The sequence below is a fragment of the Methylobacterium sp. FF17 genome (genome assembly GCF_025813715.1).
Taxonomy (GTDB): Bacteria; Pseudomonadota; Alphaproteobacteria; order Rhizobiales; family Beijerinckiaceae; genus Methylobacterium; species Methylobacterium flocculans.
The window spans coordinates 1,983,635-2,037,275 of sequence record NZ_CP107532.1; the positions used below are offsets into that span (position 1 = coordinate 1,983,635).

Annotated in this window: 60 protein-coding genes and 1 pseudogene (2 of these 61 cut by a window edge); 23 read left to right on the top strand and 38 right to left on the bottom strand. The window is 72.2% G+C overall.

Annotated features, from left to right (window positions below; all coding sequences use genetic code 11):
* The 3 genes from OF380_RS09160 to OF380_RS09170 form a co-directional block, all read left to right on the top strand.
* Positions 1-19 carry the final stretch of an SDR family oxidoreductase gene (locus OF380_RS09160; protein WP_264050451.1) on the top strand. The gene continues 977 nt to the left of window position 1, outside the view, so only the last 19 of its 996 coding nucleotides appear in the window; its start codon lies beyond the left edge, outside the window; it ends in the stop codon at positions 17-19.
* A gap of 76 nt (positions 20-95) precedes the next feature.
* Positions 96-350, top strand: a complete 255-nt coding sequence (locus OF380_RS09165) for a hypothetical protein (RefSeq protein ID WP_264050452.1) — start codon at positions 96-98, stop codon at positions 348-350.
* 97 nt (positions 351-447) lie between these two features.
* Entirely contained in the window at positions 448-1,728 is a 1,281-nt protein-coding gene (locus OF380_RS09170) for a cytochrome P450 (RefSeq protein ID WP_264050453.1), read from the top strand.
* Between the two features lie 78 nt (positions 1,729-1,806).
* On the opposite strand, the gene OF380_RS09175 is transcribed toward OF380_RS09170, so the two are convergent.
* Positions 1,807-4,461, bottom strand: coding sequence for a sensor domain-containing phosphodiesterase (locus OF380_RS09175; RefSeq protein ID WP_264050454.1), 2,655 nt, complete (start codon positions 4,459-4,461; stop codon positions 1,807-1,809).
* Between the two features lie 826 nt (positions 4,462-5,287).
* Here OF380_RS09175 and OF380_RS09180 point away from each other — a divergent pair.
* The 3 genes from OF380_RS09180 (at position 5,288) to OF380_RS09190 (ending at position 6,359) form a co-directional block, all read left to right on the top strand.
* On the top strand, positions 5,288-5,626 hold the full coding sequence (locus tag OF380_RS09180; RefSeq protein WP_264050455.1) for a helix-turn-helix domain-containing protein: 339 nt from the start codon (positions 5,288-5,290) through the stop codon (positions 5,624-5,626).
* A gap of 131 nt (positions 5,627-5,757) precedes the next feature.
* Complete coding sequence (locus OF380_RS09185) at positions 5,758-6,042, top strand: hypothetical protein (RefSeq protein ID WP_264050456.1); 285 nt, start codon at positions 5,758-5,760, stop codon at positions 6,040-6,042.
* 152 nt (positions 6,043-6,194) lie between these two features.
* The gene (locus tag OF380_RS09190; protein WP_264050458.1) at positions 6,195-6,359 is read left to right on the top strand and encodes a hypothetical protein; all 165 of its coding nucleotides are present in this window, start codon (positions 6,195-6,197) and stop codon (positions 6,357-6,359) included.
* Between the two features lie 62 nt (positions 6,360-6,421).
* Here the strand turns inward: OF380_RS09190 and OF380_RS09195 are convergent, their stop codons facing one another.
* Positions 6,422-7,768: a PQQ-dependent sugar dehydrogenase gene (locus OF380_RS09195; RefSeq protein WP_264050459.1), complete on the bottom strand. Its 1,347-nt coding sequence runs from the start codon at positions 7,766-7,768 to the stop codon at positions 6,422-6,424.
* A gap of 697 nt (positions 7,769-8,465) precedes the next feature.
* Here OF380_RS09195 and mqo point away from each other — a divergent pair.
* The gene (gene mqo, locus OF380_RS09200) at positions 8,466-10,190 is read left to right on the top strand and encodes a malate dehydrogenase (quinone) (protein ID WP_264050460.1); all 1,725 of its coding nucleotides are present in this window, start codon (positions 8,466-8,468) and stop codon (positions 10,188-10,190) included.
* Between the two features lie 30 nt (positions 10,191-10,220).
* On the opposite strand, the gene OF380_RS09205 is transcribed toward mqo, so the two are convergent.
* The 6 genes from OF380_RS09205 to OF380_RS09230 all read right to left on the bottom strand — a co-directional run bounded on the left by OF380_RS09205 (position 10,221) and on the right by OF380_RS09230 (position 15,128).
* Positions 10,221-11,213 carry an MBL fold metallo-hydrolase gene (locus OF380_RS09205; RefSeq protein WP_264050461.1) on the bottom strand — a complete coding sequence of 331 codons (993 nt, stop codon included), beginning with the start codon at positions 11,211-11,213 and terminating at the stop codon, positions 10,221-10,223.
* Between the two features lie 61 nt (positions 11,214-11,274).
* Positions 11,275-11,928, bottom strand: coding sequence for a DsbA family oxidoreductase (locus tag OF380_RS09210; protein WP_264050462.1), 654 nt, complete (start codon positions 11,926-11,928; stop codon positions 11,275-11,277).
* Positions 11,929-11,962: 34 nt separating this feature from the next.
* Entirely contained in the window at positions 11,963-13,168 is a 1,206-nt protein-coding gene (locus OF380_RS09215) for an MFS transporter (protein ID WP_404810609.1), read from the bottom strand.
* Positions 13,169-13,301: 133 nt separating this feature from the next.
* On the bottom strand, positions 13,302-13,886 hold the full coding sequence (locus tag OF380_RS09220; RefSeq protein ID WP_264050463.1) for a YceI family protein: 585 nt from the start codon (positions 13,884-13,886) through the stop codon (positions 13,302-13,304).
* On the bottom strand, positions 13,883-14,491 hold the full coding sequence (locus OF380_RS09225; protein ID WP_264050464.1) for a cytochrome b: 609 nt from the start codon (positions 14,489-14,491) through the stop codon (positions 13,883-13,885). Before OF380_RS09225 ends, OF380_RS09220 begins: the two co-directional genes overlap by 4 nt.
* Positions 14,492-14,519: 28 nt before the next feature.
* Positions 14,520-15,128: a YceI family protein gene (locus tag OF380_RS09230; protein WP_264051265.1), complete on the bottom strand. Its 609-nt coding sequence runs from the start codon at positions 15,126-15,128 to the stop codon at positions 14,520-14,522.
* Positions 15,129-15,227: 99 nt separating this feature from the next.
* Here OF380_RS09230 and OF380_RS09235 point away from each other — a divergent pair, with 99 nt between their 5' ends.
* From OF380_RS09235 to OF380_RS09265, 7 genes are all read left to right on the top strand, one after another.
* Positions 15,228-16,262 carry a LysR family transcriptional regulator gene (locus OF380_RS09235; RefSeq protein ID WP_264050465.1) on the top strand — a complete coding sequence of 345 codons (1,035 nt, stop codon included), beginning with the start codon at positions 15,228-15,230 and terminating at the stop codon, positions 16,260-16,262.
* A 30-nt stretch (positions 16,263-16,292) separates the two neighbouring features.
* The gene (locus OF380_RS09240) at positions 16,293-17,336 is read left to right on the top strand and encodes a YihY/virulence factor BrkB family protein (RefSeq protein ID WP_264050466.1); all 1,044 of its coding nucleotides are present in this window, start codon (positions 16,293-16,295) and stop codon (positions 17,334-17,336) included.
* Positions 17,337-17,407: 71 nt separating this feature from the next.
* Positions 17,408-17,641, top strand: a complete 234-nt coding sequence (locus tag OF380_RS09245) for a hypothetical protein (RefSeq protein WP_264050467.1) — start codon at positions 17,408-17,410, stop codon at positions 17,639-17,641.
* 15 nt (positions 17,642-17,656) lie between these two features.
* Entirely contained in the window at positions 17,657-18,106 is a 450-nt protein-coding gene (locus OF380_RS09250) for an RNA polymerase sigma factor region1.1 domain-containing protein (protein WP_264050468.1), read from the top strand.
* Positions 18,107-18,267: 161 nt separating this feature from the next.
* Entirely contained in the window at positions 18,268-19,032 is a 765-nt protein-coding gene (locus OF380_RS09255) for an SDR family NAD(P)-dependent oxidoreductase (RefSeq protein ID WP_264050469.1), read from the top strand.
* A 20-nt stretch (positions 19,033-19,052) separates the two neighbouring features.
* The gene (locus tag OF380_RS09260; protein WP_264050470.1) at positions 19,053-19,232 is read left to right on the top strand and encodes a hypothetical protein; all 180 of its coding nucleotides are present in this window, start codon (positions 19,053-19,055) and stop codon (positions 19,230-19,232) included.
* Between the two features lie 44 nt (positions 19,233-19,276).
* Complete coding sequence (locus OF380_RS09265) at positions 19,277-19,846, top strand: NUDIX domain-containing protein (RefSeq protein ID WP_264050471.1); 570 nt, start codon at positions 19,277-19,279, stop codon at positions 19,844-19,846.
* Positions 19,847-19,855: 9 nt separating this feature from the next.
* Here the strand turns inward: OF380_RS09265 and fabI are convergent, their stop codons facing one another.
* The 3 genes from fabI to fabA all read right to left on the bottom strand — a co-directional run bounded on the left by fabI (position 19,856) and on the right by fabA (position 23,007).
* Positions 19,856-20,689: an enoyl-ACP reductase FabI gene (gene fabI, locus OF380_RS09270; protein WP_264050472.1), complete on the bottom strand. Its 834-nt coding sequence runs from the start codon at positions 20,687-20,689 to the stop codon at positions 19,856-19,858.
* 412 nt (positions 20,690-21,101) lie between these two features.
* Complete coding sequence (fabB, locus tag OF380_RS09275; RefSeq protein ID WP_264051266.1) at positions 21,102-22,328, bottom strand: beta-ketoacyl-ACP synthase I; 1,227 nt, start codon at positions 22,326-22,328, stop codon at positions 21,102-21,104.
* A 112-nt stretch (positions 22,329-22,440) separates the two neighbouring features.
* On the bottom strand, positions 22,441-23,007 hold the full coding sequence (gene fabA, locus OF380_RS09280; RefSeq protein WP_264050473.1) for a 3-hydroxyacyl-[acyl-carrier-protein] dehydratase FabA: 567 nt from the start codon (positions 23,005-23,007) through the stop codon (positions 22,441-22,443).
* Between the two features lie 352 nt (positions 23,008-23,359).
* On the opposite strand from fabA, the gene irr reads away from it, so the two are divergent.
* Both irr and OF380_RS09290 read left to right on the top strand, forming a co-directional pair.
* Positions 23,360-23,863: a Fur family transcriptional regulator Irr gene (gene irr, locus OF380_RS09285; protein ID WP_264050474.1), complete on the top strand. Its 504-nt coding sequence runs from the start codon at positions 23,360-23,362 to the stop codon at positions 23,861-23,863.
* Positions 23,864-24,015: 152 nt separating this feature from the next.
* Positions 24,016-24,597: a histidine phosphatase family protein gene (locus tag OF380_RS09290; RefSeq protein WP_264050475.1), complete on the top strand. Its 582-nt coding sequence runs from the start codon at positions 24,016-24,018 to the stop codon at positions 24,595-24,597.
* Positions 24,598-24,607: 10 nt separating this feature from the next.
* On the opposite strand, the gene OF380_RS09295 is transcribed toward OF380_RS09290, so the two are convergent.
* The 8 genes from OF380_RS09295 to OF380_RS09330 all read right to left on the bottom strand — a co-directional run bounded on the left by OF380_RS09295 (position 24,608) and on the right by OF380_RS09330 (position 34,757).
* Positions 24,608-25,609 (bottom strand): nickel/cobalt transporter, encoded by a 1,002-nt coding sequence (locus OF380_RS09295; protein WP_264050476.1) that lies wholly within the window; start codon positions 25,607-25,609, stop codon positions 24,608-24,610.
* Positions 25,600-26,283: a DUF1007 family protein gene (locus OF380_RS09300; RefSeq protein WP_264050477.1), complete on the bottom strand. Its 684-nt coding sequence runs from the start codon at positions 26,281-26,283 to the stop codon at positions 25,600-25,602. Before OF380_RS09300 ends, OF380_RS09295 begins: the two co-directional genes overlap by 10 nt.
* 109 nt (positions 26,284-26,392) lie before the next feature.
* Positions 26,393-28,072 carry a methyl-accepting chemotaxis protein gene (locus OF380_RS09305; RefSeq protein ID WP_264050478.1) on the bottom strand — a complete coding sequence of 560 codons (1,680 nt, stop codon included), beginning with the start codon at positions 28,070-28,072 and terminating at the stop codon, positions 26,393-26,395.
* Between the two features lie 338 nt (positions 28,073-28,410).
* The gene (locus OF380_RS09310; protein WP_264050479.1) at positions 28,411-28,881 is read right to left on the bottom strand and encodes a cytochrome c-type biogenesis protein; all 471 of its coding nucleotides are present in this window, start codon (positions 28,879-28,881) and stop codon (positions 28,411-28,413) included.
* Complete coding sequence (locus OF380_RS09315) at positions 28,878-30,881, bottom strand: heme lyase CcmF/NrfE family subunit (protein ID WP_264050480.1); 2,004 nt, start codon at positions 30,879-30,881, stop codon at positions 28,878-28,880. The genes OF380_RS09310 and OF380_RS09315 overlap by 4 nt, the downstream gene beginning before the upstream one ends.
* 31 nt (positions 30,882-30,912) lie before the next feature.
* Positions 30,913-31,455: a cytochrome c maturation protein CcmE gene (ccmE, locus tag OF380_RS09320; RefSeq protein WP_264050481.1), complete on the bottom strand. Its 543-nt coding sequence runs from the start codon at positions 31,453-31,455 to the stop codon at positions 30,913-30,915.
* Positions 31,456-31,649: 194 nt separating this feature from the next.
* A complete protein-coding gene (gene ccmI / locus OF380_RS09325; protein WP_264050482.1) occupies positions 31,650-33,185 on the bottom strand; it encodes a c-type cytochrome biogenesis protein CcmI in 1,536 nt (511 codons plus the stop codon).
* A 153-nt stretch (positions 33,186-33,338) separates the two neighbouring features.
* Positions 33,339-34,757, bottom strand: a complete 1,419-nt coding sequence (locus OF380_RS09330; protein WP_264050483.1) for a sensor histidine kinase — start codon at positions 34,755-34,757, stop codon at positions 33,339-33,341.
* 110 nt (positions 34,758-34,867) lie between these two features.
* Here OF380_RS09330 and OF380_RS09335 point away from each other — a divergent pair, with 110 nt between their 5' ends.
* Complete coding sequence (locus tag OF380_RS09335; RefSeq protein ID WP_264050484.1) at positions 34,868-35,107, top strand: type II toxin-antitoxin system VapB family antitoxin; 240 nt, start codon at positions 34,868-34,870, stop codon at positions 35,105-35,107.
* Positions 35,107-35,508, top strand: coding sequence for a type II toxin-antitoxin system VapC family toxin (locus OF380_RS09340; RefSeq protein ID WP_264050485.1), 402 nt, complete (start codon positions 35,107-35,109; stop codon positions 35,506-35,508). The genes OF380_RS09335 and OF380_RS09340 overlap by 1 nt, the downstream gene beginning before the upstream one ends.
* A 4-nt stretch (positions 35,509-35,512) precedes the next feature.
* Here OF380_RS09340 and OF380_RS09345 read toward each other — a convergent pair whose 3' ends face one another.
* The 6 genes from OF380_RS09345 to OF380_RS09370 form a co-directional block, all read right to left on the bottom strand.
* On the bottom strand, positions 35,513-36,190 hold the full coding sequence (locus tag OF380_RS09345; RefSeq protein ID WP_238280970.1) for a response regulator transcription factor: 678 nt from the start codon (positions 36,188-36,190) through the stop codon (positions 35,513-35,515).
* Between the two features lie 96 nt (positions 36,191-36,286).
* A complete protein-coding gene (locus OF380_RS09350; protein WP_264050486.1) occupies positions 36,287-36,655 on the bottom strand; it encodes a PepSY domain-containing protein in 369 nt (122 codons plus the stop codon).
* A gap of 111 nt (positions 36,656-36,766) precedes the next feature.
* Positions 36,767-36,973: a hypothetical protein gene (locus tag OF380_RS09355; protein WP_264050487.1), complete on the bottom strand. Its 207-nt coding sequence runs from the start codon at positions 36,971-36,973 to the stop codon at positions 36,767-36,769.
* Between the two features lie 25 nt (positions 36,974-36,998).
* Positions 36,999-37,340, bottom strand: coding sequence for a hypothetical protein (locus OF380_RS09360; RefSeq protein WP_264050488.1), 342 nt, complete (start codon positions 37,338-37,340; stop codon positions 36,999-37,001).
* A gap of 58 nt (positions 37,341-37,398) precedes the next feature.
* The gene (locus OF380_RS09365; protein ID WP_264050489.1) at positions 37,399-37,917 is read right to left on the bottom strand and encodes a hypothetical protein; all 519 of its coding nucleotides are present in this window, start codon (positions 37,915-37,917) and stop codon (positions 37,399-37,401) included.
* 35 nt (positions 37,918-37,952) lie between these two features.
* Positions 37,953-38,573, bottom strand: a complete 621-nt coding sequence (locus OF380_RS09370) for a lysozyme (RefSeq protein WP_264050490.1) — start codon at positions 38,571-38,573, stop codon at positions 37,953-37,955.
* A gap of 76 nt (positions 38,574-38,649) precedes the next feature.
* Between OF380_RS09370 and OF380_RS09375 the strand changes: the two genes are divergently transcribed.
* A complete protein-coding gene (locus tag OF380_RS09375) occupies positions 38,650-38,868 on the top strand; it encodes a hypothetical protein (protein ID WP_264050491.1) in 219 nt (72 codons plus the stop codon).
* A gap of 43 nt (positions 38,869-38,911) precedes the next feature.
* Here OF380_RS09375 and OF380_RS09380 read toward each other — a convergent pair whose 3' ends face one another.
* From OF380_RS09380 to OF380_RS09400, 5 genes and pseudogenes are all read right to left on the bottom strand, one after another.
* On the bottom strand, positions 38,912-40,771 hold the full coding sequence (locus OF380_RS09380) for a DUF2793 domain-containing protein (RefSeq protein WP_264050492.1): 1,860 nt from the start codon (positions 40,769-40,771) through the stop codon (positions 38,912-38,914).
* Positions 40,772-40,803: 32 nt separating this feature from the next.
* Positions 40,804-44,692 (bottom strand): annotated as a pseudogene (locus OF380_RS09385) (baseplate multidomain protein megatron).
* 41 nt (positions 44,693-44,733) lie between these two features.
* Positions 44,734-45,180, bottom strand: a complete 447-nt coding sequence (locus OF380_RS09390) for an NlpC/P60 family protein (protein WP_264050494.1) — start codon at positions 45,178-45,180, stop codon at positions 44,734-44,736.
* Between the two features lie 8 nt (positions 45,181-45,188).
* Positions 45,189-46,082, bottom strand: coding sequence for a DUF2163 domain-containing protein (locus OF380_RS09395; protein ID WP_264050496.1), 894 nt, complete (start codon positions 46,080-46,082; stop codon positions 45,189-45,191).
* Between the two features lie 11 nt (positions 46,083-46,093).
* Positions 46,094-46,984 carry a LysR family transcriptional regulator gene (locus tag OF380_RS09400; protein WP_264050497.1) on the bottom strand — a complete coding sequence of 297 codons (891 nt, stop codon included), beginning with the start codon at positions 46,982-46,984 and terminating at the stop codon, positions 46,094-46,096.
* Between the two features lie 134 nt (positions 46,985-47,118).
* Between OF380_RS09400 and OF380_RS09405 the strand changes: the two genes are divergently transcribed.
* Together OF380_RS09405 and OF380_RS09410 are read left to right on the top strand one after the other, a co-directional pair.
* Entirely contained in the window at positions 47,119-47,733 is a 615-nt protein-coding gene (locus tag OF380_RS09405) for a glutathione S-transferase family protein (protein ID WP_264050498.1), read from the top strand.
* Positions 47,734-47,762: 29 nt separating this feature from the next.
* Positions 47,763-48,683: a pyridoxamine 5'-phosphate oxidase family protein gene (locus tag OF380_RS09410; protein WP_264050499.1), complete on the top strand. Its 921-nt coding sequence runs from the start codon at positions 47,763-47,765 to the stop codon at positions 48,681-48,683.
* Here the strand turns inward: OF380_RS09410 and OF380_RS09415 are convergent.
* The 8 genes from OF380_RS09415 to OF380_RS09450 are packed head-to-tail and all read right to left on the bottom strand — an operon-like array spanning position 48,664 to position 52,276.
* Positions 48,664-49,317, bottom strand: a complete 654-nt coding sequence (locus tag OF380_RS09415) for a DUF2460 domain-containing protein (RefSeq protein WP_264050500.1) — start codon at positions 49,315-49,317, stop codon at positions 48,664-48,666. The genes OF380_RS09410 and OF380_RS09415 overlap by 20 nt on opposite strands.
* 13 nt (positions 49,318-49,330) lie before the next feature.
* A complete protein-coding gene (locus OF380_RS09420; RefSeq protein WP_264050501.1) occupies positions 49,331-49,921 on the bottom strand; it encodes a phage tail tape measure protein in 591 nt (196 codons plus the stop codon).
* Between the two features lie 9 nt (positions 49,922-49,930).
* Positions 49,931-50,146, bottom strand: a complete 216-nt coding sequence (locus OF380_RS09425) for a phage tail assembly chaperone (protein WP_264050502.1) — start codon at positions 50,144-50,146, stop codon at positions 49,931-49,933.
* On the bottom strand, positions 50,143-50,466 hold the full coding sequence (locus OF380_RS09430; RefSeq protein ID WP_264050503.1) for a gene transfer agent family protein: 324 nt from the start codon (positions 50,464-50,466) through the stop codon (positions 50,143-50,145). The genes OF380_RS09425 and OF380_RS09430 overlap by 4 nt, the downstream gene beginning before the upstream one ends.
* Positions 50,466-50,873, bottom strand: a complete 408-nt coding sequence (locus tag OF380_RS09435) for a phage major tail protein, TP901-1 family (RefSeq protein WP_264050504.1) — start codon at positions 50,871-50,873, stop codon at positions 50,466-50,468. Before OF380_RS09435 ends, OF380_RS09430 begins: the two co-directional genes overlap by 1 nt.
* A gap of 27 nt (positions 50,874-50,900) precedes the next feature.
* Positions 50,901-51,335: a DUF3168 domain-containing protein gene (locus OF380_RS09440; RefSeq protein ID WP_264050505.1), complete on the bottom strand. Its 435-nt coding sequence runs from the start codon at positions 51,333-51,335 to the stop codon at positions 50,901-50,903.
* Positions 51,332-51,688: a phage head closure protein gene (locus tag OF380_RS09445; RefSeq protein WP_264050506.1), complete on the bottom strand. Its 357-nt coding sequence runs from the start codon at positions 51,686-51,688 to the stop codon at positions 51,332-51,334. Before OF380_RS09445 ends, OF380_RS09440 begins: the two co-directional genes overlap by 4 nt.
* Before the next feature lie 24 nt (positions 51,689-51,712).
* Positions 51,713-52,276 (bottom strand): head-tail connector protein, encoded by a 564-nt coding sequence (locus tag OF380_RS09450; protein WP_264050507.1) that lies wholly within the window; start codon positions 52,274-52,276, stop codon positions 51,713-51,715.
* 42 nt (positions 52,277-52,318) lie between these two features.
* Here OF380_RS09450 and OF380_RS09455 point away from each other — a divergent pair, with 42 nt between their 5' ends.
* Together OF380_RS09455 and OF380_RS09460 are read left to right on the top strand one after the other, a co-directional pair.
* Positions 52,319-53,074 (top strand): S1 family peptidase, encoded by a 756-nt coding sequence (locus OF380_RS09455; protein ID WP_264050508.1) that lies wholly within the window; start codon positions 52,319-52,321, stop codon positions 53,072-53,074.
* A gap of 116 nt (positions 53,075-53,190) precedes the next feature.
* Positions 53,191-53,641, top strand: partial view of a S1 family peptidase gene (locus tag OF380_RS09460; RefSeq protein ID WP_264050509.1) — the 5' portion only. 437 nt of this gene lie beyond the right edge of the window; 451 of the gene's 888 nt are visible here — the first part of the coding sequence; it begins with the start codon at positions 53,191-53,193; the stop codon falls past the right edge of the window.

Sequence of the window (53,641 nt, forward strand, 5' to 3'; positions counted from 1 at the left end):
CGGCCGCGGCGGCCCCTGAGCCGGCCCGGGCGTCGCGAAGATCGGCGGCCCCGCTCGGGGTTCGGACCGGGTCATTCCCACGAGAGAAGGATACGATGATGAACAGGGCCTACGGCGTGCAGGTCACGGTGACGCCCCCGGGCGCCCGGGAGGCGCAGGTGGCACCGGTCGTGGTGGTCGCGCGGGACGATCAGGACGCCGCCGTCGTGGCGGCGGAGGCGGCGGAGGCGGCGGGAGCGGGCGCGCAGGCGGAGACCCTGCGGGAACTCACCGCCGAGGAGGTGGCGGAGCACGACCTCGACCTGGAGGCGCATGGCAGCGTCAAGTCGCTTGCCCTGCTGAAGCTCTGACGGGCGGACGAGCCCTGCGCCGCCTGGCTGAACATCCGCGCGGACGGTTGAGTTGGATGCGGGCCCGGCCCGACCGGGGGCCATGCTGGATGCCCGGATGACCCTGAACCCCGCCACGCTGCGCGCCCGTGACACGGCTGCCCTCCCACGCGACCGCGCCTTCGACAGCACCCTGGCGCTGCTCTCGGAGGGGTATGCCTTCATCCCGAACCGCTGCCGGCGCCACGGCTCCGACCTGTTCGCGACGCGGCTCATGCTGAGTCCCGCCCTGTGCATATCGGGGGCGGACGCCGCGCGCCACTTCTACGACGACCATCGCTTCACGCGTCGCCACGCCCTGCCGCCGACCTCCTTCGCGCTGATCCAGGACCACGGCAGCGTGATGGTGATGGATGGCGAGGCGCATGTCCGACGCAAGGCGATGTTCCTCTCCCTCGTCGGTCCGGAGGCTCTGCGGCGCCTCGCCGATCTGACGGTCCGGCACTGGCGGGAGGCGGTCGCGCGCTGGTCGCGGGCGGATGCGGTCATCCTCCTCGACGAGGCGCACGGCGTCCTCACGGCGGCGATCTGCGAATGGGCCGGACTTCCGCTGGAACCGGAGGAGGCCCGGGCGCGGGCGGCCGAGTTCGCCGCGATGATCGCCGGCACGGGTGCGATCGGCCCGCGGAACTGGCGGGGGCATCTCCTGCGCGCCCGCACCGAGCGCTGGGCACGCCGGGTCGTGACGGAAATCCGCGAGGGCCGGCGGGCGGTGCCGGAGGGGGCGGCCCGCGCCATCGCGGAGCACTGCGACCGCGAGGGCCGCTACCTCGACGTGAAGACCGCCGGGGTCGAACTCATCAACGTCCTGCGCCCGACCGTCGCCAATGCCCGCTACGTCGTGTTCTGCGCCATGGCCCTGCGGGACAATCCAGCCTGCCGGAAGGCCCTCCGGGGCGGTGATCCGGCGGCGCTCACGCGCTTTGCCCTGGAGGTCCGCCGCGCCTACCCGTTCATCCCCTTCATCGGCGGGCGGGTGCGCGAGCCCTTCACCTGGCACGGACACGACTTCACGGCGGGCACCTGGGTGCTGATGGACCTCTACGGCACCAACCACGATCCCCGCCTCTGGCCCGACCCGGACCGTTTCGATCCGGAGCGCTTCCGGGACGCGTGTCTCGATCCCTTCAATCTCGTTTCCCACGGCGGCGGTTCGGCCGCGAGCGGCCATCGCTGCCCGGGCGAAGGCATCTCCCAGGTCCTGATCGAGACCCTCGCGGACGAACTCGCCAACCGCATGACCTACACGGTGCCGCCGCAGGATCTGACCCTCGATCTCGCCTACATTCCCGCCCGCCCGCGCAGCGGGTTCGTGATGCGCGCGGTTCGGGCGGTCTGAGGGGGGCGTGGCCTTCGGCTTCGCGGGAGAGACCGGCTTCCGCCATGTCTCACACCGACCCCGGCTCATGGTGGGGTATCAGGAGGCCGATGCGGCCTGGGCGAGGGCCCCTCGGAGCGTGCATGCAGGCGCCAGGACCGCGTGCTCGTCGCGGATGAGTTTCAGCACGTCGCGCGCCGGAATGGCCGGACTGAAGAGGAAGCCCTGTGCCTCCGTGCAGCCCTCGGCCGTGACGAACTCGAGCTGCTCCCGGGTCTCCACGCCCTCGGCCGTGACGTGGGCGCCGAGCTGGCCGGCGAGCGTCACGATCGCCCGGACGATCGCAGCCGTCTTCGGGCTTCGCACCGCGCTGACGAAGGAGCGATCGATCTTCACGGTGTCGAAGCCGAAGCGATGGAGGTAGCTCAAGCTGGAATAGCCGGTTCCGAAATCGTCCAGGGCGATGCGAACCCCGAGGGCCCGCAAGCGGTGGATGCTCGCGCCGACGGCCTCGGCATCCTGCATCAGGATCGTTTCGGTGATCTCGAGTTCGAGCCGGTGAGGCGCCAGTCCGGAACGCGCCAGGGCGTGGATCACGGTCTCCTCCAGGTTGGCCCGCTGGAACTGGAGCGCCGAGACGTTGACGGCGACCTTCAGGTGATCCGGCCATGAGGCCGCCTCGTGACAGGCTTCCTTCAGGGCCCAGGCCCCCAGGGAGACGATCAGGCCCGTCTCCTCCGCGAGCGGAACGAACTCGCTCGGCGGGATGGCCCCCCGGAGGGGATGATGCCAGCGCATCAGGGCCTCGAAACCCGTGACGGCCCCGGTCGCGAGTTCGATGACCGGCTGATAGTGCAGCAGGAAGCCGCCACGCTTCATCGTGCTGCGCATGTCCTGCTCGAGCGAGCGGGAGGCATCCTGCCGGACGTCCAAGGGGGAATCGTGAAAGCGGTAGGTGTTCCGCCCGGCCGCCTTGGCCCTGTACAGGGCCATGTCGGATCGCTTGAAGAGTTCGTCCGCGTCGATCCCGTTTCCCGTCCCCAGGGCGATGCCGATGCTGGCGCCGACGGCGATCCTCTGGCCATCCAGGTCGACCAACTGGTTGACCGCGTCGATCACGCGGCCCGCCATGCGTCTGACATCCTCGAGATCCCGGATCTGGCTCAGTACGATGGCGAACTCGTCACCGCCGAGCCGGGCCACGGTATCCCCCTCGCGAACAGCCGTCCTCAGCCGCGCGGCGATGCATTGCAGGAGGCGGTCGCCGGCCGGGTGCCCGAGGGTGTCGTTGACATGCTTGAACCGATCGAGGTCGCAGGCGAGGACGGCGAATCGCGTGCCGTGCCGCGCCGCATGCCGGATCTCCGCGTCGAGGCGCTCCCAGAACAGTGTCCGGTTGGGCAGGTCGGTCAGGGCATCGTGAAGGGCCAGATGCGCGATGCGCTGCTCGTCGCACTTGCGTCGGGTGATGTCGATATGTGTTCCCACGACACGCAAGGGCTCCCCGGCCTCGTCCCGGCTGACGACCTTCCCCCGGGCCAGCAGCCAGAGATGGTGCCCCTGCCGCGTCCGCAGCCGGTACTCGCATTCGAAGGTCGGCGTCCGGCCCTCGAAATGGTCGCGCAGCACGCGCTGCGAGCGCTCGGAATCGTCCGGGTGAATGAGGTCGTGCCAGGAGGTGATGTGCGGCCGAATCTCCCCGGCCCGGTAGCCCAGCATCGCGGCCCAATGCTCCGAGAGCTCGACCTTCCCCGTCGGGACGCACCAATCCCACACGCCGTCGCTGCCATGGCTGACGGCGAGGGCCAGACGCTCCTCGCTGATCCGCAGGGCATCCTCGACGGCCTTGCGCTCGGTGATGTCGCGCAGCGACGTGACGTACCCGGTCGGCTGCTGGGTGATCGGGTCCCGAGCCAGGCTCTGCGAGACCTCCATGCAGACCCAGCCGCCATCCTTGCGCCGGTAGCGCTGGCAGCTGGAGACCTGATCGACCCGGGCCCGAGTCAGATCCGCGAGCACGCGGCCGAACTCCGCGATGTCGTCGGCATGCACGAAATCGAGGGGCTTCGTCCCGACCAGCTCCTCCGGATCGTAGCCCAGCACCGCCTTGACAGAGGGCGAGACGTAGCGGCGTGTGGTATCCAGATCCGACCAGATGATGACGTCGGTGGTGGTCTCGGCCAGGAGGCGGAAGCGCTGCTCGCTCGCCCGCAGGGCCGTCTCCGCCGCGCAGCGATGGCTCGCATCCAACTCGCTCGCGCGCTTCGCCTCGTGCAGGCGCAGATGCGCCTCCACGATCAGGGCGAGATCCTGGAGCTGGCGCAGGGCGTGCCCGGGAAACGCCACGCGGGGCGTCCGGTCCATGATGCAGAAGGTGCCGAGGTTGATTCCTGACCGCAGGGCCAGCGGCACCCCGGCATAGAAGCGGACATGGGGCTCGCCCGTAACGAGGGGGCTGTCGGCCGAGCGCGGGTCGCTCCGCAAATCCAGGATGACGAGCGGCGTCCTGTCGTCCGCCGCGATGGTGAGGTCGCAGAAGGCGCCCGCCCGGGACACGCATTCGGCCTCGATCCCGAACTTGGCCTTGGACCAGATCCTGTTCTCGTCGACCAACTGGACGGCGGCCATCGAGACACCGAACAGGTCCGCCGCCAGGCGGCAGACGGCTTCGAGGTGAGGCTCGGAGGCCGAGTCCAGGATCCGGAGGGCACGAAGGGCCTGGATCCGTCGAACCTCGCCGTCGACATCGTCCATCGTCCGTCCTCTCGTCGCTCGAAGCACAACCAGAAAACAACCTATATGCGATTTGTGAAGAAAACTTTCAGATTTTCCGGCGAAAAATCGCCTGATAGGCGATCGGCTCGGTGCTTTGCGAGGTTGGCGGCAACCATCGGTCCGGACTTGGGCCGGACGGGGAGAAATCCTGGTCTGGCGGCTTCCCGTGCGTCGATCGAGGCCGGACAGGAGATGTCGTGATCGTCGACGGATCGATGGACCGGAGCGTGATCCAAGGCGGTGGCATCGTATGGAACGCGCCCGGGTCGAGTCGGTGACCCAATGGGTTGCGAAGGTTTCCTCCCGGGACGGCACGCTGCGTGTCGCGATGGCGCGCGTCCGGTCCCGGTCTCCGCCCGGGACGCGCTGGACGCGCGCGGCATTGTGAACCCCATACGGATTGGCGGGGTGCCTCGAAGGCGGTAGCGGGTGTGGCCGTCGGCTCGCCCGATGTGGCGACAGGTTCTCGCTGTCGTTGCGAATTGCGCGCTACGCGTATCCGTGCTGTCTCGGACTGGGAGATGCGGCGCCTGTCAGTATTTCAACCGGCTTGATATGGACCCAAGATAATGCGATGCAATTCACATTGCTTGAGATGTCGCCGGTTGCATCTACTGTCCAGACGTTACCCTCGTTTGTGCCATTCTTCGGCTTCGGTCTTGTGACATTCCCGGAGTGGACGGACGATGACTCTGTCCCGTGCCGGCTGATGAAGCCCCTGAAGAAAATGATCTTCGAGTAAGACTTGATGTCGGACGTAAGCAGAGACGGAAGTGCCGGTGAGATTGGACTTCGCATCAAGTCGTTGCGACGCTCTGCCGGTCTGAGTCAGGCCAATCTCGGCAGTGCCCTGGGCGTCACGTTCCAGCAGGTTCAGAAATACGAGAGCGGCCGGAGCAAGATCGCGGCGGAGAAGCTCCACCAGATCGCCCAGGCGCTGGGTGTCGAGATCAGCTATTTCTACGATTCGAAGCCGGCGGCCCGCGTGGGCGAGAAGGACCCCGAGAGCGTGTCCGTGTCCGCGACGCCGGAAGGAGCGCTCTTCCGCGAGTCGTTCGACCGGATCAAGGATCCGCGCGCCCGTTACCTCCTCGCGGAGCTCGCGCGGGTCTTCAGCGAGATCGAATCGGGTCGCGAGCGCTGAGCGCGGTCCTCGGGATCCCGAAGTCGCGGATTCCCGCTTCGGGGGCCCGCCTCCGGACTTCATGCAGAATCGTGCAGCGTAATCCGTTCGAGATGCATTAACCTTCTGGACATCCCCCTGCCGACCGGCCCATGATCGCACCCCCTGGATCACTGGCCGAGGCGTGGGCAATGAATGGACATTGGCTCTGTGACACGCCGCAGGGCGTCTTTCGCATCGCCCGCACGCGTCTGGCCCAGAGGGAGTGCTTCGCCGTCCTGCTGGACGATGCCCTGCTCGGAACCTGCGACACCGCCGAGCAAGGTCTCAGGCTCCTGACGCAGGACCGCGCCTACAAGGCGGCCTGCGGCCTCGACATCTCCCGTCTGCCGATCCCGACCTCGCTCGCCGGGTGGACCTTCGCGCCGGCTTCGTAGGCCTTTCCCCGGGCTCGCCGGTATCGACCGGGGCGGCACTCTTGACTGGACTCGGCCCGGCGCCCAGGCGCCGGGACCGTCGTGACGAGAATTTGACGGGGACGAGCGCCGGAATCCGGGAACGCCCGGCGACGGGCGACGCTTCCCGTCACATGGCGGATCTGGACGCACTCCTCGAACGCTTGCGAGCGGAGCAGCATGACCTCATGCGGGGTTCGGACGAGGACGGCTGGTTGCCGTGTCGGCTCGTCCTGCAGCGCATCGCCGACCTCGAGAGCGCGATCCGATCGGTCGAAGCCCTGATCGAGGACCGCTGAGGGGCGTTCCCGGCAGGCTCGCCCCTCTCGCTCGCCGAGTCGTCGCACGCGCGGCGGAGCGATCAGTTCGTCGTGCTGGCTCCGCTCACGCGCCAGATCACCTTGCCGACATCGTCCGACACCAGCAGCGCCCCGGTCTTGTCGAGGATGACCCCGACCGGGCGCCCCTGCGCCTTCTCATCCGCATTGAGGAAGCCAGTGAGCACATCGACCGGCTGTCCCACGGGCTTGCCGTCTCGGAAGGGCACGTAGACCACCTTGTAGCCACTCTTCGGCCGGCGGTTCCAGGAGCCGTGCTGAGCCACGAACAGGCCGCTCTTCCAGGCTTCGGGCAGGCTGCTCCCCCGGGAGAAGGCGATGCCCAGCGAGGCCGTGTGGGTGCCCACCGCGTAGTCGGGAGTGATGGCCCGAGCCACGAGGTCGGGCTTCTGCGGCTGCACGCGCGTGTCCACGTGCTGGCCCCAGTAGCTGTAGGGCCAGCCGTAGAAGCCACCGTCACGCACCGAGGTGACGTAATCCGGAACGAGGTCGCTTCCGATCTCGTCGCGCTCGTTCACCGCGGTCCAGAGCGCGCCGGTGACGGGCTCGAAGCCGAGGCCGTTGGGGTTGCGCAGGCCGGTGGCGAACTCGCGCATCTGCTTCGTGGCGATGGTGTATTCCCAGATCGCCGCGCGGCCCGTCTCCTTGTCGAGGCCGTTCTCGCCGACGTTGCTGTTCGAGCCGACGGTGACGAACAGCTTCTGTCCGTCGGGACTGGCGATGACGTTCTTGGTCCAGTGGTGATTGATGCCCGACGGCAGGTCGACCACCTTCTCCGGGGTCGCGGTGATCTCGGTCTGGCCCGGCCGGTAGGGCACCTTCACGAGGGCGTCGGCATTGGCGACGTAGAGGTCGCCGCCGACCAGCGCCATGCCGAAGGGCGAGTGCAGGCCCTTCAGGAACACGTGGCGCTCCTCGGCGACGCCGTCCCCGTCCGCGTCGCGCAGGAGGACGATGCGCTCCGGGCTCTTCACCCCGGCACCGGCCATGCTCTTGACCTTGTCTGCCACCCAATCGGCGATTCCCGTCGAGGGATCGTCGGTCTGCGGCTTGTTGGCTTCCGCGACCAGCACTTCGCCGTTCGGCAGCAGGGCCATCCAGCGGGGATGCTCGAAGCCCTCTGCATAGGCCGCGACCTGCAGGCCGGCCGCCGCCTGAGGCTTCGCGCCGTTCTCCCAACGAGCCACGCGGGCGATGTTCACCGTGGGCATCAGGGTCGGGTTCGGGGCCGGCAGGGTCGGGCTGGAACCCTGACCCGCCGACGCCTCCAGGCTCGCGTGTTCCGGATAGACGATGAAGCGCAGGAAAGCGGCGCCTCCGAGGAGAATGACGGCCAGGGCCGTGAGGCCGCGCTTCGTTCCGGTCCGCATGACGATCCCCGTCTGTCGTGCCAGCGGCACAGGCTGCGGGGGAGTAAGCGCCGAAGGCCGATTTGGCTCCCTGGATGCGCCGGGGTGCCGCGCGTCACGGTCTGAGACGGTCCTGCCGTGCGAAACCGCCTCGGCGTCTCCCGTCTGCCACATCCGGCGCACGCCGCCCGGTGGCGCACACGAGAGGCGCGTTCGCCCCGGAATCACGGGTTCCGCGTGACCCGCGCGAAGCACACGGCGCCCATTTCCGGGGCGGGCCATCGATGTCGCGCGCGTCCCGTCCGCCGACGAGCAGGCCCGCGGAATGCCGCGAGGCCGATCCACGACCCTGGCGGCGCCTAGCCTGGGTAACGGCCCTGATTCGGGCGAGTTCCGGCCGGCGGATGAACTTGCGCGGACCGGCGGGAGTGGCCGGATGTGGGTGCGTCGGGCTCGAAATCTCGGTCGCTGCGCAGCACGACTGAGCTTCATCGGCCGGTGATCTGCTGAATTCACGAGGGCTGCAGCAAGATGTTGCGGCGCAACGAAAAATTCGTGGCGGCGCGGCATGCGGCGGCCGCATGGGTTAACAATGCCTTGGAATCATTCAGGTTTCCAAGGCATGGCAGCCATGTATCGGCTGGGTTGTCTTGCGTTTCAGGTTCCTGTAGCGCAGGGTACTAGTCAAATAAAACTTGATACGGCTCGAAAAATTATCATGAGCATTCACGATAAAATGCATTCGCGTGGCCTGTCCGTGCAGCATAGCGCATGGCCGCTGAACCGGCGCCAGATCATCGGCGGTGCCTTGGCCGGGCTCGCGGTCTCGGCCCTGCCGGGCGCATCCGTGCTGGCAGCGGGCGAGGCCCGGAAGGTGGATGTCCTGCTGATCGGCGGCGGCATCATGAGCGCGACGCTCGGCGTCTGGTTGCGCGAACTGGAGCCCGACTGGTCGCTGGAGATGGTCGAGCGCCTGGACGGCGTCGCCCTGGAGAGCTCCAACGGCTGGAACAACGCCGGCACCGGCCACTCGGCGCTGGCCGAGTTGAACTACACGCCCGAGGATTCGAAGGGCAACGTCCGGATCGACCAGGCGATCAAGATCAACGAGGCCTTCCAGATCACCCGCCAGTTCCTGGCGTGGCAGGTCCAGAAGGGCGTCCTGAAGAACCCGCGCTCGTTCATCAACTCGACCCCGCACATGAGCTTCGTCTGGGGCGACGACAACATCACCTTCCTGAAGAAGCGCTTCGAGGCGCTGAAGGCGAGCCCCCTCTTCGCCGGGATGGAGTTCTCGACCGACCCCGAGAAGCTGAAGCAGTGGGTCCCCCTGATGATGGAGGGGCGTGACCCGAAGCAGACGATCGCCGCCACCTGGACCCCGGTGGGCACCGACGTGGAATGGGGCGAGATCACCCGCCAGTACGTCGCCGCCCTGCAGGCCCAGCCGAAATTCGACCTGCGCGTCTCCACCGAGGTCGAGGGCTTCGCGCGCAACCAGGACGGCACCTGGCGCGTCACGTCGAAGAACCTCAAGGACGGCAGCCGTCAGACGGTGGACGCCAAGTTCGTGTTCATCGGCGCCGGCGGCGGTGCCCTGCACCTGCTGCAGGCGTCGGGCATCCCGGAGGGCAACGATTACGGCGGCTTCCCGGTGGGCGGTTCGTTCCTGGTCAACGACAACCCGGACGTGGCGACCCGCCACCTCGCCAAGGCCTACGGCAAGGCCTCGGTCGGCTCGCCCCCCATGTCGGTGCCGCACCTCGACACGCGTGTGCTCGGCGGCAAGCGGGTGATCCTGTTCGGACCCTTCGCGACCTTCTCGACCAAGTTCCTGAAGGAAGGCTCCTATTTCGACCTGCTGACCTCGACCACGCTGAGCAACGCCTGGCCGATGGTGCGGGTGGGCGTCGACCAGTACCCGCTCATCGAGTACCTCGCCGGCCAGGTGATGCTGTCCGACGAGGACCGCTACCAGGCCCTGCGTGAGTACTTCCCCAACGCCAAGAAGGACGAGTGGCGCCTGGTTCAGGCCGGCCAGCGCGTCCAGATCATCAAGCGGGATCCGGAGAAGGGCGGCGTGCTCAAGCTCGGCACGGAGATCGTCAGCGCCAAGGACGGCAGCATCGCGGCCCTGCTCGGGGCTTCGCCGGGTGCCTCCACGGCGGCGCCGATCATGCTGAACGTGCTCGAGAAGGTCTTCCCGCAGCGGGTCGCGACGCCGGAATGGCAGACCAAGATCCGCCAGATCGTGCCGAGCTACGGCACCAAGCTGAACGACGACGCGGGGAAGGCTCACCAGGAGCTGGTCTACACGAGCGAGCACCTGCAGCTCACGCCGCCGCCCCAGCCCACGGCCGCTTCGGCGGTGCCGGCCACGACCGGAAGCGCCACCAGCATCCAGGGCGGCGTCCTGAAGCCCGTCCCCGACATGGCGCCCTGAACGGCGCCCGGAAGACGGCCCCGGTTGCGCTCAGCGCGGAACCGGGTTCCAGGGCACCAGCACCTCGCGATACCCGTCCGCGGTCCGCTCCAGGTGGGCCGCGGCGGGAAAGGGGTAGTGGAAGCCCTGGAGCAGGGTGCGCTCGGCTGCGATCCGGTCGTAGACCCGCCGGCGCGTGGCCTCCGCCATGGCGGGGTCCTGGTCGTACATCACGTGCCAGCCCGGATGACGCGCGAACAGCACCGGCACGTTGGTGACGTCGGACTGCACGAACAGGCTCTCGGCTCCCGAGGCGAGCCGGAACGAGGTGTGCCCCGGCGTATGGCCGGGCGTGCCCTCCGCCGTCAGGCCCGGCAGGATTTCCCGCTCCCAGGGATAGGGCGTGACCTTGCGGGCGAGGCCGTCGAAGACGCGCCGGACGTTGCGGAATCCATCCTGCATCCGCCCCGCCGGGGCCCGGCTCATGGCGCCGTCATCCATCCAGTAGGCCCATTCGGGCTCCGGCACGAAGATCTCGGCATTCGGGAAGGCGGGCTTGCCGTCCGGAGTGAGCAGGCCGTTCACGTGGTCGCCGTGAAAGTGGGAGATCACCACGGCGTCGATGGCGGCCCGGTCGAAGCCCGCCGCCTTCAGGTTGGTCTGGAACTGCCCCACGGCGCCCCGGCTCGCCTGGAAGGCCGCTTCGCCGTTGCCGGTGTCGATGACGACGCGCCGCCCGCCGGTCTCGATCACCAAGGGGGTGAAGGGCACGGTGAGGTTCGCCCCATCGCGAAAATCCGCCGTGAGCGCCGCCGAGACCGCCGCGCGGTCGGCGTTCAGCACGAAGCGCTCGGGCAGTGACAGGGTGTTGGCCCCGTCCGTCACCGCCGTGACGCGGATGTCACCGACCCGGTAGCGGTAGAAGCCGGGCGCCTGCGATTCGGCCGGCGCCGCCTCGGCCGGGAATGCCGGCGCGGCGGAGCCGACGAGGGCGGTCGTCGCCAGCGTCGAGGCCAGGAGGGTCCGTCGCGTCGCCTCGGTCATCCACAAGCCTCCCCGTCAGGCGGTTTCCGTTCCGCGAAATCTGGATCGTTCGTGCCGGCCGTCAACCGGCTGGTATGCCTGGGGCCTCGTCCATCCGCGCCCGGATCGCGCCGATCCAGGCCTCGGTGTCCTGGGCGCCCGACACGGCCCAGCGCCGGTCCACGAGGAAGACGGGCACACCGCCGATCTGCATCCGGGCTGCCTCTGCTTCCAGTGCGGTGATCCGTGCCCCCAGATCGGCATCCGTGCGCGCGTGCTCCCAGGTCTCGCCGTCGAGCCCGGACGCCGCCGCCAGGCGCTGGAGCACCGCCGGATCGCCGATATCCGCGCCGGCCTGGAAATAGGCCCGGAACAGCCCGTCCACGGCGGCCTCGCCGCGGCCCCGGTCCTGCGCCGCCGCGATCAGCCGGTGGGCGGCGCGGGTGTTGGGAGTGACGCGCATGCGCTCGAACGCGAAGGTCAGGCCTTCGGCGCGCCCGAGTTCGGTCATCTGCGCATCGAGCGCGGCGCTGCGCGCCAGGCCGAACTTGCGTTCCCGGTAGGTGGCGCGGGCGATGCCCTCGGGTGGCATGTCCGGGTTCAGCTCGAAGGGCAGCCATTCGAGGGTGGTGGTCGCCCTCAGGCCGAGGGCGTCGAGGGCGCGCTCCAGTCGATGCTTGCCGAGGAAGCACCAGGGGCAGATCACGTCCGAGAACACCGCGATCGTCAGGGACATCCGCGAATCCTGCAGGTTGGGAGGGGTGAGGATGTCACCGCGACGGTGTCGTCGCCAGCCGCCGGGCGGTGATGAATCCGAGTCCGGCGATGAACACGGCGCAGAGGCTGAGGGCAGTCAGCTGGCCGAGGCCCTGGAGCGCGCCGCCGAGGATCGCCACGCCGAGCGCCTGTCCGCAGAAGAACGAGAAGGCGTGCAGCGCCACCGCCGAGGCCCGCGCGGTCGGCGCCACCTCGGTCACCTGCACCTGGAAGGTGTTGTGGAGCATGTAGAACCCGAGCCCCATCGCCACGAGGGCGGCGCAGTCGAGCTGCCAGGTGCCGGCGAGGCCGATGGTGACGAGGGCCCCGGCGCAGATGAGGCCGCCGCCGATCAGCATGCGCGACATCCCGAGGAAGCGCAGCAGCAGGCCGACCGAGAACGCGTAGATCAGGCCGCCGGCCGCGAATCCGGCGAGCGCCAGGCCCGCCTCGCGGGCGCCGCCCTCGCCCCGGGCCTCGATCAGCGGCGCGAGATGGGGAAAGATCCCGAACACCGCGATCGCCTCGATGAACACGGCCCCGAACAGGATACGGGCGCGCGGATTGGCGACGATGGTGCGGTAGCGCGCCACCGCCGTCCGGAAATCCGGCCGCCGGGCCGGCGCCGCCGCGCTGCGGTCGAACCCGAGGAGGGCCGCGGCGCAGCCCAGCGCCGCCACCCCCGCCGTGATGGCGAAGACCCCGGCCCAGCCGATCGCCCCCTCGATCAGGCCGGCGAAGGTCGAGCCGGAGAGCTGCCCGAGGATCACCGCCACGAGGAAGCGGCCGATGGCGACCTGGCGGCGCTCGATCGGGATGCGATCGCCCATCAGCGCCAGCGCCAGGGGAACGACGCCGCCGGCGCTGCCCCCCGCCAGCATGCGCAGGGCGAACAGGGTGTCGAGGTCGCTGGTCAGCGCGCAGGCGGCGAGCGCCAGGGTGAGGATGGCGAGGCAGGCCGCCATGACGCGCTCCTTGCCCAGCGCATCGCCGACGGGGCCGAGGATCGGCTGGATCAGCGCGTAGGGCAGGGCGAAGGCGGTGGAGAGCAGCGCCACCGTGTGCGGGTCGCTGCGAAGGTCGCGCGCCAGCACCCCGACCAGGGGTTCGATGGAGCGGCCCGCGAAGGTGCTGGCGAAACCGGCGACCGCGAGGATCGCGATCAGGCGGGTGGTCGAGAACTCGGCGGTCAGGTCCGCTGTCCTTGTTGGATGCTCGATCCGCCCGCGAGGGCCGATGGGCAAAGCTTCCTCTGACCTTCGCCATACGGGGCAAATGCCGGTGCGTCGATGGGCACGCGGCGGCTTCGTCGCGCCGGAGGACCGGGCCGCGCGGCCCGGTCCTCCGGCGATGTTACGGCGTCGACGCCGCCTCGGTCGCGGTCAGGTCCACGTCGACCCCGACCTCCAGGGCCACCCACTGGCCCGACGCCCAGGGGCCCTGGCCGATCCCGAACTGCGTGCGGACGAGGTCGAGACGGCCGATGGCGCGGGCCTTGGGGCCGTCCCGCGTCAGGCGGAACGGCAGCACCGCGTCGCGGCGGATGCCCCGGATGGTCAGGGTGCCGACGGCCTCGTAGGCGTCGCCGCCCCGGGCCGCGAAGCGGGTCGCCTCGAACCGGGCCTGCGGGTTGGCCTTCGTGTCGAACCACTCCGCCTGGGGCAGGGCCGCGTCGCGCTGGGCGTCGCCGGTCACGGCGCTGGTCAGGTCGATCTCGACCCGGGCCCGCCCGGTCTCGGGAGCGGCGGGATCGAAGTCGATCTGCGCGGTGAACCGGGAGAAGCGCCCCTGGAACGGCGTCCCGACCTGGATGCCCGAGAAACCGATCCGGCTCGCGGCCGCGTCGACGGTCCAGCCGGCGGCACGGGCGCTCGCGGGCGAAACCAGCAGGCTTGCGGCCAGCAGGGATGCGGCTGGGATGAGGCGGGCGGCGTTCATGGTTCGAGTCCACCGCCGAGGGACGTGCGGGACAGGCGGGGCAGCATCCGCCGGAGGGTGTCGTCCCGCAGGGTGAGATGATGCCGCAGCGCCGCGCCCACATGCAGGGCCAGGAGCGCGATCAGGAACCAGGCGCCCCAGGCGTGGATACGCTTCAGCACCGCCTCCACCGCGGCTTTGTCCGCGAGGTCGGGCAGCACGGGCAGGTGCGGCCACGGCACGATGCCGTAGAGCACGGTCGGCAGGTTGAACGGCGAGGCGGAGACCACGGCCCAGCCGACCAGGGGCAGGCCGAGGAGGAGACCGTAGAGCAGGGCGTGGGCGGCGTGCGCGCCCGCCCGCTCGTGGCGCGGGAGGGTCGGGGGCAGGGGCGGCGGCCGGTGGGTCAGCCGCCAGCCGAGACGCAGGAGCGACAACCCCAGGACGGTGATCCCGAGGGACTTGTGCCATTGATAGAGGGCGAACCGGCGCATCGGCGCCAGGTCCCCGTGGGTCATGACGAGCCCGATGCCGATGAGGCCCAGCACCGCCAGGGCGCTCAGCCAGTGCAGGGCGATGGCCACCCGCGTGTAGCGGTGCGGGTTGGCCCGAACGGTCCCGGTCATGACGCTCACCGTGGTGCGGAAGGCGCGCTCAGTCCTGGCGCTCGAAGGCGCCCGCGATGGTGAGGTGCAGGTCGTCGCCGATCAGGGGCACGTAGGTCTTCACGCCGAACTCGGAGCGCTTGACCGTGCCGGTGGCCTCGAAGCCGACCGTGACCTTCTTGTTGAGCGGGTTCACGCCGGCTCCGATCAGCGTGACGTTCAGGGTCACGGGCTTCGTCACGCCGTGGAGCGTCAGGTCGCCGGTCACCTTGGCCTTGTCCTTGCCCTCGGGTGCCACCTTGGTGGAGACGAAGGTCATCTGCGGGAACTTCGCGGCATCGAGCCACTGGGCGCTCTTCAGCTCGTCGGTGAGCTTGGCGCTGGTGGTCGTCACCGAGGCGACGGGGACGCTGACCTTGAGGCTGCTGGCGCCCGGGTTCTTCGGCTGGAGTTCGAGGGTGCCCGACACCTCCGAGAACCCGCCCGAATAGTTCGAGAAGCCCATATGCGAGACGCTGAAGCCGACCTGGGTGTGGCCGGCATCGACGAGGTAGGTCCCGGCCTGGATCTGGGCGGGGTCGCGGGTCGGCGGCGTCTGGGCCAGGGCCGGCGCGGCGAGGGCGAGGGTCAGGGCGACGAGGGACGAGGAGAGACGGATCACGTTCGACTCCGGGGAGGGGGCGCCGGGCGGCGCCGCTTCGGTGGAGCGCAGATAGGCCGCTTCCCCGGGGTGCGATAGCGCGTTAATCGGGGACGCATGGTTGCGAGTTCGGAAACCTTCGCCGGAAACCTCGACGACGTGCGGGCCTTCTGCGCGGTGGTGGAGCTCGGCAGCATCACCCAGGCGGCGGCCTTCCTGCGCGAGACCAAGGGCAGCGTGAGCCGGCGCGTCGCCCGCCTCGAAGCGGTGCTGAGGGTCACGCTGCTCGCGCGCACGCCGCGCGCGGTCTCGCCCACCGCCGAAGGGCTCGCGTTCCAGGCTGCGGCCCTGGAGAGCCTCGCCCTCCTCGACGAGGCCCTGCAGACGGCGCGCGGCGCCCGCACCGTGCCGCGCGGGCACCTGCGGGTGACGGCCTCGATCGACTTCGGGGTCGAGGTTCTGCCCGACCTCGTGGCGAGCTTCCGGGCTCGCCACCCGGAGATCACCATCGAACTCCTCATCACCGACAGCCGGCTCGATCTCGCCGCGAGCCGGGTGGACCTCGCCCTGCGCCTCGGCGGCGAGCATGCCGACAGCGGCTACACCGCGCCGGTCCTCGCCGACCTGACGATCGGGCTCTACGCGGCGCCGGCCTACCTCGCCCGCCGCCCGGGCCCCGTCGACCTCGCGGGTCTCGCGGCGCACGATGGGGTCTTCGCCCGCGAACGGCTCGGCGCAGGCCAGATCCTGGTCTCGAATGCGGCGGGGCGCGAGGAGCGGATCTCCCTGCGGCCTGCGGTGCGGGCCACCGATTTCGCGACGGTGCTGCGCCTGACGCTCGCCGGGGCCGGCATCGGCCATATCCCGAGCCTCGTCGCCGCGAAATCCCTCGCCGGGGGCGACCTCGTGCGCATCCTGCCCGACTGGGCGAGCCGGGGCGGGACGTTGCGGGCCGTGACCCTGGCGGGCCGCGAGCTTCCCGCGCGGGTGCGCCTGTTCCGTGAGCATGTCCGGGCCGAACTCGGGCGGCGGGGGCCCCGTGTGGACAATTCGCTGTCCGGGCCACGTGCGGGCGCGACATATGACGGGAATCCCGCAGATCCTGATACATGGGGGCGTGAGGGCCCGCGCGGCAATTCCGGCGCAGGATGACCGGCACGAACGGCTCGGCAGGGTCTCGGCATGGGGCAGGACGAGGAAGAGGGTCAGGACTGGCGCTCGGTCAGCACCCGTGCGCTGAGCCCGAGGGAACTCGAGGAGGCCCTGGAGCGGGCACGGGAGCCGGGCCGGGGGCGCCGGGCAGCGGACCCCAGCGACATCCCGGGCGCCGGGTGGCGGGACATCCTGTGGCGCGTGTTCTGGGCGCTGCCGCAGGACCGGGTCCTGACCACGGCCGGCGGCGTCGCCTTCTTCGCCCTGCTCGCGGTGTTTCCCGGCCTCGTCGCCGTGGTCTCGATCTACGGCCTGTTCTCGGATCCCAACGTCATCGGCCAGCATGTCGGCCTGCTCACGAACATCCTGCCCCCTGGGGCCCTCGACCTGTTCTCCGACCAGCTCCTGCGGATCGCGCAGCGCAGTACGGGCTCGCTCAGCACCACCTCTGGCATCAGCCTGCTGATCGCCCTGTGGAGCGCGAATTCGGGAGTCAGCGCCCTCTTCGATGCGCTCAACGTGATCTACAAGGAGCGTGAGAAGCGCACCCTGGTGCGGTTCTATGCCACCACCTTCCTGTTCACGATCACCAGCGTGGCGTTCTTCCTGCTCTCCACCGGCCTGGTGGTGTTGCTGCCGACGATCCTGAACCGGCTCGGCTTCGTCACCGGCACGGACACGATCCTGCAGATCGCCCGCTGGCCGGTCCTGCTCGTCGTGGTCACCCTCAGCCTCTCGCTGATCTACCGCTACGGCCCGAGCCGGAACCGGGCGAAGTGGCGCTGGGTGACCTGGGGCGGCGCCCTGGCGGCCCTGCTCTGGGTCTGCGCCTCGGGCGTCTTCTCCTGGTACGTGGCGAGCTTCGACAGCTACAACCGCATCTACGGATCGCTCGGCGCCGGAATCGGCTTCATGACCTGGATGTGGCTCTCCATCGTGATCGTGCTCGTGGGGGCCGAGGTCAATTCGGAGATGGAGCGCCAGACGGGGCGCGACAGCACGGAGGGACACCCGAAGCCCCTCGGTGTCCGGCAGGCCTTCGCGGCGGACAGCGTCGGCCCGAGCCAGGACTGAGGACGGGCCGCCCGGGGAACAGCGCCGAGGCGGGGCCCGTTCTCGCAAGGCACCGCACCCGGGAGTGGCAGATGGCCGGCGAGAAGCCCCACGGCGACAAGACGCACGCGCAGCAGATGCGGATCATCGAGCACAAGGACGGACCGAACGTGCCGGCCGGCGGCGGCGACCGGATCCGGAACAGCCCGCCGCGCGAACCCCGCAGCACCTCCCAGCAGGAGAACCGGGACCACAACACCCACAACAATTCCGGGCAGGATGGGCACAAGCCTCAGCGGCATACACCGGCCGAGGAGAAGCACTGACGGCCGGGCGCTCCGATGAGCGCCGCGCCGGCCCCGACCCGTCAGGACATCGATCGGCTGATCGCCCTCGGGCGGCGCAAGGGCGCGCTGACGCCGGCCGACCTGCATGCCACCCTGCCGATCCGCGCCATGAGCGCCGAGGACATCGCCCAGGTCGTGCTGGAGGTGGAGGAGGCGGGCGTGCCGGTCGACCTCGAGGAGCTACTCGGCGGGCTCGCGCATCCGGGGGGCGTCGCGCCGCTGCCGATCGCCCCGGCGCCCGATCTTCCTGTCAGCGGCGGGCCCCCGGAGCCGAAAGGCGCCCCGTCGGACGCGGACCGAGGCGCCACCGCGACCCACGCAGCCGAACCCCCGCCCGAGGCGCTTCGCCCCTGGGATCGCCGCCGGGTGAGCCTGTCCGTCCTCGTCGCGGGCATCGCCGTCCTGCTGGTCTGCCTGGCGCTCCTGCTCGTCCTCGGCCGCTGACCCGGCGCCTCCGCACAGCCACGTCCTCGGAGGTGCGCAGGGTCGAACCATCGCCGCACCCCCCGCGTTGGCGGTGGGTGCCCTTGCGGTCTCGCGCCCCGACGCCGGCGGCTGCCGGGGCCGAGGCTCAGCGGGCGCCAACGCCAGAAAGCCGGATCCGCATGACACGCTTTGCCGACAAGACCGTCCTCGTGACCGGCGCCGGCTCTGGCATCGGCGCCGCCACGGCGCACCGGTTCGCGCGCGAGGGCGCCAACGTGGTCCTGAACGGGCGCACCCGCGAGAAGCTGGAGGCGGTGGCGGGGGCCCTCGATCCCCAGCGCACCCTGGTCCATCCCGGCGACGTCTCCGACGAGGCGAGCGCGGAGGCGATGGTCGCGGCCGCGGTCGCGCGGTTCGGCCGGCTCGATGTGCTCGTCAACAATGCCGGTGTCGCCCCGACCGGACCCTTCCTCGAAGCCTCGCTCGCGGATTGGCGCCGGGTCATGGCGATCGACGTCGACGGCGTCTTCTTCTGCACCCGGGCGGCCCTGCCGCACCTGCTGGCGGCGAAGGGCAACATCGTCAACGTCTCGTCCGTGTCCGGCCTCGGCGGCGACTGGAACATGAGCTTCTACAACACGGCCAAGGGGGCGGTCAGCAATCTCACCCGCTCGCTCGCCCTCGAACTCGGCGCGCAGGGCGTGCGCGTCAACGCGGTCAACCCGAGCCTGACCTTCACCGACCTGACCCAGGACATGAAGGACGACGCGGCGCTGATGGCGCGGTTCGCCGACCGCATCCCCCTGGGGCGCGGCGCCGAGCCTGAGGAGGTCGCCGACGTGATCGCCTTCCTGGCGAGCCACGACGCGCGCTTCGTCACCGGGGTGAACCTGCCCGTCGATGGCGGCCTCACGGCCTCGAACGGGCAGCCCAAGCAAGCGTGAGATCGCAACAGGAGACCGGCATGGACGCCCAGACCACCATCGCGAACGCGATCATCGCCGAATTGCAGCGCCAGGCCGAGATCGGCGAACCCGGCCCGACCGTCGATGCCTCCGAGCCGGGCTATCTCACCATCGACGGGCGAATCGATCTCGACGCGCTCATCATGGTGATCGAGGGCGCCCTGGCCGGCGGGCCATGACAACGGCTCGTGACCTCAGCTCCGTTTCAAAGGAAAGCCCGTCGATGAAGGCCGAGATCCTGAGCCTGCGCACGATCCACGAGGGCTGGACCCGCTTCTCCCTGGCGAAGGTCCGCCTCGCCGACGGCACGGAGGCCGAGCGCGAGATCGAGGACCACGGCAATTCCGTCGGCGTGCTGCCCTACGATCCCGAACGCCGGGTCGCGACCCTGGTGCGGGAACTGCGCGTGCCGGCCCTCTACGCGGCCGGCGAGCAGAGCCAGCTCGAGGCGCCCGCCGGGCTGATCGACGCCGGCAGCCCGGAGGAGAACGCCCGGCGCGAGGTGCTGGAGGAGGCGGGCCTTCGCCTGGGCGACCTCGACTTCGTCGGCGCGACCTATTCGTGCGGCGGCATCTCCACCGAGCGCATCCACCTTTATCTCGGCACCTATGGCATCGCCGACCGGGTGAGCGGCGGCGGCGGTGCCGAGGGCGAGCACGAGAACATCCGGGTCATCGAGATGCCGCTCGCGGAGCTTGCCGCCCTCGCCGACCGGTGCGCGCTGACCGACCTCAAGACCCTGACCCTGGTGCTGGCCCTGCGGGCCCGCAGGCCGGACCTGTTCGCGGGCTGACGGGGGCCCCTAGACCGCGTCGCCGATCACGCCCGCCTCGTCCTGGGCCTGGAGCACGTCGGGGCGGGGCATGGAGATGATGTTGTAGCCGGAATCCACGAAGTGGATCTCGCCGGTGACGCCGCCGGACAGTTCCGAGAGCAGGTACATCGCCGAGCCGCCGACCTCCTCCTGGGTCACCGTCCGCCGCAGGGGCGCATGGGCCTTCTGGTGGTTGAACATCAGGCGCGCATCGGCGATGCCCGCCCCCGCCAGGGTCCGCATCGGGCCGGCCGAGAGGGCGTTGACCCGGATTCCGTCCGGGCCGAGGTCGCCGGCCAGATAGCGCACCGAGGCTTCGAGGGCGGCCTTGGCCACCCCCATGACGTTGTAGTTCGGCATGATCCGGGTGGAGCCGCCATAGGTCAGCGTCAGGAGCGAGCCGCCGCGCGGCATCCGCTTGGCCGCGCGCTGCGCGATCTCGGTGAAGGAGAAGCAGGAGATCGTCATCGTGCGCGAAAAGTTCTCGCGGGTGGTGACGTCGACGTAGCGGCCCTTGAGCTGCCCCTTGTCGGAGAACCCGATGGCGTGGACGACGAAGTCGATCCCCTCGGGGAAGCGCCCGTCGAGGGCGGTGAACAGCGCGTCGACGCTGGCGATGTCCTCGACATCGCAGGGCAGCACGATGTCGGACCCGACAGAGGCGGCGAGCGGCGTCACGCGACGCCCCAGGGCCTCGCCCTGGTAGGTGAAGGCCAGTTCGGCTCCGTGCCGATGCAGGACCTTGGCGATGCCCCAGGCGATGGAGTGATCGTTGGCGACCCCCATGATGAGGCCGCGCTTACCCGCCATCAAACCCGTCATGCATGTCCCCCACAGGCGGAACCGGGGCCCTGGCGGCCCCGTCCGGTCGTTGGGACGAGGCTTAGCGCGGGGGTCGTGGCCCTGTCCAATCCCCGGCGGCCCCGGCGGTGCATGGGTGGGTCCCGAAACGTCGAAACCCCGCGTCGGCCTTTGCCAGCGCGGGGTTTTGGCGAAGCCGCGAACGGCAGGCCGGTCCGTGGCCTAGAAGTAGCCGTCCGTGTCGCAGTTCGCCCGGTCGATGATGAGCTGCTTGATGTACACGGCCGTGGTTCCCGCGATGGCGATGCCTCCGACCGTACCGAGCGTGAACCAGAGCATGGCCGTGATGTCCTGCGGAACCTGTCCAGGGCGAACGCGGCAGGATGTTACCGGTTCCTTAAGGCGCGGCCCCGGGGCCGCGCCGGCCGATGGCTCAGGCGTCGACGTGCTTCAGCACGAGCGTCGCGTTGGTGCCGCCGAACCCGAACGAATTCGACAGCACGTGGCCGAGCTTGGCCCCGTCCCGGCGCTGGCGCAGGATCGGCATGTCGGCGAATGCCGGATCGAGTTCGTCGATATGCGCGCTCTCGCAGATGAAGTCGTTGTTCATCATCAGCAGCGAGTAGATCGCCTCCTGAACGCCCGTCGCGCCCATCGAGTGGCCGGTGAGGGATTTCGTCGCCGCGATCGGCGGGCAGGCGTCGCCGTTCCCGAAGACCTCGCGGATCGCCTCGATCTCCTTGGCGTCGCCCACCGGCGTGGCGGTGGCGTGGGGGTTGATGTAGTCGATCCGCGCGCCCTTCAGGCCTTCGATCGCCTGCTTCATGCAGCGCACCGCGCCCTCGCCGGAGGGCGCCACCATGTCGTGCCCGTCCGAAGTGGCGCCGTAGCCGGCGACCTCGCCGTAGATCGTGGCGCCGCGCGCCCTGGCATGCGCGTATTCCTCCAGCACCAGCACGCCGGCGCCGCCCGCGATGACGAAGCCGTCGCGGTTGACGTCGTAGGCGCGCGAGGCCCGGGCCGGTGTGTCGTTGTACTTCGAGGACATGGCGCCCATGGCGTCGAACAGGACGGACAGCGTCCAGTCGAGGTCCTCGCAGCCGCCCGCGAAGATGATGTCCTGGCGCCCGCCCTGGATGACCTCGGCGGCGTTGCCGATGCAGTGGTTCGACGTCGCGCAGGCCGAGGAGATCGAGTAGTTCACGCCCTTGATCTTGAACCAGGTCGCCAGCGTCGCGGACGCCGTGGAGCACATGGCCTTGGGCACGGCGAACGGGCCGACGCGCTTGGGGCCCTTCTCCACCGCGATGGCGGCCGATTCGACGATGGCCCGCGTGGAGGGCCCGCCCGAGCCCATGATGATCCCGGTGCGGTCGTTCGAGACGTCGCCCGCCTCGAGGCCGGCATTCCGGATCGCCTGGTCCATGGCGACGTGGTTCCAGGCGGTGCCGCCGCCGTGGAAGCGCATGGCGCGTCGGTCGACGACGCTCTCGGCGTCGAGGCTCGGGCGACCCTCGACCTGGCTGCGGAAGCCGTGCTCCGCGTACGAGGCCGAGTGCCCGATGCCGGACTTGGCCTCGCGGAGCGAAGCGAGGACTTCCTCGGTGTTGTTGCCGATGGATGAGACGATGCCCATCCCGGTGATCACGACACGCCGCATGGACACGATGCTCTCCGCCGCCGGGGCTTGTTCTTCACGGTGCGTGTTCGGAACTGCACCTTCGCGTTGTCTCAGGTAGGACGCCCGAGCCTCGATCTCAACCGGCCCGAACTCAGCCGCCCGCGGCCGGAGCCTGGGCCTGGAACAGCGCCACGCGCAGGTCCTTCGCCTCGTAGATGCGCGTGCCGTCGGCCTCCAGCCAGCCATCCGCGATGCCGAGCACCAGCTTGCCGGTGCGCACGCGCTTGATGTCGATGCCGTAGACCACCTTCGTCACCGTGGGCAGCACCTGATCGGAGAACTTGACCTCGCCGACGCCGAGCGCCCGCCCGCGCCCGGGGGCGCCGAGCCAGCCGAGGTGGAACCCGACGAGCTGCCAGAGGGCATCGAGGCCGAGGCAGCCCGGCATCACGGGGTCGTTCTTGAAGTGACAGCCGAAGAACCAGAGGTCCGGCCGGATGTCGAATTCGGCCAGCACGTGGCCCTTGCCGTGGGCGCCACCCTCGGATCCGATCGAGACGATGCGGTCGAACATCAGCATCGGCGGCAGCGGCAGCTGCGCGTTTCCGGCGCCGAACAGCTCCCCGCGTCCGCAGGCGAGCAATTCCTCGTAGGAATAGTGCGAGGCCCGCTGGGGCGCGGCGGAGGACGGGGTGTTCGAGTCGGAAGCGGAAGACATGATGAGCGGATCGGTCCTCGGAATGGAGTCGGGAGCGGGCGGCCCCCGTCGAACCTTTGCCCTCGTCCCCGGAGGTCGAGACCGGCACGGGCCGATCCCACCGGGGTACGCGGCGCGGAAATCGGCGCTTCGTTAGCACAGGGCCTGTGCGCCTCAAAGCATCACCGCCAATCCGTGATGCATCGATGGCGCGAACGGTCCGGCGCCCCGGGGACGCCGCGCCCACTCCGTGAGGGGGATCACCGCGTGAGGGGAATACCGAGCCGGCATGCGGCTCGGGTTGCGATGCGGCGGGCGGTTCCGTATACGTTGACGCTCTGGATCTTTTTTGCGTGGGATGTTTGTCAGCCCAATGTCGAACCTTCTGCCCCTGCAGGCCGTGCTGAACGCGCGGGCCTCCGTTCCGGCCGCCGAGGCCGGTCGTCGTGGCTGCCCGCTCTCCGATCTGCGCGACCGGTTGCGCCGGGCGGGCCTGCGCCCGACCCGTCAGCGCCTCTCCCTGGGCTGGCTGCTGTTCGGCCGCGGCGACCGTCACCTCACGGCGGAAATGCTCTACGACGAGGCGATGCGGGCCAAGGTGCCGGTCTCGCTGGCGACCGTCTACAACACCCTGCACCAGTTCACGGAAGCCGGCCTCCTGCGCCAGCTCGCCCTCGACGGCTCGAAGGCCTACTTCGACACCAACCCGAGCGAGCACCACCACTTCTTCCTCGAGGACGAGGGCCAGGTGCTGGACATGCCCGATTGCGGCATCACCGTCGATTCGCTGCCCGAGGCGCCCGACGGCATGGAGATCGCCGGCGTCGAGGTCATCGTGCGCCTGCGCCGCCGCGGTCCGGTGGCCCGCAAGGCCTGAGTGCTCCGCGCTCTCCATCGCGAACGACAGCGAGGCCCGGGCAACCGGGCCTTTTTCGTGGCGTCATCGCCGCGCGCAACGATGCGAGGCCTGCCGGGTTGACGCTCGCGCCCGTTAGGGCCTTCGCACCTCCCCATCAGAACCGGATCGGTATGGCTCCCTCCCGCATCATCTGCGTCCGCCACGGCGAATCGACCTTCAACGCCGCCCACCGCCTCACCGGCCGCGACCCCGGCCACGTCGATGCCCGGCTGACCGAGCGCGGCCTCGCCCAGGTCCAGGCAGCACGCGCGGCCCTGCACGACATTCCCTTCGACCTCGTGGTGACCTCGCCCCTGACCCGCGCGATCCAGACCACGAAGGGCATCTTCGGCGACCACCCGAGCGGGCCGCGCATCCTCGTCGAGGTGCTGCACCGGGAGTGCCAGGAGAGCAGCTGCGACGTCGGGCGCGCGGCCTCGATCCTGGCCGGCGAGTTCCCCGACGTCGCGGTCGATCACCTGCCCGAGATCTGGTGGCATGCCGAGGGCGAGCCCGATGCGGGCGGCGTGCATATCGAGCCGCGCGACCTCTTCGACGCCCGCGTCCTGGGATTCCGCGACTGGCTGGCGGCGCGGCCCGAGCGCAGCATCGCGGTGGTCGGCCACGGGACCTTCTTCTACCACCTGACGGGGACCTGGCTCGACAATTGTCAGACGGTGGCGTTCGACCTGACGGCCCCGCTGCCGGCCTGACGGCGCTTCTTCAGCCCCCGAGATCCCCGGCGAGCCCTGCCAGCATGGCGAGGCCGAGCACCAGCACGAGGGCGCCCGCGAGGGTCTCCAGGCCGCCGATCGCCAGTGCCCCGGTCCGGCCCCGCCCGCCCGCGAGACGCAGGGCGAGGGCTTTGGCGAAGACCGCGAGACTGGCGAGCGCGCCCGTCGTCAGGGCCGTGCCGAGGGCCATGGCGAGGGTCGCGGCGATGCCGGCTGCGAGCAGGCCCTGCGAGGCGGAGAAGACCAGGATCAGCACGGCCCCCGCACAGGGGCGCGTCCCGGCCGCCAGGACCACGCCCGCCCGCTCGCGCCACGTCTCGAGGCGGGCGAGGGCCGTGGCGTCGGTGAGGTGGACATGGCCGCAGCCCGGTGCGCAGGCGGCACCGGTCTCGCCCGCGAGCCGTCCGGCCTTGCGCCAGGTCACGCCGAGCCCGAGAAGCGCCACCAGGGCGAAGCTCACGGTCTCGATCACGGTGCCGGCCCGGGTCATCCCCGAGGCGGTGGCGCCCAGAACCAGGGTCCCGACGCCGACGAGGGCGATGGCGACCAGGGCCTGCAGAAGCGCGGCGGCGAAGCTGAGGGCGAAGCCCCGTGACAGGGCGCGCTCCCCGGCGACGATGTAGCCGGCGATCACCGCCTTGCCGTGGCCAGGCCCGGCGGCGTGGAAGACGCCGTAGGCGAAGCCCAGCAGCATCATCGGCCCCCAGGCGCCGCCCTGCTTCAGGTTCTGCACGGCGGCCTGAAGGCTGCGGGAGAAGCTCGATTGCAGGGCGAGGATCCAGCCGCCGAGGCCAGTGGCGGCGGGGGCCGCCTCGCGAAAGCCGATGCCGAAGGGCGAGCGCGGCGGTGGCGCGGGCAGGCCCGGGTTCAGGAGCCAGGCCAGACCCGCGAGGATCAGGCCCGCCATCGCCACGGCGGCCAGCGCGATCAGGGCCTGGCGCGCGCGGCCGGAACGCGGCGGCGTCGCCGTCAGTGCCGTGCCTACGGACACGCGACGATGATCCGGTTGGCGAATTGCACCCCGTAATTCGAAGCGGAGGTCAGGGCCTCGAAGAAGGCTTCCGACATGCCGGGCTTGGCGTCCGCCGTCTTGCTCTCGGCGCCGGGATCGGCCTTCGGGCGGGTCACGGTGGCGGCGCAGCCCTGCGGGGCACCGACCAGGCGGGCGGCGTCCGCCCCTTCGGCGAGGGTGAAGGACACGAAGAAGGTCGGATCGTAAACCTCCACCGCCGTGACCCCGCGCCCCTGGGCCACCGGGGCCTTCAGGGGCAGCAGGAAGCTCAGGGTGAGCTTACCCCCCTCCATCGCCATGCGCGGCTCGGCGGGGTCGGCGAAGGGCTGCTCCTTGCCCGCGACCTTCATCTTGGTGAAGTAGCCGAACTCGGCGAGGTTGCCGGTGTTCTCGGCCGCGAGACCGGCGAGTTCGTCCGGCGTCAGCGTGCCGTCGTTGTTCTTGTCCAGGCCCTGGGTCACGAAGGCCGAGTACGAGGCGTCGAAGGTCCAGGCGTGCCGGATGCCCGTCACCCGTCCGCCCTCGCCATAGGCGACCTCGGCCTTCGTGGTCACCCAGACGTGGGGATGGGCGAGGGCCGGCGCGGCGGGGATCACGGACCCGAGGGTCAGCCCCAGGAGGGCCAGGAAACGAGAGGGCGACGCGATCGGCATGGCACGGGACGCTCGCGACTCAAGGTGAAGAAACCGTAAAGATCGGCGCCGGCCGCGTGGTCGGGCCTTCGGAGATCTCCCTTGCCAGTGGGGCGAAAGCGAGGCGCCCTCAGGCGGCGCGGACGTCGGCCAGGAAGCGGGCGATCCGCGTGTCGAGGGCCTCCCGGCTCCGCCCGACCCGGTCGGCGACGTCGAGCACCGCGCCGGAGGCCTGCGCGCAGGCGGCGGCCGCCGATTCCACCGCGACGATCTCGCTCGACACCAGGGCCGCCCGGGCCTGCGCGTCGGCGACCCGCGCGGTGATGTGCGCGCTCGCCGTCTTCTGGCCCTCGACCGCCTCGGACACCGCCCGGTCCGCCTGCATCATCTGGTCCATGGTGCCGGTGATCGCCTCGATGGCGCCCAGGGTCTCGCCCACCGCCGCGCGGATCGCCGTGACCTGACCCTTGATCGTCTCGGTGGCCTCCGCCGTCTTGCCCGCCAGGCCCTTCACCTCGCCGGCGACCACCGCGAAGCCGCGCCCCGCCTCGCCGGCGCGGGCCGCCTCGATGGTGGCGTTGAGCGCCAGCAGGTTCGTCTGCGCCGCCACCGTGGCGATCGTCTCGATCACGGCGCCGATCCGCAGGCCGGTGGCTTCCAGCGCCTGCGCCGCCTGACGGGTGGTCGCGACCTCGTCCTGCGCGGTCCGGGCGAGGCCGTGGCGCAGGGTCGCCTGCTCGTCGATGGCGCCACCGGCCGCGCAGGCCTCCAGGCTCGCGGCGGCCGCGCCCTGGATCTGGTCGCCGGCCTCGCGGGCGGCATCCGAGACCAGGGCGGTCTGGTCCCGGGTGATCTGCACGGCCTCGCTCACCGCGTGGGCCGCCGTGGCCATCGCCTCCGCCGCCACGGCGAGTTCCACCGCGATCGCGCGCACGTCGGTCTCGAAGGCGCCGGCCGCGGCATCGAGGTGGAGGGCGCGGGTCGCCTCGTGCTGCGAACAGGCCAGCAGCCGCGCATCCGCCCCGGCCTTCTCCAGGAGCGCATCGCGCAGGATCGCGATGGCGCGGGCCATGGCGCCGATCTCGTCGCGGCGGTCCGTGAGGGGAATGGCGCGCGACAGGTCGAGTTGGGCGAGGTGGCGGATCGCCAGGCCGAGCTCGTCGAGGGGGCGCCGGATCTCGCGGCGCCCGAACCAGAGGGCGAGGGCGAGAGTCGAGACGATGATCGCCAGGGCCGCCGCCATCATGGTCAGGCGGGCGCGGCGGGTCTCCTCCGCCGAGCGGGCCCGTTCGCTGGCCAGTTCGGCCAGGGTGTCCGCGCCGATCCGCGCGATGGCACCGAGCATGCGGTGCCGACTCGCCACCGTCGCCTCGTCGGCGCCCTGGATCAGCGCCGCCTTCGGCGAGATCGTCAGGCCCAGTTCGGCGGTATCGGCCTGATAGGCCAGGAACTCCTTGAGCATCAGGTCGAGCTTCAGGCGGTCCGCGTCGGGCGCGTGGCCCGCGATCCGTTCGAGGAAGCCGCGCTTCTCCTCCTCGACGGCGGTCAGCGCCTGCTTCAGCCCTTCGAAGCGACCCTTGGCCCCGGCGACGTCGTCGGCGGTGTAGACACTGTTGGCGGCCACCACGGAGCGCTCGATGGCGAGGGCGAGCCCCTGCGCAGAGAGGGCCCGCTCCCAGACCGCGTCCACGGCGGTCTTCTGGGCCTGCTGGGCCCCGACGACCCGATCGTTGAGGATGGTCAGGCCGCAGGCACCCAGGGCCATCAGGCCCATCAGGGCCGTGAGCTTGGTGCCGATTGAGATCCGCATGGGACGCGTCCGCTTCGAAGGTCGGTGGCGAAGCTCTGGGCGGACGGTCTTGCAGAAGGTTTAAATCAAGGTGGCTAAGTAAAACTTATCGGAATTCTCGTGTATCCGACCCGCCCTGCGCGGGTTGATCATCCGGTGACCCTGCGGGCTCCCTTGTCGATGGGCCTTGATCGGGTGGTGATGGATCGCATGTGTCGGGCTGTTGCCTGTCGCGTGCAAGTCCCGATGGCCGGATGACCTTTCCGTCGAAGGCGTGCGCGCTCGCGAATGTGCGGACACACCTCGTGTGACCGCGAAAGTGGCGGAACCTGCGGCGCGTCGGCGTGCGGGGCGGGCGTTCAGTCGCGCCGCGTCAGGGCTGCGATCTCGGCCTGCTCGTCGGCGCTGAGGCCCGGCGGCGCGGGCTCGGGGCGCCGCCGCGCGAGGCGCCAGAGGCCGAACAGCCCCAGGGTGACCACCAGCACGGGGGTGAGCCAGAGCAGCAGGGTGTGCAGGGCGAAGACCGGGCGCAGCAGCACGTATTCCCCGTAGCGCCCGACCACGTAGGACTGCACCTGGGCGTCATCGTCCCCGGCCGTCAGGCGCTCGCGCACGATGACGCGCAGATCCCGGGCGAGGGGCGCGTCGGAATCGTCGATGGACTGGTTCTGGCACACGAGGCAGCGCAGGCCGGAGGAGATGTCGCGCGCGCGCGCCTCCAGGGCCGGATCCTTCAGGACCTCGTCGGGCTGCACGGCCCCGGCCGCACCGGCCGTGGCGAGGAGGAGGCACAGCGCCGCGACCGCGCGGCTGGTCGGGGCGCGGCTCATTCGGCGGGGGCCATGCCGGGGGGGAGGGGCTTGGCCTTCGCGCGCGCCGGCGCGCCGACGCGCATGCGCCGGTCGGTCAGCGAGACCGCCCCGCCGAGCGCCATCACCACGGCTCCGAGCCAGATCAGCAGCACGAGGGGCTTGTAGTAGAGGCGCAGGCCGATGGCGCCCTCCGGCAGAACCTCGCCGAGACTGGCATAGACCTGGCTGGCGCCGACGGTCAGCAGGCCCGATTCGGTCACCGTCATCTTGCGGCTCGGATAGAAGCGCTTGCCCGTCTCCACCGCGCCGACGTAGTCGCCGCCCGTGGTGCGGATGGTGAGGAAGGCGGTGGTCTCGGAATAGTTCTCGCCGCCGCGCGGGCCGACCCGGTCCAGCGTCGCCATGTAGGGACCGGAGGCGAGGGACTCGCCGGGCTTGAGGGTCTTCAGACCCTCCGTGGCCCAGCCTTGCGCGGCGATGCCGAGCACCACCACGCCGACGCCCGCATGGGCCAGTGCGGTGCCCCAGGCCGAGCGCGGCAGGCCGACGGCGCGGCGCCAGATCGCGGCGGCGCCCCGGGTGCGGCTGGCGCCGTAGCCCCGCGCCCGCGCGATGATCTCGAGGGCCGCCCCGACGACGAGATAGGCGCCGAGACCGATGCCCACGGGGGCCATCATCGGGCCGCCCCAGGTGAGCGCCAGCACGGCGAGGCCGATCACGAGGGCGATGGTGAGGGCCGCGAACAGGCGCTGGGTCGCCGCGTGCACGTCGCCCCGCTTCCAGGCGAGCGTCTGGCCGAAGGGCACGATGAGGAGCAGCGGGATCGCCAGGGGGATGAAGGTGTAGTTGAAGAAGGGCGGCCCCACCGAGATCTTCTCGCCGGTGAGCATCTCCAGCAGCAGCGGGTAGAGCGTGCCCACGAACACCGTGGCGCAGGCGGCGGCCAGGAACAGGTTGTTCATCACCAGCGCCCCCTCGCGGGAGATCGGCGCGAAGATGCCGCCCTGGCGCAGCATCGGGGCGCGCCAGGCGAACAGGGTGAACGAGCCGCCGATGAACAGGATCAGGATGGCGAGGATGAACACGCCGCGCGTGGGGTCGGTCGCGAAGGTGTGAACCGAGGTCAGCACGCCCGAGCGCACGATGAAGGTGCCGAGCAGCGAGAGCGAGAAGGTGAGGATGGCGAGCAGGACCGTCCAGACCTTGAGCGCGTCGCGCTTCTCCATCACCACCGTGGAGTGGAGAAGCGCCGTGCCGGCGAGCCAGGGCATCAGCGAGGCGTTCTCGACCGGGTCCCAGAACCACCAGCCGCCCCAGCCGAGCTCGTAATAGGCCCAGTACGAGCCCATCGCGATGCCGAGCGTCAGGAAGCTCCAGGCGGTCAGCGTCCAGGGGCGCACGGCCCGCGCCCAGACCGCGTCGATGCGCCCGTCGATCAACGCCGCGATGGCGAAGGCGAAGGTGATCGAGAACCCGACATAGCCGACGTAGAGCAGCGGCGGGTGCACCGCGAGGCCGAAATCCTGCAGCAGCGGGTTGAGGTCGTTGCCGTCCACGGGGGCCGGGTTCGCCCGCGTGAACGGGTTCGAGGTCGTGATGATGAACAGCACGAACACGAAGGTGATGAGGCCCTGCACCGCCAGGGTGTTGGCCCGGAGCGTCGGCGGCACGGAATCGCGCGCCACCGCCACCAGGGCGCCGAACAGCGCCAAGATGAGGATCCAGAGCAGCATCGAGCCCTCGTGGTTCCCCCAGACGCCGGAGATCTTGTAGAGGAAGGGCTTCGTCGTGTGCGAGTTCTCGATCACGTTCTGGACCGAGAAGTCCGACGTGGCGTGCGCGTAGGTCAGGGCCCCGAACGCGAACAGGATGCAGGCGAAGGCGCCGAGCGCGGCCGGCGTCGCCACCGCCCGCAGGGCCTGGTCGCCGGAGCGCGCGGCCCAGACCGGCATCACCGCCTGGACCAGGGACAGGGCGAGCGCCAGCGCCAGCGCGAAATGACCGACCTCGATCAGCAAGGCGGAATGTCCTTATGTCCGGTTGCGCGCATCATCGCTCGCTGCGTCGGCCGAGGGTCGGGTCGCCGGCCGGCGCGGCGGCCGCTTCGGAGGGCATGGTCGCCGGGGCGTCCGTCTTCGCGGGCGCGTCGACCATGCCCTTGCCCTCCTGCCAGCGCCCCTGCGCCTTGAGCGCGTCAGCCACCTCGCGCGGCATGTAGGATTCGTCGTGCTTGGCCAGCACCGTGTCGGCGCGGAACACGCCGCCCGGCCCCAGCGTGCCCTCGGCCACCACGCCCTGGCCCTCGCGGAACAGGTCGGGCAGGAGACCGCGATACTGCACCTGCACCGTGGCGTTGGTGTCGGTCACCGAGAAGTCCACGGTCTGGTCCGGCCCGCGCTGGAGCGAGCCGTCCTTGACGAGGCCGCCGAGGCGGAAGCGCGTGCCCGGCGCGACCCCTTGCGCGGCCACCTCGGTGGGCGAGCGGAAGAACACGATCGAGCCGCTCATCGCCGACAGGATCAGCCCGAGCGCCAGGGCTAGCACGGCGCCGCAGGCAGCGATCAGGGCGAGGCGGCGGCTCTTGCGGGTCACGGGCGGCGTTTTCCGTTTTTTCGTTCGGGGTTTCTCGAACTCGGCAGTTCTCGGCGCGCGGACATTGCGCGCCCGGGGTGAGAATTCCGGATCCTGAAGCCGGTCCCGGTGTCGGCCGAGCGGCTGGCGGGGTCAAGGGCTGGGCCCGGGACCGATTGTCAGAGGGGCGAACCCCCGGGCGCGCGGCAGAGGCCTCAGGGTTTGGGTGTCGGCATGGCCGGCCGGGGGGCCTCCGGCCGCGGTGCCTCAGGTCTGGGTGCTTGAGAGGGTCCCGGCCGGGGGGCCTGCGAACGCAGCCCGAGTTCCCCCGCCAGTTCGTCGAGGCGCTCGATCGCGCTCGGGTCGGGGCTCAGCGCCATGCGGGCCCGGTCGAGGGTCTGGATCGCGCGGTCGCGCTCGCCGAGCACGCTGTAGGAGCGCACGAGGCGCAGCCAGTCGTCCGCGCTGCCGCCCTTGGCCGCCAGCCGGCGGTCGAGGCCCGCCACCATGCCGCGGATCGCGGCATCCCGCTCGGCGGCCGGCATCGCCTTCACCGCCGCCACGGCCGCCTCGGTGCCGGCGCGCCCCGCCTCGTCGGAGGCCGCCGGCGCCTGCGGGGCGGGGGCGAGTCCGATCTCGCGCGCCATCCCGTCGAGGCGGCCCTTGGCCTCGGGATCGTCCGCCAGCGCCTTGCGCGCCCGCTCGAGGGCGTCCCGCGCCTTGTCGCGCTCCTTGAGCACGCCGTAGGAGCGCACGAGGCGCAGCCACTCGTCCAGGGTGCCGCCCCGCTCGGTGAGCCGCGTGTCGAGACCCTCGACCATGGTACGGATGGCCCCGTCGCGGCTCGCCGGCGGCAGGGCCTGGATCGCAGCGGCGGCGGCGTCCGACGTCCGGGCCGGAACCTCGCCCTTCAGGCGGGTCAGGGTCTCGGTGACGAGGGGGAGCCAGGGCGCGTCGGCGGGGGCGGCCTCGGCCATGGCCTGCAGGCGCCGGATCGCCTGCGGGATGTCGCCGTCGAGTTCGGCCGCCCGCGCGAGGTAGAATTGCGGCTTGGCCACCTGCCCGTCGAGCTCGACCGCGCGCTGGAAGATCGCCCTGGCCTGGGGCGAGACCGCACCGTCGCCGGCCGCCACCAGGGCCTCGCCCCAGTCGGAGAGGCGCTGGGGCGTCTCGCCCAGCAGCCGGGTCGCCGCCTCGTAGGCATGGGCCGCGTCGTCGAAGCGGCCCATGCGCATGTAGACGGGGGCGAGCACCGACCAGCCGCGCCCGTCCTTCGGGTCCGAAGCGAGCCGCCCCTCGATCTGGCCGATGGCCTTGAGGAGGTCCTGGTCGGCGCCCTGCACGGCCTGGCGCTCGGCCGCGCTCTGGGCCGGCATGTGCGGCGAACCGTAGATCCCGTAGGCGATGAGCGCGACGAGGGGGATGGTGGAGAGGGCGAAGGCGGAGGCCGCCCGGCGCTGGCGCAGGGCGGGCTCGGCGATGTTCGGCACCACCGGCACGCCGGCCCGGTTGGCGCGCAGCAGTCGGCGCGCAGCCTCCGTACGGGCGGCCTCGGCCTCGGGGGCGGCGATGAGCCCGCGCGCTTCGTCGCGCGCGATCTCGCGCAACTGGTCCTCGTAGAAGCCGGTCTCGGTGGCGAGTCCGCCGCCCTCGGGCGCGGCGGCCGGGTTCGCCCGGCGCGACATCGGCCAGAGCAGGGCGAGCACCGCCGCGCCGGTCATCAACGCCAGAATGAACCAGAGTGCCGTCATCACGCCCCAGATGCTGCCCCGCTTGCATGTAGACGCGGCCTTCCGCCGGCACGATGCGGGCATCGGGTGACACGGTGTCACGCGCAGCCGATGGGGAGACCGGCACAACCTTAGCGGATACGCCCCGGGGATCAATCGGACGGGTTGGTCCCGTCAGTGCGGGGCAGCCCCGGCCGGCGCGTCGCCGGGCACCTCGATCACCGCGCGCAGGCCGCCCAGCGCCGCCTGTTCCAGGCGGAAGCGCCCGCGATAGAGGGCGGCGAGATCGGCGACGATCGAGAGTCCGAGGCCCGAGCCCGGCTTGGTCTCGTCGAGGCGCCGCCCGCGTCCGAGCACCGCCGCCCGGTCCTCGGGGGCGAGGCCCGGCCCGTCATCCTCGATCGCCACGAGAAGGTGGGGATAATCGTCCTTGCCCACCGCTTCCGCCCGGATCGCCACCCGGCTGTCGGCCCATTTCGAGGCATTGTCGACGAGGTTTCCGATCATCTCCTCGAAATCCTGGCGCTCGCCCCGGAAGCGCAGGCCCGCCGGCACGTGGACCTCGTAGGCGATGTCCTTGTCGCGGTAGATCTTGCCGAAAGTGCGCACCAGCCCGGCGAGCGCCGGCTCCACCTCCGTGGAGGTACCGAGGGTGCCGGCGAGCGCGGCCGCGCGGGCCCGGTCGAGGTGGTAGTTCACCTGGTCGCGCATCACGGCGGCCTGTTCGCGGATCTTGGCCGCGAGGTCCCCCGGCGCGTCGGCGGCGCCGACCTCGTTGACGATGATGGAGAGCGGCGTCTTCAGGGCGTGCGCGAGGTTGCCGACCTGGGTGCGCGCCCGCTCCAGGATCTCGCGGTTGGTCTCGATCAGCAGGTTCACCTCGCCGGCCAGGGGGGCGATGTCGCGGGGATACTCGCCGGTGATCCGGTCGGATTCACCCCGCCGGATGGCGCCGAGCGCCGTGCGCAGCTTGGCGAGCGGCGCGAGGCCGAAGCGGATCTGCAGCAGGGTGGTCAGGGCCAGCGACAGGCCGAGCAAGCCGAACGTGACGATCAGCGAGAAGCGGAACCGGTCCACGTCGTTCTGGATCTCGTCGGCGGGCCCGGCGACCCGCACGGTGTAGCGGCCCTCCTCGCCGAGGTCGACGTCGCGCTCGATGATGCGCAGGCGGCGCTCGTCCTGCGCCCGGCCGTAGCCCTGGCGGATCTGGCCGATCCCGGCCTTGTTGTCGGGCGTGCCGGCGGCCCGCAGGGGAACGCCCACGAGGGAGCGCGAGGTGCGCAGGTCGCGGGGCTTCGCGTCGGGTCGCCCGATCTGCCAGTACCAGCCCGACAGCGGCAGGTCGAAGCGCGGGTCGCTCAGGGTGAAGGAGCGGCTCTCGGGATCGTTGGGCGAGACGAGGTCGGTGGCGAGGTTGTTGGCGTAGACGAGGAGCCGGCTGTCGAAGGCGCGCTCGGTGTTCTCCCGGTACAGGGTCGTCAGGATCCAGGCGGCGATCAGCAGGATCGCGGAACTCGCCAGCAGCGCCGAGGTGGCCAGACGCACGGCGATGGAGCGCCGGCGCATCGGGAGCCAGGAGGGGGAGGGGACCATCGCCGTCTCGTTTCTCGGGATCGGACCGCTTGCCCGCGTCGAACCGCTTGTCCGCAGGGGTGTAGATGACCTTGACACACAGTGTACATCGGTGCCCGGAGAGCTTGACCATGGCACGACACATTCGCGACGAAGAGACCGATCGTCTCGTGCGTGCCCTCGCGCGGCGCAAGCGCATTCCGTTGACGGAGGCGGTCAAACTGGCCGTCGGCAACGAGTTGCGGCGCGAGGAGGAGACGCTCAGCCTGTGGGAGCGGATGAAGCCTCTCCGCGATCGCATCGCGGAATCGCCGGCGACGGGGCTGGAGGCCGACAAGGCATTCTACGACGCGTTGAGCGGCGACACCTGATGTTCGTCGACGCATCCGCCCTCGTTGCGGTGCTCACGGGGGAGCCCGAAGGAGAAAGCCTCGCTGGTCGACTGGATGCCGCCGTCGATTCGTTCACGTCGCCCCTCGCGGTCTACGAAACGGCTCTCGCCATCCGCCGGAAGCTGGATCGTCCTCTCCCGGTCATCCAATCGGATATCGCGCGCTTCCTCCGGATGTCCGGTACGCGCCTGGTTCCCATTCCACACGATGCAGGGGTGCGGGCGCTCGCCGTGTTCGAGCGCTACGGAAGAGGAACCGGGCACCCGGCCCAGCTCAACATGGGCGATTGCCTTGCCTACGCGATGGCGGAAATCCACGGCGTGCCGCTGCTCTTCAAAGGCGACGCCTTCGCCATGACGGAGATCGGCGCGCGCGGATGATCGCTCACACCCGGGGCGCCGGCTGGTTCGGGTCGACCAGGTAGCCGAGGCCCCGCACGGTCTGGATCAGGTCGACCGCGAGCTTCTTGCGCAGGCGGCCGACGAAGACCTCGATGGTGTTGGAATCACGGTCGAAATCCTGATCGTAGAGGTGCTCGGTCAACTCGGCCCGCGAGACCACGCGGCCGGTGTGGTGCATGAGGTAGGAGAGCAGCCGGTACTCGTGGCTCGTCAGCTTGACCGGATTGCCGTCCACGAAGACGCGGCCCGAGCGGGTGTCGAGCACCACCGGCCCGCAGGCGATCTGGCTGGTGGCGTGGCCGGCGGCGCGGCGCAGCAGCGCGCGCACCCGGGCCATCAACTCCTCCATGTGGAAGGGCTTGGTGACGTAGTCGTCGGCCCCCGCATCGAAGCCGTCGACCTTGTCCGACCAGCGGTCGCGGGCGGTGAGGATGATGACCGGGGTCTTGATGCCGGCCCGGCGCCACTTCTGCAGCACGCTGACGCCGTCGGTCTTCGGCAGGCCCATGTCGAGGATGATCGCGTCGTAGGGCTCGTTCTCGCCGAGGTAGCCGCCCTCCTCGCCGTCGAAGGCCTTGTCGGCCACGTAGCCGGCTTCCTCCAGCGCGGTCACCACCTGCCGGTTGATGTCCCGGTCATCCTCCACGACGAGCAAGCGCACGGTCCCGAACTCCTACGATGTTGGCCGGAACCACGTCCTGCCGGCGGGCCGCACGTTAGACGGCTCCCGTCCTTCGCGAAACAGACTTCGCCCGCCTCACGGCCCGGTCACCTGCCCGGTGGTGGCATCGACCATGACGTGCACGAACTGCCCGTCCCGGCGCAGGGCGGTCAGGAGGTAGACCAGCGTGTCGTCGCTCCGGCACAGGCGCGCCCGCTGGATCTCGGCGCGCGGGATGACCTGGCGCGCCGCGCGGATCGCCGCCACGGGGGGGATCACCCGCTTGTCGGCCACCGCCTCGCGCAGGTCCGCGGCGGCAAGGCAGGTCTCGCTGCGCGGCATGGTGGCCAGCGGCACCGCCACCGTGCCGGTCCCCGGCGTCTCCTCCGCGAGCGTATCGATCGAACCGCTCGCGAACCCCGCGACGGTCAGGCCGATCAACAACAGGGCGAGGAGGATACGCATGACCGGAACATCTAGGGACGGGGCACTGAATGCGCCCTGAATGCGAAGTCCAAGCGCGACCTCCGCCATCCGGTTCCCGCCGCCGCCGGGCCCCGTCGCGGCGCCATGCGTTCAGGGCGCGCCGCATGCCCGCGCGGCCAGGCGGTCCAGGGTCGCCTTGAGCATCGTGTCGACGGGAACCTGCGCGTCGATATGGTCGAGGGCGGCCTTGCGCAGGGCCAGGGTGGAGCGCTCGAAGCGCCGCCGGGCGGCCCGCAGGCGCAGGGTCGCGCCGCGGCCGTCCGGATGCCGGGCACGAAACAGTCCGATGCGGTCCATGGCGCTTCCTCCAGGGTTGCGGGTCTCACGGGCGGGGTTCGGCGAGCCGGCGCAGGACCTCGTCGAACTTTTCGCGGGCGCGCGCGTCGCTCCGCTCGACATCGCGCGCGATCTCGGCCGAGACCCGGCAGAGATCCTCGAGGACGCGGGTCCGGCTCTCCAGGGCGGCCGCGACGGCGGCATTGGTCTGGGAGGCCCGTTCCAGGGCCGTGGCGGTCGCGCCGGTCTCGCCGAGGCGCGCCTCCTGCGCCCGGGCGGCGTCCCGGTGCAGGTGGAGGCAGGCGAGCCCGAGCAGGACGGCGACGATCCAGCCGGCCCCCTCCTGCGAGACGAGGAGGTGGGCGGCTTCGAGGGCGATCTTTTCCAAGGCCGGATCTCCATCGGGACCGGATCTCCGTCAGGGTCGGACTCCGCGCGGCCGGGGGTCAGGGCGTGGCACGCCGCATCCGCATGGCTCGCAGGGCGGGGTGCAGGGTGTTGGCCTCCGTCGCCGCTTCCTCCAGGGGCAGGCTGCGAAACACCTTCTCGCCGAGGCCGTCGACGCCGCCCGCCGCGCGGACGAGCCAGCCGGGCGCCTGGTCGAGGGCCCGCTGCACGGCGCTGGCGATCACGGTCGAGCCCACCGGCACGCTCAGGGTCCGGCCGCGCACCGCGCCGGCCACCGCGTTCACCGCGTAATCGCCCACGTTGCGGACGAGGCGCTCCACCAGGGTGGTGGTGACGAGGATTCGCAGCGGGCCGGTCAGGCGCGCCAGGGCCGCCAGGGCGGCGGTCGCGGCCAGGGGCACGAGCACGGAGCCGAGCCCCTGGACGGCGCCCGCGAGGAGGTCGCCCCAGGGCAGGTCGACCGTGGCGCCCTGCGCCGCGCACGGGACGGTAAGGGCGGCGAGGAGCGCGGCGGCGATCGCGACCGGGCGGGCGCGGTTCGGGAACAGAGGCGTCATGGGAGCATCCATCGGCAGGAGGGTCAGGGGACGGGTCAGCGGCCGCGCAGGGCCGACCACAGGCGGGCCCACGCGCCGGGCCTTGCCGGCGCTTCCGGCGGGTTGGCGCCTAGCGGGGGCCGGGCGGTCGGGAGCGGCCGGCGCGGCGCGGGCAGGGGTGGACCGGGGGGACGGGGCGCGGGAATCGCGGCCGCGTCCCCCCGGCGCGCCCGGGGCAGGGCATGGGCATAGGGGGTGCGGAACTGGTCGTATTCGGCGCCCCGGCGCGGAATCAGCGCGGCGGGGCGGTTCCAGAGCAGGATTGCCTCGGCCGCGCCGGCCCGGTCGCCCGCCCTGAGGCGGCGCGCCACCGTCGAGCGTGCGAAGGCCGCCGGTCCGATGTTGAAGCACAGCGACACCAGGGCGTCGAAGGCGTGGTCGGGCAGTCCCGCCGGCACCGTCCGGGCGACGCAGCGTTCATAGGCCACGAGATCCCGGTCGAAGAGCGCGTCGCAGGCGGCCTCCGTGAGCCTGAGCCCCGGCGTGACCACGGGCGGACCGGCGGCGGCCGTGTGTCCGATGCCGATGGTCCAGATTCCGACGCTGTCCCGATAGGCGGAGAGGCGGCGTCCTTCCCGTGCAATCAGCACGGCCCGGCCGATGGAGCTCATGTCCATGTCATGTCTCCAGACTGTTGATTACCGGCGAAATCCGGGCGAGAACGACGGTGTTCGTGCGGCCGGGAAGGCGGATATGCTGCGAAAGCTCATCTCGACTGCCCTGAGGCGGGAGCTTCCCGGCGATGATCTGCGAGTCTCGCAGCCGGTCTCGCAGGAGGACCGGCCCGCGCCGGATTTCAGCTTTCCGCCCATGGAGCCGCTGCATCCGCCGGACGCCCGCAACGACAATCCGCTGACCGACCTGTGCGTGGCCGTCGAGACGGAGCTGCGCGCAGCGGGCTACCTGCGCTGACGCCGGGCCCCGACGGGATCGCGGTGCGCCGCGGTCTGAAGCGTCAGGACACGCGCGCTTCGAGGGCGTCCAGGCGGGCGTCGAACCCGCGCGCCAGGAACAGCAGCAGCTCGTCGGTTCGAAAGCCGTAGCGGTCCCCGGCCGGCCGGCCCGGGGTTCCGGCCCGGGGCGCGATCGCGGGTGCGATCTCGCTCCCGTCCTCGGCCCGCACGGCGTCGCGCCCCGGGATGGCGGGCAGGTCTTCGGTCGCCGCCCACGCGTCGTGGCAGATGAGGCCGAGGGCCAGGGGGTCGAGGCCGTGGGCCGCCAGGATCTCGATGGCCCGCTGCACCGTCAGGCCCACATGGACGCGGGCGCCCGCGCCCTTGGCCGCCACGGCATCGCGGTAGCGGAAGGTGCCGATCTCCCGGGCGAGCGCCGTGGCGGCGCGGACCTGCGCGTCGGTGAAGGGTTCGACCGCCGTCTTCTCGCGGGCGTCCGAGGTGTTGATGCTGCCGGTGGCTGCGTACACCACCGCGGCGCGCATGGCGGCGGTGCCGAAGCTGAAGGCGTTGTCCTGGGTGTGCGCCACCGTTCCACCGAAGCCGGCGGCGCCCTTGGTGGTGAACGCCCCGAGGCCCGGCGTCAGCGAGCAGCCGGCCGGGAGGGTCGCGCCGGTGCCGAGCTTGAGCGAGCCGTCGTCGGCGCTGACGCAGGCGACTAGGATCCAGTTGCTCGGCGCGGAGAAGGCGGCGCCGGACGTCGTGATGCGGAAGCTGACGTCGGTCGGGCCGCCGCCGGGCGTGTGCACGGCCCAGAGCGCCTCCGAGGCGGCGAGTGGCACGCCGCCGACGACGGCCCGGGCCGTTCCGTCATGCACCTGCGCGGCCGCGATCGGTGCGGTCGGCATGTCGATCTGCAGGTGCCCGCTCACGAAGGTCGGCCGGGCCAGGGGGATGCCGTGGAAGCGGGCCGACCAGGCGAGCCGTCCGCCCGGCCCGCCCCAGGTGATCGTGCCGCCGCCGGACAGGGCGGCCTGCGCCTTGATGTAGTCGTTCGCGGCCCCCGACAGGGTGCCGAGGGCGGTGTCCAGGCGCGAGCGCGGCGCCGTGGTCCCGAGGCCGATATTGCCGAACCCGTCGATGCGCAGGCGCTCGCCCCCGTTGGTGGCGACTCCCCAGAGGTTGGCGCCGGGCGAGAACGTGCCGGTATCGGGGTCGCCGGCCGGCGTGAGGGCGGGGCTCGCGGCCGTGCCGGCGACCACCGAGAGGGCGCCCGTGCTCCGGTTGACGCGCAGGGCCTCGCGGAACGTGCCGCCGTCCGGCGAGACCTTCAGCGTGAGGTCGTCGTCGCCGGTGAGCCCGAGCTCGGCGCGGCCCGAGAACCCGCTCTGGAACAGGAGGGACAGCACGTTGCCGGCGGCCTGCTTGTTGAGGGTGTAACGCAGGTCGCCCGACCCGCCCTCGCCGGTGGTCAGGGCGGTCCAGAGGGCCTTGTTCAGCTTGGCCGCGAAGGGGTTGCTCGCATCGGCCGTGGTGCCGAGCCCCAGGCGCGTGATCTCCTGGAGGACCGAGGCCGAGCCCGGAAGCGGCGACCAGCCGGTGCCGGTCTGGACGTAGAGGGTGGCCTCGTCGGCGACCCAGGCGAGCCAGCCGGCCCTCGGCGGGAAGCCGAGCCAGTGCCCGTCCTGGAAGCGGACGACCTGGCCGCCGAGGCCGGCCCAGGCCCCGGTGGGTTCCGGGGCCATGACCAGGTAGCGGTCGCCCTCGGCGGGGTCGGCCGGCGGGCTCGCGCGATCCTTGTCGAGGCAGGCGAGCTGGACCAGCGTATCGAGGGCGGCCAGCGCCTCGTTGTGCGTGACGTGCTTCTGCGCCTGCGCCGCCGCGATCAGCGGCAGCGCGAGGTTGGCGGTGGTGTCGGACATGGGCCGGCTCCGGATGGGAGGGACTGAGGGGCTCAGGACGCCCGGACGCGGAGGCGGGCCCGGCTCGCCGGCCCCGGACCGGCGAGTCCGCCGACCTGGGCGACGGCGATGTCGAGGCTGTCTTGCGGGCCGCCGAAATCGGCGGTTTCGGCGGCGGTGTCGTAGAGCTGGTCGGGGCGGTCCGCCGTCAGCGTGCGCAGGCGGGCGCCGGCGGCGGAGAACACCTCGATGCGGTAGGCCTCCGGCTCCTCCAGGGGGATCTCGGCGACTTCCCAGGAATCGCCGTCGCGCCGGGCCCGGCGTATCCAGCTCAGGCGCACGCCCTCCGGTGCCCGCCGCGCCCGCAGGTGGACCGGGCTCAAGGGGCGCAGGGCCTCCGGGCCGGCGCGGGCAACGAACTCGACGAAGGCCGGGTCGGCCGGGTCGCGTCCGGCCGGGCCGACCCGGTAGCGGAAGGCGCGCCCGATCTCGTCGACGCGCTCGACCAGGGGCACCAGGGCGGCGTCGAGGCGCACGATCAGGCCTCCGGCGGGGGCGGTGCGCCGCGCCTGGGCCTCGCTGCCGGCGAGCCCCCGCAGGAGGCGGGTCAGCCGGTAGGTCTCGGGTCCGATCAGCGCGATCCCGGCCGCCGTGAACAGCTCGGTCGCCCCGTCCGGGCCGCGCAGGGCGAAGAGGTTGCCACCGGCGAGCGCGCCCGCGTCGTCGATGGACCCGAGCGCCCCGGCCCGGCGCAGGCGGACATCGAGCCGGGCGTTGCGGTCGAAGCGCCAGAGCGGTCCGGGCGGCAGCGCCGTCAGCGTCTCGCCCAGGCAGGCGGGGTGGTCGACGAAGCCGTGGGGGCTCAGGGGCGCGCCCGCGCCCTCCGAGCGCCAGACCGCCATCGGGCCCGGCCAGGGATCGGCGGCCACCGCGAGCACCTGCAGGGCGGTCGGCGTGCCCCGGTCGGCGGGCAGGTCGAGGGCGACCGCGAAGGGTGGCCCGGCCAGCGCCGGCGGCGGCCGGCGCGGGCGGGCCCCGGCCCGGTCGCCGACACGCGGCCTGCCGCCCCGCAGCGGCACCGCCCGCGTCTCCACCTGCCGTCCCAGGGGATTGTCTGCGATCCGCACGATGCGGTGGGGCGCGTCCTCGCCCGGTAGGGCGAGGAGGTCGCCCGGCGCGAGCTCGATCCGGCGCGGGCTCACCGTGAAGCGCGCCGTGTCGCGGGCCGCGAGGGTGGCGTCGAGGGCGGCCTCCGCCAGGGCCTCGGCGCAATCGCGGCGGGTGACGAGGGCGGCCTCCATCCGGACCTCGCGGCGCCGCAGTCCGGTGGGGCGGGTCGCGGCGGCGTTCGCCCGGCGGTACTCGGGGCTCTCGGCATCGGTGAAGCCGAGTTCGACGGAGCGCGGCAGCTCGGCCTCCTCCGCCCGGACGCGGCTCAGGGGCGCCTCGTCGTCCCGCACCCGCACGAGGTCGCCGGCCTCCAGCACGCCGGGGACCTCGCGGCGCGGGCCCCGGACCGTGAGGGTTCCGGCGCCCGCCGAGACGTCGAGGCCGTAGACCTGCGCCAGGGGCTCCAGGGCGGCGCGGGCCGACATCGGCCGGTCGATGACGTAGCCGTCGAGGAAGGCATCGGCCGTGATCGCGGCGGGCACGTCGACGCCGAGGTCGGCCAGGATCGCGGCGATGAGCCGGTCGAGCTCCATCCCCTCGATCCGGCCGGTGATCCAGTGGCCCACCGCCCAGTTGCCCGCATCCGCCCAGACGGTGTCGAAGTCGGGGAAGGCCGGGTTAGGGCCGCGCGTCCCAGGCCCAGACGAAGATCGAATCGGCCGGGACCATGGTCCCGCCGTAGAGCGGCGAGACCGGGTTGTGGGCGGGCTCGAAGCCGGGCAGGCCAGGATCGAACCGCGCCAGGATGGCGGCGAGGCCGCGCGCCTGGATGAGGTCGTCGCGGGTGCCGCGCGAGCCGGGCGGGGCCGCGTTCTCCGAGGATTTCGGGTCGGGGAAGACGTTCGGGCCGTTGGTGCCCTTGTCGACCGCCGGCACGCCGATCTCGGTGAGCCAGATCGGCTTCGATCGCGGCACCCAGGCGGTGGCGCGGGTCTCGACCCCGCCGTCGCGCTCCACGTGGGGGTTCGACCACCACGCCACCAAGTCCTTGGCCCGGTAGATCCAGGGCTTGGCGTAGGCGCCGTCCGCGATCGGCGTGCGGGCCTGCGCCGCCCGGTCGGCGGCATCGGCGTAGAACCAGTCGAAGGCCTCGCCGGCGCCGATCCGCCCCTTCAGGTAGGCGCGGTCGTAGAGGGCGTCGGCGAGGTCGAGGTCGGCGTGGTCGCCGTCGTCGCGCCAGTCGCTGAGCGGCGGGTAGTAGTCGATCCCCACCGCGTCGATGGCCGGGTCCGCGAAGAGCGCGTCGAGGGGAAAGCGCAGGCTCCTTCCGCCCTCCCGGACGTCGGCGCCGTACTCGGTCCAGTCGGCCGCGTAGGCCAGCGCGACCCGGGCGCCGAGGCGCTGGCGCACCTCGCCCGCCAGGACCCGGAACCCCTCCACGGCGGGATAGGACGCGTTCCGGCCCCGCACCCGGGTGAGGCCCACGAACTCGCTGCCGACGAGGAAGCCCGCCAGATCCACGCCGTCCGCCGCCCAGGTCGCGGCGAGATCCGCGTAGTGCAGCAGGAAGGCGCGGTAGCGGGCGAAGAAGGCCGACACCTGCGCCTCCGCCGCCGCGGTGCCGTCCGGGCTGCCGGGCAGGCCGGGGGCGGGGTGGCAGGTGATGCGCCCGCGCCAGGGATAGGCGGGCTGCCCGGCGGCCCCCGGGTCGCGGGGATCCGGGAGGCTGTTGCCGGCGGGCACGTCCATCATCACGAAGGGGTAGAGCACCACGGCAAGGCCGCGCCGGCGCAGTTCGGCCACGAGCCGGGTCAGGCCCGCGTCGGAGGGCGTGCCGCCATAGGCCGGCCCGCCGCCCGGCCCCGTCGAGACGCCGCCGACCTCCGCCCGCCCGAGCCCGGCCACCGACCAGATGTCGCCGGAGGTGAGCTTCGCGGGGTTGTCGACCTTCGGCCGGATGGTGCAGGCGCCCGCCCGCAGGTCGTCGCCGAACCAGCTCGCCACCACGGAGACGCGGGCAAGGCGCGGGCACAGGGCCTGGAGGGCGTCCAGCGACGCGACGACGTCGGTGCCGGCCTGGAGCTGGAAGCGGTTCGCCGGCCGGGTGGTGCCGTAGCCCGCATCCTCGGTGACGCGGGCGGGATCGAGGCCGAACTCGGTGGAGCCCGGGATGAGGCAGACCGCGCGGATCATCCCCGCGAGCCCCTCCACCGGGCGCAGCACCTCGAAGGCGAATTGCGGGATGCGGTTGCTGAACGCGGCGAGCGCCAGGCGCTCGAACACCACGTAGGCGAGGCCGCGATAGGCCGGGGCGTCGTCCGCCCCCTCCTTGGCGACGATGAGTGGATCGGGGGCCTGGTCCGGCCCGCCCCGGTGCAGGCGGCAGGCGAGGGTGGTCAGATCCAGTTCCTGCCCGTCCGCCCAGACCCGCCGGATGCCCGCGACCGGCCCCTCGCACAGGCCGATGGCGAGGTCGGCGAAGTACGCATAGGTCGTGCGCACGGTCTTTGCGCCGCCCCCGCCCTTGGCGCCGGCGGCGCGCTCGACCTCGGTGGCCGCGACCTCGAGGGGACGGGTGGCCCAGATCAGGGTGCCGCCGATCCGGGCGCGGCCGTAGACGCGGGGGATCGGGTCGCCCTCGGTGGAGCTCAGGCCCGCCACGTCGGACAGGCGCGGCCCCTCGACCCGGCGGGTGGCGCTGCCCCCGAGCAGGGCCCCGTCGAGGGCGGATCCGGCCGCCGCCCCGACCACGCGCCCGACGATTCCGCCGATCGGCCCGCCGAGCGCCGTACCGACCGCCGCCCCGGCGGTTTGCAGGATCAGCGTGGCCATGGCGGGCTCCGGGGATGCGAGGGGGTGGGGCCGGCGTCCGGTCAGGCCGGGCGCGGGAACCGGAAGCCATGGGCGAGGTGGCGCCGCCACCAGCCCGTGAGCGCCACTTCCGTGACGCGGGCCCCGTCATGGGCGTGGATCATCGTGCCGGCGCCCGTGGCGATGGCGCAGTGCCGGGCCGGCAGGTGGGCCCGGAAGCGGAAGAGCAGCACGTCGCCGGGCCCGGGGACATAGGCGGCGCGCGCGTCGGGCACCGGCACGAGATGGCGCCGGGCGGCCTCCGCGAAGGGATCGGTGCCGGGCGCCGCGGATTCCGCCCAGGAGGCGGCGTAGGGCGGTGCGGCCTCCGGCTCGGGCCCGAGGGCCTCGCGCCAGACTCCGCGCAGGAGGCCGAGGCAGTCGCAGCCGACGCCCTTCAGCGAGGCCTGGTGCCGGTAGGGCGTGCCGATCCAGCCGCGCGCCAGCGTGACGAGGGAATCCGGGTCCATCGGGTGCCTCAGCGGAACAGGCTGCCGCCGTCGAGGCCCGGCCCGGAGCCGGAGACGGGGCGCAGCACGAAATCGTTGCCCGGCAGGTGCGGGAAGCCCCGGAAGTTCGCCACGTTGGCGAACCTGTCGCGGCAGGTGGCCAGGCGCTTGTCGCAGCCGGCGACGAGGCGGAACGGATCGCCGGGGGCGACCGGTCGGGCCGGCGCCTGCCAGAGTTCGAGGCCAAGGGCCGTCCCCGCGCCGGTCTGCGCCCGCAGGTCGGCTTCCTGCCCGCGCGACGCGCCGCCGGTCCACGTCAGGCGCCCGCCCGTGAACCAGTCCGCCGGGAACGGGCCGGACAGGGTCACCGCCAGCGTCCCCGGTTCGGGCTGGCCCGCGACGGTGCCGGTGGCGGCGAAGCGCGGATCGTTCAGGTCCACCCGGCACTGGGCATCGCCGAGGTCGGCCGCGCAGGTGGCGCGGTAGGTCCGGCCGCGCTCGGCGTCGAGCCGGTCCATCAGCCCGCGCAACTCGGCCACGAAGGCGCCGCCGGCCCGGCGCACCTCGCCGATGGTGCCGATCTCGAGGAGCAGGCGGGTCTCCGGACGGTTCCAGTCCACCAGCCAGGTCTCCACGGAGGCCCCGTCGTAGAGCCCGCCCGCGATGTCGTCCTCTGAGAGGCCGAGGGCCGAGAGGGCGCCCGCCACCTCGCCGCCGCCGATGGCGAAGCCGAGTTCCGCGCTGGCTTCGGCCGCCTCCAGCCCGGAGCGGGCGGCGTGGGTCAGGCCGCCGAGGACGAGGTCGCGGTCGTGGTCGGTGAAACCGAGCCGCGTTCCGTCGCGCCGGGTCAGCGCCCAGCAATGGCACAGGGTGGTGGCCCCGCCGGCGAGGTGCGCGGCGAGGTCGGGGGGCAGGTCGCGCATCGCCGTGGCCTTCAGGGTCGATCAGGGTTGAGCATGGGGTTCGCCCGGAGGCGCGCCACCGCGAGGTCGATGAAGGTCCGCACCTTGGCCGGCGCGCGCCGGCCCTCGGCACTCACGACGTGGATCGGCATCGGCGCCTCGTTCGGGTCGTCGAGGACGATCCGGAGGTGCCCTCCCGAGACGGACGGCGCGATCTGATAGGACAGGAGCCGGGCGATTCCCTGCCCCGCCAGCGCGGCCGCCAGGACGGAATCGACGGTGTTGCAGGTCAGGCGGGGACGCGGCGTTCCGGCCGCCGACCCCGAGCCTGCCGACCCCGTGCCCGTCGACCCGATCACGGCGTGGTCCCGCAGATCCCGCGCGCCGACCGGTGTCCCGCGCCGGTCGAGATAGGCCGGCGCGGCGCACAGCACCCGGCGCACGCTGCCGACCCGGATCGCCGTGAGCCCGGAAGCGGGCAGGTGGCCGATGCGGATGCCGACATCGACCCCCTCCTCGACCATGTTGATCACGCGATCGAGGAACAGGGCCTGCGTGGTCACGGCGGGATGGCGCGCGAGGTGCTCCGTGATGACGGGCAGGACGTAGAGCCGGCCGAACTGCACCGGCGCGGTGACCGTCAGGGCGCCCGAGGGCGTCGCGCCGGCGCCGGAGGCGGCGGCCTCCGCCTCCTCGATCTCCGCCAGGATGCGCCGGCAATCCTCCAGGTAGCGCCCGCCCGCCTCCGTGAGCTTCACCGTGCGGGTGGTCCGCGTCAGGAGCCGGGTGCCGATCCGCGCCTCGAGGGCCGCCACCGCCCGGGTCACGGCCGGCGGGCTCATGTTGAGCTGGCGCGCGGCGCCGGCGAAGCCCGCAGTCTCCGCCACCCGCACGAAGACCCGCATCGCCTGCCACCGGTCCATGGCCCACTCCGTCCGAAGATCATTCCACCTGTCGGAACAGTCGATTGCCGAAAACGCCGGTTCTCGCAAATCGGGGAATGGTCTCAGATGCGGACGAGGCCGGCGCCGCCGGCTCCTAGGCGAGGCGAGATCCCATGAAGCTCTATCATATGGCCCTGTCCGGGCATGCCCACCGGGCCCGCCTGTTCCTGTCGCTCGTCGGCGCGGGGCACGCGATCGTGGAGGTGGATCTCGCGGCCGGCGCGCACCGGACGCCGGACTTCCTGCGGCTCAACCCGTTCGGCCAGGTCCCCGTGCTCGTGGACGGCGACGTCGTCGTGCCGGACTCGAACGCGATCCTCGTCTACGTGGCCAAGGCGCTCGGCCGCACGGACTGGCTGCCGGAGGACGCGGCCGGCGCGGCGCGGGTGCAGCGCTGGCTCTCCGTCGCGGCGGGCCCCATCGCCTTCGGGCCGGCCGCCGCCCGCCTGATCACCGTGTTCGGTGCCGCCTTCGACGCTGCCGAGGTGATCGCCCGGGCCCACCTGATCCTCGGCCGCATCGAGGCCGAACTCGACGGCCGGTCCTGGATCGCCGCCGATCATCCCACCGTCGCGGACGTGGCGCTCTACAGCTACATCGCCGCCGCCCCCGAGGGGAACGTCGACCTCGCGCCCTACGGCGCGGTCCGCGCCTGGCTCGCCCGCATCGAGGCGCTGCCGGGATTCGTGCCGTTCCCGGAGACGCCGGCCGGCCTGCGCGCCGCCTGACACATCCCTTCCTTCGCGGGAGATCCTCCATGTCGACGACAGAATCCCGTCCGGCCTCGCCCTGGCATCCCGGCGAGATCGCGATCCAGGCGCATCTCGGCGTCGCCGAGCGGATGGCAGAGCTCGGCCCCCGCGTGATCCGCGATCACCTGATCGAGCAGCATCGCACCTTCTACCGGACCATGCCCTTCGTGGTGCTGGGCACGGTCGACCCCGCCGGGGAGGCCTGGGCGACGCTGCGAACCGGCCCTCCGGGCTTCCTCGACGTGCCCGATCCCGCCCGCCTCCGGGTGCGGGCCGCCCCCGACCCGCACGACCCGGCCCAGGCGGGCCTGGTGGACGGCGCCGCGATCGGGCTCCTCGGGATCGACCTGACCACGCGGCGGCGCAACCGCCTCAACGGAACCGTCCGGGTCGGTGAGGCGGACGGGTTCGAGATCGCGGTCACCCAGAGCTTCGGCAATTGCCCGCAATACATCCGGGTCCGGCCCAATCCGGGCCCGGTCTCCGCGGCCGAAGCGTCGGCTCCGCAGGTCTCGGAGCGCCTCGACGCGGGCGCCCGGGCCCTCGTCGCGCAGGCCGAGACCTTCTTCGTGGCCAGCTACGTGGAGGGCGCGGACGGACGCCGCCAGGTCGACGTCTCCCATCGTGGCGGCCCCGCCGGCTTCGTGCGGATCGATGCGGAGGGCGGGCTCACGATCCCGGATTTCTCGGGCAACCGCTTCTTCAACACCCTCGGGAACATGCTCGCCAATCCCCGCGCCGGCCTCGCCTTCCCCGACTTCGCCACGGGCGACCTCCTGCAGATGACGGGGCGCGCCGCGGTGATCCTCGACGCGCCCGAGATCGCCGCCTTCCCGGGGGCCGAGCGGCTGTGGCGCTTCGCGCCCCGGACCGTGATCCGGCGCGCGGGCGTGCTGCGCCCGGACGCTACGGCACGATCTCGATGAGGGGCACCTTCGGGATCTCCCCGGCGGAGAAGGCCGAGAGGTCCACGGTGAGGTCGTCGGTGTCGAAGCGCACCGGCACGTCGAAGGTGAAGCCCGCCGTCACGCGAAGGCCTACGCCCGGTACGGCGCCGGCCGCGAAGGTGAGGCGGCCGGTGGTCGCGTCGCAGGCGACCTGGGACGGCGGCACGGCAATTCCGTTCACCGCCACCCGCACGCTCTCGGCCACCGGCTTGGTGATGGTGCGGCGGTAGGGCATCGGCCCGGTGCCGTAGGTCTTGGCGAGCTGGAACACCCGCGTGGTCCCGTCGCCGAGGCCGAGCAGCTGGTCGGTGGCCGCGACCGCGCGCGAGGGCGGGCCGGATCCCGCATCGACCCGGTCGCGGTAGCGGAACCCGTAGAGCCGGCCGCGCCGCTCCTCGAAGAAGCTCAGCACGGCGTGGAGCGCGTCGAGGGTGCGGATGCCGAAGCCAGCGTCGTAGCGCCGGCGCGAATCGGCCCAGCGGCTGTTGCGGTGCTCGCGGCCCGAGGCCAGGGTGACGATCTCGGTGAGCCGGCTCGGGCCGCCGCTGCCGCGCAGGGCCACGTCGAGGGGAAAGCGGACCTCGTGGAAGTCGGCCGGCGGTTCGCTGCTCATGGTCGGTTCCTCCTCACAGGCCGCGCCGGCCCCGCGCCACCGCGCGGGCGAGGCTCGCGGCCACCTGCGCCTCGGAGCGGCGGAAGCCCTCGATGTCGGGCGTGGCGATGTGGACGGTGACGCCGCCCGAGCCATTCCCGCCCGAACCGCCGCCGCCCGCCGCGACGCCGAGGCGCCCGTCGGCCCCGCGCCTCAGGGGCAGGATCGCCTCCGGTCCGGCCTCGCCCATCAGGCCGAGTCCGTCGCGCATGGGAAAGTAGGTGGGGGCCGCCACGACGCCGCCCTGCGCGAAGGGACGCACGCGCCCCTGCGCCAGCACGCCGCCCCGCGCGAAGGCCGTGGCCTCGCCCTCTGCGCCGGTACTCATCAGGCCGTTCACCAGCCGGGTGATGCCGGCCTTGACCGGCTTCAGGGCGGCTTTCAGCGCCACGTTCGAGAGCTTGGTGGTCAGGGTACCGAGCACGCTGTCGAGCTGGCGTCCGGTCCCGACATTGATGCTGAGGGCCTTCTGCAGGCTCTGGCCGAACTTCTGGGCGAGGCGGTCCAGGGTGTCGAGCTGGCGGACGCGGGCGGTGCTGGTGCGGTCGATCTCGGTCTCGGCCATGGTCGCTCCTCAGGTCGGGTCGGGGTGTCGCGCGATCAGGTCCCGCAGGCCGGCCCGGTCGAGGGTGCGGGGGGCGGTCAGACCGGCGGCGGCCATCAATTCGCGCGGCGTGGCGCGCCAGAAGTCGCGCGGGCGCCAGCGCAGGCGTCCGAGACCCAGCGCGAGCGCCTCGTCCCACGGGAAGGCGGAGGGCGGCTCCGGCGCGCTCCCCCCCGTGGGGCTCAAGGGACCTCGGGGGCTTCCCCGAAGGCGGCGACCAGCACCGCGCCGAGGGCGGTCGCGATGGCATCGAGGTTTCCCCCGAGGGGCAGCGCGGCGACGGCCGCCGCGTCGAGGTCGTGCCCGCCCCCGCGCAGGGCCGCGCCGAGGAGCGCGATGAGGTCGCGGCTCCGCAGCCGTCCGCCCGCGAACCGGGTCGCGAGGTCGGGCAGGTCCGTGGCGCCGAGGGCGTCCTCCAGCTCGGCGAGCGCGCCGAGGGTCAGGCAGAGGGTGTAGCGCTCGGGGCCCAGCGCCAGGGCCACCTCGCCGCGCCTGCGGTTGGCCATCAGGCGGCCGTGAAGGCGAGGGGGCCGGCCGAGTCGAGGGCCATGTCGAAGGTGACCTCGCCGGCGTGATCCCCGCGATATTCGAGGCTGGTGATCTGGAACAGGCCCTCCAGGGTGCCGAAGGCCGGCACCACGATCTGGAAGCTCTCCAGCGTCCCGTCGAAGAACACCTGGCGCAGGCGGGCGTCCGAGGCCTCGTCGCGGAACACGCCGGAGCCCGAGAGGGCGGCGCGTCGGACCCCGGCCCCGGCCAGGAGTTCGCGCCAGCGCCCGGCGGAATCGGCGTTCGTGACGTCCACCGCCTCCGCGTTGAAGGCGATCTGGCGGGCGCGCAGGCCCGCCACGGCGACGAAGCCGCCGCTGGTCGCGATGCGGATGAGCAGGTCCTTGCCGCGTTGGGCTGCCATGGTGGGGCTCCGTGAGGGATCGAGGGGTCAGGCGAGCAGGCGCTCGGTGATCGCCCGCAGGGTCAGGCTGGCGCGGGCCTCGCCGCTGGCGGGGTCGCGCCGCACCGCGATGGCCTCCAGGTCGAGGCGCACCAGGGCGTGTCCCGAGAGGCTCAGGGGCGCATCGTGGAGGAGGTCGGCGATGCGCTCGGCGGCGTCGACTGCGCTGCGCAGCGAGCCGGGTCGGGCGAACACCGTGAGGCTCAGGGCGTGCCGGTGGCGCCGGGCGCCATCGACGGAGTCGTCGCGGATCTCGGCATCCCCGAACAGGGCGTAGACCGGCGTCGCCCCGCGCGGCGGCTCGTCGGTGAGGCGGAAGGCCCCGCCCATCAGCTGGGCCAGGGGCGCGTCGAGGGCGAGATAGGCCAGGATCGCGGCGCGCAGGGCGAGCAGCGGGCTGGTGGGGGTGGGGGCCAGGCTCACGCGGCGGCTCCCCCGGCGGTCAGTTCCTCCACGTGGCAGACCAGCTCGCGCCGGCGCCCGTCGGGGTCGCCCGCGATCCAGACGGCGAAGCGGCGGGGGCCGCTGGCGAGTCGCATCGCGGGGGTGATCTCGGGGCCGTAGGCGAACCGCACCCGGTGGGTGGGCAGGGCCTCGGCCCGGCCGAGGCGCACCCGCTCGACCTGGCCGAGGGGCTCGATCGCCCCCCACAGCAGCGGGCCGGCGACGAACCGGCGCACCACCCCGCCGAACCCGTCGGGATCCTCCTGGGGGCGTTCGAGCACGAAGCGGCGGCGCCGCGCGCCGATGGGCGCGCGGGGACGGGACTGGATCATGGGACGGTCTCCGGAAGGTGCCTGCTAGAGCCGCAGCCGCCGCAAGGGCTCGACGAGGGAGGCGACCCCCGGGGGCGGGGGAACGGACGTGTCGCCGCGATGCTCGAAGGCATGGGCGACGAGGAGCCGGATGGCCTGGACCAGGGCCGGCGGCACGGGCGGCCCGGCGCCGCCATGGCCGGCATCGACCTCGATCAGCGCGGCGCGGCGCAGGAGCGGCGGCACCCCGGCCTCGACGACGAGGCCGGGCGCCTCGTGCGGGTCGTCGCCGAGGCGGACGAGGCCGGGCGCGAGGTCGGTGACGGCGCCGGCCTCGTCCACGAGCCCCGCCCGCGCCACGGCGAGGAGGGGGCTCAGGGGCAGCGGCAGCCACCCGTGGCGGGGCCAGGCGGTGAGCATCAGGCGGTAGCGCCCCGGCACCAGGATGCGCCGGGCGGCGACCTCCACCTGTGCCCGCGCCGCCGCGATCAGGCGCTCCACCAGCGCGTCCTCGGCGCCCGCATCGTCGGGATCGAGGCGCAGGTACCCGCGCATCTCGGCCAGGGTCACCGGCTCGACGTCGGCGGCATCCACGCGTATCGGGGTCATCGTCGTCTCCGTGGGTCGAGGCGTGCGGGGCGAGGGGTCGCGATGGCGCGCGGATATGGTCCGCTTCGAAGCTCGGTGCTGGTTCCGGGTCTGGCCCTGCTCCTCGCGGTGGCGCCGGCCCGGGCCGTGGTCGGCGGGCGTCCGGACCCGGGGGCGGCGGCCTCGGCCGTGATGGTGCTGTCCTCGAACGGCGGCGTCTGCACGGGCATCGTCGTGGCGCCGGACGCGGTGCTCACCGCCGGCCACTGCGTCGGGGGGCGCGCCGAACATCGGGTGCACTACAAGGACGAGGCGGGCGCGCCCGTGCTTGCCGAGATCGCCGCGCGGGCCCCGCATCCCGGCTACGATGCCGGCGCGGTGGCGGGGCGGCGCCGCTCCATCGACCTCGCCCTGGTGCGCCTCGCCGCGCCGCTGCCGGCCCGCTTCCGGCCCGCCGCGCTGAGTGCGGCGATGCCGCGCGCCGGGGAGCGCCTGACGCTCGCGGGCTACGGCGTGGCCGCGCCGGGGGATGCGCGCAGCACCGGCACCTACCGCAGCCTCGAACTCGCCGTGGTCGAGCCCCACGGCCCGAGCCGCATCCTGGTCTGGCTCGGCGCCGGCCCCGGCGGGGCGAGCGCCTGCCACGGGGATTCCGGCGGCCCGATCGGCCCCGGCTCCGCGGTCCTGGCGGTCTCGGCCTGGGTGGCCGGCAAGGCCTGCGGCGGCATCTCGCAGGGCGTCCTCCTCGGGCCGCAGCGGGATTGGATCGACCGCACGCTCGCGGGGTGGCGGTCCGCCGCGTGCTGGTCGGAATCCTGAACCCGCGTCCTCCGGGCGGGCGTCCCGCCCGGAACCAGAGCTTGGCCGAGCGATTGCCTTCGGATAGGCTTCTCGACGTTCTCGTCCAGAACATCGCCGGACGCGGGAGAGACACGATGCTGCCGACCGCGCTGCGCACGCATGCCCAGCCCAGATTGATCCGCCGGACCGGGGCCGCCCTGGCGCTCGCGGCTTCGTGCGCCCTCGCGCCCGCGCCGGCCTCCGCCGTCATCAACGGCGAGGTCTCGCGCGACCCCGACGGCCTGCGCGCCTCGGTGGTGCGGATCGAGAGCACCCAGGGCGAGATCTGCTCGGGCACCCTCATCGCCCGGGACATCGTGCTCACCGCCGCGCATTGCGTGATGCATCAGGCCGGCTACAGCGTGGTCGCGGTGGACCGGGCTTTTCGCCAGCGCCGCATCAACGCGATCGCCGCCTCCATGCATCCCGATTTCGTGCCCGGCACCACGCCGGAGGACCAGCCGGGCATCGACCTGGCGCTCATCAAGCTCGCCGAGCCGCTGGGCGGCGACTTCCAGCCCCTCGACCCGCGCGGGGGCGCCATCA

Coding starts and splice junctions, on each gene's coding strand:
- OF380_RS09165 (WP_264050452.1), top strand. CDS start 96: ATGATGAACAGGGCCTACGGCGTGCAGGTCACGGTGACGCCCCCGGGC.
- OF380_RS09395 (WP_264050496.1), bottom strand. CDS start 46,082: ATGCGCGACCTGCCCCCCGACCTCGCCGCGCACCTCGCCGGCGGGGCC.
- OF380_RS09340 (WP_264050485.1), top strand. CDS start 35,107: ATGTTCGTCGACGCATCCGCCCTCGTTGCGGTGCTCACGGGGGAGCCC.
- OF380_RS09310 (WP_264050479.1), bottom strand. CDS start 28,881: ATGAGCCGCGCCCCGACCAGCCGCGCGGTCGCGGCGCTGTGCCTCCTC.
- OF380_RS09335 (WP_264050484.1), top strand. CDS start 34,868: ATGGCACGACACATTCGCGACGAAGAGACCGATCGTCTCGTGCGTGCC.
- OF380_RS09400 (WP_264050497.1), bottom strand. CDS start 46,984: ATGGACCGGTGGCAGGCGATGCGGGTCTTCGTGCGGGTGGCGGAGACT.
- OF380_RS09405 (WP_264050498.1), top strand. CDS start 47,119: ATGAAGCTCTATCATATGGCCCTGTCCGGGCATGCCCACCGGGCCCGC.
- OF380_RS09290 (WP_264050475.1), top strand. CDS start 24,016: ATGGCTCCCTCCCGCATCATCTGCGTCCGCCACGGCGAATCGACCTTC.
- OF380_RS09205 (WP_264050461.1), bottom strand. CDS start 11,213: ATGACCGAGGCGACGCGACGGACCCTCCTGGCCTCGACGCTGGCGACG.
- OF380_RS09255 (WP_264050469.1), top strand. CDS start 18,268: ATGACACGCTTTGCCGACAAGACCGTCCTCGTGACCGGCGCCGGCTCT.
- OF380_RS09370 (WP_264050490.1), bottom strand. CDS start 38,573: ATGGACATGAGCTCCATCGGCCGGGCCGTGCTGATTGCACGGGAAGGA.
- OF380_RS09455 (WP_264050508.1), top strand. CDS start 52,319: ATGGCGCGCGGATATGGTCCGCTTCGAAGCTCGGTGCTGGTTCCGGGT.
- fabI (WP_264050472.1), bottom strand. CDS start 20,689: ATGACGGGTTTGATGGCGGGTAAGCGCGGCCTCATCATGGGGGTCGCC.
- OF380_RS09305 (WP_264050478.1), bottom strand. CDS start 28,072: ATGCGGATCTCAATCGGCACCAAGCTCACGGCCCTGATGGGCCTGATG.
- ccmI (WP_264050482.1), bottom strand. CDS start 33,185: ATGACGGCACTCTGGTTCATTCTGGCGTTGATGACCGGCGCGGCGGTG.
- OF380_RS09210 (WP_264050462.1), bottom strand. CDS start 11,928: ATGTCCCTGACGATCGCGGTGTTCTCGGACGTGATCTGCCCCTGGTGC.
- OF380_RS09195 (WP_264050459.1), bottom strand. CDS start 7,768: ATGCGGACCGGAACGAAGCGCGGCCTCACGGCCCTGGCCGTCATTCTC.
- mqo (WP_264050460.1), top strand. CDS start 8,466: ATGAGCATTCACGATAAAATGCATTCGCGTGGCCTGTCCGTGCAGCAT.
- OF380_RS09245 (WP_264050467.1), top strand. CDS start 17,408: ATGGCCGGCGAGAAGCCCCACGGCGACAAGACGCACGCGCAGCAGATG.
- OF380_RS09445 (WP_264050506.1), bottom strand. CDS start 51,688: ATGATCCAGTCCCGTCCCCGCGCGCCCATCGGCGCGCGGCGCCGCCGC.
- OF380_RS09355 (WP_264050487.1), bottom strand. CDS start 36,973: ATGGACCGCATCGGACTGTTTCGTGCCCGGCATCCGGACGGCCGCGGC.
- OF380_RS09175 (WP_264050454.1), bottom strand. CDS start 4,461: ATGGACGATGTCGACGGCGAGGTTCGACGGATCCAGGCCCTTCGTGCC.
- OF380_RS09185 (WP_264050456.1), top strand. CDS start 5,758: ATGATCGCACCCCCTGGATCACTGGCCGAGGCGTGGGCAATGAATGGA.
- fabA (WP_264050473.1), bottom strand. CDS start 23,007: ATGTCTTCCGCTTCCGACTCGAACACCCCGTCCTCCGCCGCGCCCCAG.
- OF380_RS09430 (WP_264050503.1), bottom strand. CDS start 50,466: ATGGCCAACCGCAGGCGCGGCGAGGTGGCCCTGGCGCTGGGCCCCGAG.
- OF380_RS09450 (WP_264050507.1), bottom strand. CDS start 52,276: ATGACCCCGATACGCGTGGATGCCGCCGACGTCGAGCCGGTGACCCTG.
- OF380_RS09435 (WP_264050504.1), bottom strand. CDS start 50,873: ATGGCAGCCCAACGCGGCAAGGACCTGCTCATCCGCATCGCGACCAGC.
- OF380_RS09170 (WP_264050453.1), top strand. CDS start 448: ATGACCCTGAACCCCGCCACGCTGCGCGCCCGTGACACGGCTGCCCTC.
- OF380_RS09420 (WP_264050501.1), bottom strand. CDS start 49,921: ATGGCCGAGACCGAGATCGACCGCACCAGCACCGCCCGCGTCCGCCAG.
- OF380_RS09235 (WP_264050465.1), top strand. CDS start 15,228: ATGGTTGCGAGTTCGGAAACCTTCGCCGGAAACCTCGACGACGTGCGG.
- OF380_RS09410 (WP_264050499.1), top strand. CDS start 47,763: ATGTCGACGACAGAATCCCGTCCGGCCTCGCCCTGGCATCCCGGCGAG.
- OF380_RS09260 (WP_264050470.1), top strand. CDS start 19,053: ATGGACGCCCAGACCACCATCGCGAACGCGATCATCGCCGAATTGCAG.
- OF380_RS09225 (WP_264050464.1), bottom strand. CDS start 14,491: ATGACCGGGACCGTTCGGGCCAACCCGCACCGCTACACGCGGGTGGCC.
- OF380_RS09250 (WP_264050468.1), top strand. CDS start 17,657: ATGAGCGCCGCGCCGGCCCCGACCCGTCAGGACATCGATCGGCTGATC.
- OF380_RS09375 (WP_264050491.1), top strand. CDS start 38,650: ATGCTGCGAAAGCTCATCTCGACTGCCCTGAGGCGGGAGCTTCCCGGC.
- OF380_RS09390 (WP_264050494.1), bottom strand. CDS start 45,180: ATGGACCCGGATTCCCTCGTCACGCTGGCGCGCGGCTGGATCGGCACG.
- OF380_RS09380 (WP_264050492.1), bottom strand. CDS start 40,771: ATGTCCGACACCACCGCCAACCTCGCGCTGCCGCTGATCGCGGCGGCG.
- OF380_RS09330 (WP_264050483.1), bottom strand. CDS start 34,757: ATGGTCCCCTCCCCCTCCTGGCTCCCGATGCGCCGGCGCTCCATCGCC.
- OF380_RS09350 (WP_264050486.1), bottom strand. CDS start 36,655: ATGCGTATCCTCCTCGCCCTGTTGTTGATCGGCCTGACCGTCGCGGGG.
- OF380_RS09190 (WP_264050458.1), top strand. CDS start 6,195: ATGGCGGATCTGGACGCACTCCTCGAACGCTTGCGAGCGGAGCAGCAT.
- fabB (WP_264051266.1), bottom strand. CDS start 22,328: ATGCGGCGTGTCGTGATCACCGGGATGGGCATCGTCTCATCCATCGGC.
- OF380_RS09415 (WP_264050500.1), bottom strand. CDS start 49,317: ATGAGCAGCGAACCGCCGGCCGACTTCCACGAGGTCCGCTTTCCCCTC.
- OF380_RS09240 (WP_264050466.1), top strand. CDS start 16,293: ATGGGGCAGGACGAGGAAGAGGGTCAGGACTGGCGCTCGGTCAGCACC.
- OF380_RS09220 (WP_264050463.1), bottom strand. CDS start 13,886: ATGAACGCCGCCCGCCTCATCCCAGCCGCATCCCTGCTGGCCGCAAGC.
- irr (WP_264050474.1), top strand. CDS start 23,360: ATGTCGAACCTTCTGCCCCTGCAGGCCGTGCTGAACGCGCGGGCCTCC.
- OF380_RS09300 (WP_264050477.1), bottom strand. CDS start 26,283: ATGCCGATCGCGTCGCCCTCTCGTTTCCTGGCCCTCCTGGGGCTGACC.
- OF380_RS09265 (WP_264050471.1), top strand. CDS start 19,277: ATGAAGGCCGAGATCCTGAGCCTGCGCACGATCCACGAGGGCTGGACC.
- OF380_RS09365 (WP_264050489.1), bottom strand. CDS start 37,917: ATGACGCCTCTGTTCCCGAACCGCGCCCGCCCGGTCGCGATCGCCGCC.